The organism is Allobosea sp. Tri-44 (assembly GCF_004123845.1).
Lineage (GTDB): Bacteria > Pseudomonadota > Alphaproteobacteria > Rhizobiales > Beijerinckiaceae > Allobosea.
The window spans coordinates 1-56096 of record NZ_NBDP01000015.1; the positions used below are offsets into that span (position 1 = coordinate 1).

General features: G+C 66.3%; 53 protein-coding genes (1 of these 53 running past the window's edge). 15 read left to right on the plus strand and 38 right to left on the minus strand.

The features are described from left to right. Positions 1–391: 391 nt before the first annotated feature. The 3 genes from B6S44_RS09455 to ligD all read right to left on the minus strand — a co-directional run bounded on the left by B6S44_RS09455 (position 392) and on the right by ligD (position 3908). Entirely contained in the window at positions 392–973 is a 582-nt protein-coding gene (locus B6S44_RS09455) for a hypothetical protein (protein ID WP_129156657.1), read from the minus strand. A gap of 104 nt (positions 974–1077) precedes the next feature. Continuing rightward, a complete protein-coding gene (locus B6S44_RS09460) occupies positions 1078–1470 on the minus strand; it encodes a hypothetical protein (RefSeq protein WP_129156658.1) in 393 nt (130 codons plus the stop codon). A 1397-nt stretch (positions 1471–2867) separates the two neighbouring features. Then, positions 2868–3908 (minus strand): non-homologous end-joining DNA ligase, encoded by a 1041-nt coding sequence (gene ligD, locus B6S44_RS09470; RefSeq protein ID WP_129156660.1) that lies wholly within the window; start codon positions 3906–3908, stop codon positions 2868–2870. 145 nt (positions 3909–4053) lie between these two features. Here ligD and B6S44_RS09475 point away from each other — a divergent pair, with 145 nt between their 5' ends. Next, positions 4054–4305, plus strand: a complete 252-nt coding sequence (locus B6S44_RS09475; RefSeq protein WP_129156661.1) for a hypothetical protein — start codon at positions 4054–4056, stop codon at positions 4303–4305. Between the two features lie 115 nt (positions 4306–4420). Further along, positions 4421–4654, plus strand: a complete 234-nt coding sequence (locus B6S44_RS09480) for a hypothetical protein (protein ID WP_129156662.1) — start codon at positions 4421–4423, stop codon at positions 4652–4654. Here the strand turns inward: B6S44_RS09480 and B6S44_RS09485 are convergent. Next, positions 4651–4893, minus strand: a complete 243-nt coding sequence (locus B6S44_RS09485) for a DUF6894 family protein (RefSeq protein WP_129156663.1) — start codon at positions 4891–4893, stop codon at positions 4651–4653. The two genes, B6S44_RS09480 and B6S44_RS09485, sit on opposite strands and share 4 nt — an antisense overlap. Positions 4894–5030: 137 nt before the next feature. Between B6S44_RS09485 and B6S44_RS09490 the strand changes: the two genes are divergently transcribed. Continuing rightward, positions 5031–8813: a DUF2339 domain-containing protein gene (locus tag B6S44_RS09490; RefSeq protein WP_164985772.1), complete on the plus strand. Its 3783-nt coding sequence runs from the start codon at positions 5031–5033 to the stop codon at positions 8811–8813. 103 nt (positions 8814–8916) lie between these two features. Here the strand turns inward: B6S44_RS09490 and B6S44_RS09495 are convergent, their stop codons facing one another. After that, a complete protein-coding gene (locus tag B6S44_RS09495; protein WP_129156665.1) occupies positions 8917–9372 on the minus strand; it encodes a hypothetical protein in 456 nt (151 codons plus the stop codon). A 249-nt stretch (positions 9373–9621) separates the two neighbouring features. On the opposite strand from B6S44_RS09495, the gene B6S44_RS09500 reads away from it, so the two are divergent. Together B6S44_RS09500 and B6S44_RS09505 are read left to right on the plus strand one after the other, a co-directional pair. Further along, complete coding sequence (locus B6S44_RS09500) at positions 9622–9828, plus strand: hypothetical protein (RefSeq protein WP_129156666.1); 207 nt, start codon at positions 9622–9624, stop codon at positions 9826–9828. A 107-nt stretch (positions 9829–9935) separates the two neighbouring features. Further along, complete coding sequence (locus B6S44_RS09505; RefSeq protein WP_129156667.1) at positions 9936–10577, plus strand: hypothetical protein; 642 nt, start codon at positions 9936–9938, stop codon at positions 10575–10577. A 15-nt stretch (positions 10578–10592) separates the two neighbouring features. On the opposite strand, the gene B6S44_RS09510 is transcribed toward B6S44_RS09505, so the two are convergent. The 7 genes from B6S44_RS09510 to B6S44_RS09540 form a co-directional block, all read right to left on the minus strand. Continuing rightward, positions 10593–10871, minus strand: coding sequence for a hypothetical protein (locus B6S44_RS09510; RefSeq protein WP_129156668.1), 279 nt, complete (start codon positions 10869–10871; stop codon positions 10593–10595). 158 nt (positions 10872–11029) lie between these two features. Beyond that, positions 11030–11785, minus strand: a complete 756-nt coding sequence (locus tag B6S44_RS09515) for a hypothetical protein (protein WP_248309525.1) — start codon at positions 11783–11785, stop codon at positions 11030–11032. Beyond that, a complete protein-coding gene (iolB, locus tag B6S44_RS09520) occupies positions 11773–12585 on the minus strand; it encodes a 5-deoxy-glucuronate isomerase (protein ID WP_129156670.1) in 813 nt (270 codons plus the stop codon). Before iolB ends, B6S44_RS09515 begins: the two co-directional genes overlap by 13 nt. Before the next feature lie 14 nt (positions 12586–12599). Beyond that, positions 12600–13499 (minus strand): myo-inosose-2 dehydratase, encoded by a 900-nt coding sequence (iolE, locus tag B6S44_RS09525; protein WP_129156671.1) that lies wholly within the window; start codon positions 13497–13499, stop codon positions 12600–12602. Between the two features lie 15 nt (positions 13500–13514). Beyond that, entirely contained in the window at positions 13515–15356 is a 1842-nt protein-coding gene (iolD, locus tag B6S44_RS09530; RefSeq protein WP_129156672.1) for a 3D-(3,5/4)-trihydroxycyclohexane-1,2-dione acylhydrolase (decyclizing), read from the minus strand. An 11-nt stretch (positions 15357–15367) separates the two neighbouring features. Then, complete coding sequence (locus tag B6S44_RS09535; protein ID WP_129156673.1) at positions 15368–17269, minus strand: bifunctional 5-dehydro-2-deoxygluconokinase/5-dehydro-2-deoxyphosphogluconate aldolase; 1902 nt, start codon at positions 17267–17269, stop codon at positions 15368–15370. Next, a complete protein-coding gene (locus B6S44_RS09540) occupies positions 17262–18110 on the minus strand; it encodes a MurR/RpiR family transcriptional regulator (RefSeq protein WP_129156674.1) in 849 nt (282 codons plus the stop codon). Before B6S44_RS09540 ends, B6S44_RS09535 begins: the two co-directional genes overlap by 8 nt. Positions 18111–18232: 122 nt before the next feature. Here B6S44_RS09540 and B6S44_RS09545 point away from each other — a divergent pair, with 122 nt between their 5' ends. The 6 genes from B6S44_RS09545 to B6S44_RS09570 all read left to right on the plus strand — a co-directional run bounded on the left by B6S44_RS09545 (position 18233) and on the right by B6S44_RS09570 (position 25296). After that, positions 18233–19033: an SDR family oxidoreductase gene (locus B6S44_RS09545; protein ID WP_129156675.1), complete on the plus strand. Its 801-nt coding sequence runs from the start codon at positions 18233–18235 to the stop codon at positions 19031–19033. Positions 19034–19069: 36 nt separating this feature from the next. Continuing rightward, positions 19070–20071 (plus strand): inositol 2-dehydrogenase, encoded by a 1002-nt coding sequence (gene iolG / locus B6S44_RS09550; RefSeq protein ID WP_129156676.1) that lies wholly within the window; start codon positions 19070–19072, stop codon positions 20069–20071. Next, positions 20071–20871 (plus strand): inositol monophosphatase family protein, encoded by an 801-nt coding sequence (locus B6S44_RS09555; protein ID WP_129156677.1) that lies wholly within the window; start codon positions 20071–20073, stop codon positions 20869–20871. The genes iolG and B6S44_RS09555 overlap by 1 nt, the downstream gene beginning before the upstream one ends. A 68-nt stretch (positions 20872–20939) precedes the next feature. Further along, positions 20940–21980, plus strand: a complete 1041-nt coding sequence (locus B6S44_RS09560; protein ID WP_129156678.1) for an ABC transporter substrate-binding protein — start codon at positions 20940–20942, stop codon at positions 21978–21980. A 55-nt stretch (positions 21981–22035) separates the two neighbouring features. Further along, positions 22036–24225: an ABC transporter permease gene (locus B6S44_RS09565; RefSeq protein WP_129156679.1), complete on the plus strand. Its 2190-nt coding sequence runs from the start codon at positions 22036–22038 to the stop codon at positions 24223–24225. Between the two features lie 9 nt (positions 24226–24234). Continuing rightward, positions 24235–25296: an ABC transporter ATP-binding protein gene (locus B6S44_RS09570; RefSeq protein ID WP_129156680.1), complete on the plus strand. Its 1062-nt coding sequence runs from the start codon at positions 24235–24237 to the stop codon at positions 25294–25296. Positions 25297–25305: 9 nt separating this feature from the next. Here B6S44_RS09570 and B6S44_RS09575 read toward each other — a convergent pair whose 3' ends face one another. Genes B6S44_RS09575 through B6S44_RS09620 form a run of 11 tightly spaced genes read right to left on the minus strand, consistent with a single transcriptional unit; the run spans position 25306 to position 35606 of the window. Next, the gene (locus tag B6S44_RS09575) at positions 25306–26178 is read right to left on the minus strand and encodes a MipA/OmpV family protein (RefSeq protein ID WP_129156681.1); all 873 of its coding nucleotides are present in this window, start codon (positions 26176–26178) and stop codon (positions 25306–25308) included. Positions 26179–26197: 19 nt separating this feature from the next. Continuing rightward, positions 26198–27574, minus strand: coding sequence for a sigma-54-dependent transcriptional regulator (locus B6S44_RS09580; protein WP_129156682.1), 1377 nt, complete (start codon positions 27572–27574; stop codon positions 26198–26200). After that, complete coding sequence (locus tag B6S44_RS09585) at positions 27571–29298, minus strand: sensor histidine kinase (protein ID WP_129156683.1); 1728 nt, start codon at positions 29296–29298, stop codon at positions 27571–27573. Before B6S44_RS09585 ends, B6S44_RS09580 begins: the two co-directional genes overlap by 4 nt. A gap of 58 nt (positions 29299–29356) precedes the next feature. Next, positions 29357–29776: a DUF2147 domain-containing protein gene (locus B6S44_RS09590; protein ID WP_129156684.1), complete on the minus strand. Its 420-nt coding sequence runs from the start codon at positions 29774–29776 to the stop codon at positions 29357–29359. Further along, positions 29773–30165, minus strand: a complete 393-nt coding sequence (locus B6S44_RS09595; RefSeq protein WP_164985773.1) for an EamA family transporter — start codon at positions 30163–30165, stop codon at positions 29773–29775. Before B6S44_RS09595 ends, B6S44_RS09590 begins: the two co-directional genes overlap by 4 nt. Further along, on the minus strand, positions 30162–31322 hold the full coding sequence (locus B6S44_RS09600; protein WP_129156686.1) for a GNAT family N-acetyltransferase: 1161 nt from the start codon (positions 31320–31322) through the stop codon (positions 30162–30164). Before B6S44_RS09600 ends, B6S44_RS09595 begins: the two co-directional genes overlap by 4 nt. Further along, entirely contained in the window at positions 31319–32164 is an 846-nt protein-coding gene (locus tag B6S44_RS09605) for an alpha/beta hydrolase (RefSeq protein ID WP_206735121.1), read from the minus strand. Before B6S44_RS09605 ends, B6S44_RS09600 begins: the two co-directional genes overlap by 4 nt. Positions 32165–32176: 12 nt before the next feature. After that, positions 32177–32539 carry an EamA family transporter gene (locus B6S44_RS29305; RefSeq protein ID WP_164985774.1) on the minus strand — a complete coding sequence of 121 codons (363 nt, stop codon included), beginning with the start codon at positions 32537–32539 and terminating at the stop codon, positions 32177–32179. Further along, positions 32536–33459 (minus strand): arginase family protein, encoded by a 924-nt coding sequence (locus B6S44_RS29310; RefSeq protein ID WP_164985775.1) that lies wholly within the window; start codon positions 33457–33459, stop codon positions 32536–32538. The genes B6S44_RS29305 and B6S44_RS29310 overlap by 4 nt, the downstream gene beginning before the upstream one ends. 13 nt (positions 33460–33472) lie before the next feature. After that, complete coding sequence (locus tag B6S44_RS09615; protein WP_129156687.1) at positions 33473–34921, minus strand: aspartate aminotransferase family protein; 1449 nt, start codon at positions 34919–34921, stop codon at positions 33473–33475. Further along, entirely contained in the window at positions 34914–35606 is a 693-nt protein-coding gene (locus B6S44_RS09620; RefSeq protein WP_129156688.1) for an MtnX-like HAD-IB family phosphatase, read from the minus strand. The genes B6S44_RS09615 and B6S44_RS09620 overlap by 8 nt, the downstream gene beginning before the upstream one ends. Before the next feature lie 443 nt (positions 35607–36049). Between B6S44_RS09620 and B6S44_RS09625 the strand changes: the two genes are divergently transcribed. The 3 genes from B6S44_RS09625 to B6S44_RS09635 are packed head-to-tail and all read left to right on the plus strand — an operon-like array spanning position 36050 to position 42402. Further along, positions 36050–36835 carry an IclR family transcriptional regulator gene (locus tag B6S44_RS09625; RefSeq protein ID WP_129156689.1) on the plus strand — a complete coding sequence of 262 codons (786 nt, stop codon included), beginning with the start codon at positions 36050–36052 and terminating at the stop codon, positions 36833–36835. After that, on the plus strand, positions 36832–40680 hold the full coding sequence (locus tag B6S44_RS09630; protein ID WP_129156690.1) for a hydantoinase B/oxoprolinase family protein: 3849 nt from the start codon (positions 36832–36834) through the stop codon (positions 40678–40680). Before B6S44_RS09625 ends, B6S44_RS09630 begins: the two co-directional genes overlap by 4 nt. Positions 40681–40728: 48 nt before the next feature. Beyond that, on the plus strand, positions 40729–42402 hold the full coding sequence (locus tag B6S44_RS09635; RefSeq protein WP_129156691.1) for an OPT/YSL family transporter: 1674 nt from the start codon (positions 40729–40731) through the stop codon (positions 42400–42402). Here the strand turns inward: B6S44_RS09635 and B6S44_RS09640 are convergent. Next, the gene (locus tag B6S44_RS09640; protein ID WP_129156692.1) at positions 42389–42589 is read right to left on the minus strand and encodes a hypothetical protein; all 201 of its coding nucleotides are present in this window, start codon (positions 42587–42589) and stop codon (positions 42389–42391) included. The genes B6S44_RS09635 and B6S44_RS09640 overlap by 14 nt on opposite strands. Positions 42590–42637: 48 nt before the next feature. Between B6S44_RS09640 and B6S44_RS09645 the strand changes: the two genes are divergently transcribed. After that, on the plus strand, positions 42638–43324 hold the full coding sequence (locus tag B6S44_RS09645) for an AroM family protein (RefSeq protein WP_206735122.1): 687 nt from the start codon (positions 42638–42640) through the stop codon (positions 43322–43324). Positions 43325–43476: 152 nt separating this feature from the next. On the opposite strand, the gene B6S44_RS09650 is transcribed toward B6S44_RS09645, so the two are convergent. The 14 genes from B6S44_RS09650 to B6S44_RS09715 form a co-directional block, all read right to left on the minus strand. Continuing rightward, positions 43477–44436: a catechol 2,3-dioxygenase gene (locus B6S44_RS09650; RefSeq protein WP_129156693.1), complete on the minus strand. Its 960-nt coding sequence runs from the start codon at positions 44434–44436 to the stop codon at positions 43477–43479. Beyond that, complete coding sequence (locus B6S44_RS09655) at positions 44433–45542, minus strand: 5-methyltetrahydropteroyltriglutamate--homocysteine S-methyltransferase (RefSeq protein WP_129156694.1); 1110 nt, start codon at positions 45540–45542, stop codon at positions 44433–44435. Before B6S44_RS09655 ends, B6S44_RS09650 begins: the two co-directional genes overlap by 4 nt. A gap of 32 nt (positions 45543–45574) precedes the next feature. Continuing rightward, positions 45575–46282, minus strand: coding sequence for an ABC transporter ATP-binding protein (locus B6S44_RS09660; protein ID WP_129156695.1), 708 nt, complete (start codon positions 46280–46282; stop codon positions 45575–45577). After that, on the minus strand, positions 46275–47027 hold the full coding sequence (locus B6S44_RS09665; RefSeq protein ID WP_129156696.1) for an ABC transporter ATP-binding protein: 753 nt from the start codon (positions 47025–47027) through the stop codon (positions 46275–46277). Before B6S44_RS09665 ends, B6S44_RS09660 begins: the two co-directional genes overlap by 8 nt. Next, on the minus strand, positions 47024–48031 hold the full coding sequence (locus B6S44_RS09670; protein ID WP_129156697.1) for a branched-chain amino acid ABC transporter permease: 1008 nt from the start codon (positions 48029–48031) through the stop codon (positions 47024–47026). The genes B6S44_RS09665 and B6S44_RS09670 overlap by 4 nt, the downstream gene beginning before the upstream one ends. Continuing rightward, a complete protein-coding gene (locus B6S44_RS09675; RefSeq protein ID WP_129156698.1) occupies positions 48028–48885 on the minus strand; it encodes a branched-chain amino acid ABC transporter permease in 858 nt (285 codons plus the stop codon). The genes B6S44_RS09670 and B6S44_RS09675 overlap by 4 nt, the downstream gene beginning before the upstream one ends. Positions 48886–48906: 21 nt before the next feature. Then, positions 48907–50079, minus strand: coding sequence for an ABC transporter substrate-binding protein (locus B6S44_RS09680; RefSeq protein ID WP_129156699.1), 1173 nt, complete (start codon positions 50077–50079; stop codon positions 48907–48909). 51 nt (positions 50080–50130) lie between these two features. Next, on the minus strand, positions 50131–50820 hold the full coding sequence (locus B6S44_RS09685) for a 4-carboxy-4-hydroxy-2-oxoadipate aldolase/oxaloacetate decarboxylase (RefSeq protein WP_129156700.1): 690 nt from the start codon (positions 50818–50820) through the stop codon (positions 50131–50133). After that, complete coding sequence (locus B6S44_RS09690) at positions 50817–51539, minus strand: PIG-L deacetylase family protein (protein ID WP_129156701.1); 723 nt, start codon at positions 51537–51539, stop codon at positions 50817–50819. The genes B6S44_RS09685 and B6S44_RS09690 overlap by 4 nt, the downstream gene beginning before the upstream one ends. Positions 51540–51555: 16 nt before the next feature. Continuing rightward, positions 51556–52638 carry a 4-oxalomesaconate tautomerase gene (locus tag B6S44_RS09695; protein WP_129156702.1) on the minus strand — a complete coding sequence of 361 codons (1083 nt, stop codon included), beginning with the start codon at positions 52636–52638 and terminating at the stop codon, positions 51556–51558. Between the two features lie 3 nt (positions 52639–52641). Then, complete coding sequence (locus tag B6S44_RS09700; RefSeq protein WP_129156703.1) at positions 52642–53625, minus strand: Bug family tripartite tricarboxylate transporter substrate binding protein; 984 nt, start codon at positions 53623–53625, stop codon at positions 52642–52644. Further along, the gene (locus B6S44_RS09705; protein ID WP_129156704.1) at positions 53625–54458 is read right to left on the minus strand and encodes an NAD(P)-dependent oxidoreductase; all 834 of its coding nucleotides are present in this window, start codon (positions 54456–54458) and stop codon (positions 53625–53627) included. The genes B6S44_RS09700 and B6S44_RS09705 overlap by 1 nt, the downstream gene beginning before the upstream one ends. An 86-nt stretch (positions 54459–54544) precedes the next feature. Then, on the minus strand, positions 54545–55465 hold the full coding sequence (locus B6S44_RS09710; RefSeq protein ID WP_129156705.1) for a LysR family transcriptional regulator: 921 nt from the start codon (positions 55463–55465) through the stop codon (positions 54545–54547). A gap of 75 nt (positions 55466–55540) precedes the next feature. Further along, on the minus strand, positions 55541–56096 hold the 3' portion of the coding sequence (locus tag B6S44_RS09715; RefSeq protein WP_129156706.1) for an ABC transporter ATP-binding protein. 146 nt of this gene lie beyond the right edge of the window; only the last 556 of its 702 coding nucleotides appear in the window; its start codon lies off the right edge, out of view; its stop codon occupies positions 55541–55543.

The following is a 56096-nucleotide window of genomic DNA, read 5'->3' on the forward strand; positions in this document are numbered from 1 at the left end:
GGCGGCTAGTGGAACGAGCAGCCAAAGCGCGAAGGCAAAGATGAAGATGAAAATGCCGAGCTTGAATCGCCATCCGGCGGCGGCCGACACTTCGGTATCGAGTTGTGGCGTCGTCATGTTTGTCCCCCTTTTGAATCAGTAGATGCCCAATCGACGAGGACGCGAGGAACATCTCAAATCGTCCGTGCTCAAGTAGCCGCCGCCGAAATTGGACGGGCCATATGCTTTCCGCGCGCTGTATTCTGCCGGCGATTGAGACAAAATGGGGCGCGCCGTACTGGCGCCGAGGAGCCATCCCGACGCCAGAATCTGAGGCCTACCAGCATCCTGTTACCGTGGTTATCGGCGGCGCCTGCGTCGCAGCAGCTGACGGCTGCGCATAGAGCGAAGATCAGTACTTTTGGAAGTAGAAAGCTTCGGCGAAGGTAAGTTCAACCATGTCACCACGCTTGAGCCGCCTCAAATCGTTCTGGATGGCGGGATCGGACACCGTATGGGTCCTAGGGCCCGCGGGCCCGACATAATTCACAACACGGGTGGCCGCATCGAAGTTTTCGAAGCGCGCCGTCAGCGTAAGCGATCGGACAACGTACTTGTCAGGTAGATTCTGGAATGAAGGGTCGCTGACCGTCTCTGCATAGACGATGCTCGGCTGGGTGCCTTTGCGCGCACGTCGGGCTCCAAGAACGGCCCCTTCTACGCGTCGGATCTCTACTCGGTCACCGGAGTTGATATTTTGCAAATTGCCGAACACCTCTGGTACCGCGACCCTCCAGGTGTTGCGACCCTGGCGTACGCGGACCATGCGCTCAGCAGGTTCCACGTCCACGATCTCGACATTCAATTGTTCGACCTCGACGGGCCCGACCCCAGCGACAATGACGGTCTGGCTGGTCACCGTCGGTGAGGTCGCACAACCAGCCACACCCGCTGCCAGGGAAAGTGCCAGAAACACGCTCAAATGCTTAAGCATCAGGAAGTCTCCATGAACGGGGGGCACCTGCGTCCGCAGTGGCGCGGACGGCTGCTATTACTGTGATCGATCACCAAGCTTATCGGTCACGATTTTTTGCAGAATTATTGTTTGAAACCTATTAGAACACCATCGGCGCCCAAGGAAAGCTGCAAGCCCCTGCGCTGAGTATTCAGCCGCATCGTCACACCCTTGGCATTCCGGAGCCAAAGCCGGCCTCTTCCCTCGTCGCCAATCGCCCAACCTTCCCGCAGCTGGACATAGGCACCGGCGAAGTCTGCGACATCACGCAGACCATAAACGGTTCCCGTTGCCCGCAGGGTCGACGCGCCGACGCCGCCGATGCCGAGCCCCCCTACCGTGATGGCATATGTCTTACGGCCGAATTTAAGCTCGCCGCCGCCGACTGCGCCGGACCCTATGAACGCGACCTGCAACTGCCGAATGCTGACGGAACCCGTCGCCGGACCCAAGTTCCCTGACTGTGCCGTCGCCACGCCACTCCAAAGGAGGCAGCTCAAGAAAACTGATAGGACGATCCTAGTCATGAGTGCTCCATTGCCGATGGCACGGAAAATAAGGATTGGCTCGCTGGCAATCTTTAATAGCGAACCGGCCGCCGAACGACAGCGCGCCTAGGGGTAACGACTACCGCTCGCGGGGCGACAACAACTGCCCTCGGCGCAACCGCGACAGGCCGCCGAACAACAACAGCACCCCCTGTAGAAACACAGCCGGCGCGAACGACGCCGCGGGCGCAAACGACAGCACTGGCTTCCGATGGGATGACAGCGACACAGCCGCCTATCAGGCAGATTGCGAGCATCAATCGTTTCATGACTGCCTCCCCTTCGGCCATTCTGATCCTGGCCGCTAAGAGGACGCTACACCCAATCGGGGGACCTGTCCTTAGGGTAGGCGAATTAATTGGCCCGGGAGCAAAAAGGCCCCGCCAACTGAACCGGAAGCCGGCGGGGCCCTTCGTGGACACATCTTTGATAAGCGTCGAATGCCGCTAAGCACCGCCGGCTCGGTTCCACGATGGGAATGGCCGGCGCGACTAATTATGCATTGGGGGGCTGTTCAACGGAGGTGATGGCAGACGGGTGAGCAGCAGATGCCGCTCGCGCCTCCTCCGAGGAAACATCAACCTTGGTGAATGCCAAATAGTCAACACCAGGATCATTTGGCGTCACGGACCAATATATCCATTGACTCCCGCTTTGGCAAAGACGTTTGTTTTGATCATCCCTTTGACAAATTTGACCATCAGTCAAGTATGCTATTGGTATTCCACCCGATGACCAAGAGTTATTGTCAAGAAAATAGGCGGCAGTATCCCAAACACCAAGCACTGAGTTATTAATCAGGTTACCGAATTGCCATCCCGGCGCTCCCAATCGAGAATCTGAATGGTTAGAATCTGAGTCCCACATCTGAAGGCGATTGTTAATGTCGCTTGTCAACAGACAGTATCTATTTGATGTAGTTAACCATTGTGAATTGCTCGCTCGAAGGTAAAACATTTCACTCTCCTCAAATTGAAATGTGAGAATCTTTTGACAAAAAGCTGAAAATCTTTTGTAAACCTAACGTCACCCTATCTGGCATCATTTCGATGCGCAAGCTGCTGGCCCTTGATTTTCGATATGTTTCGACAAAAACTTGAAATAGATAGCATCATCGTGTGATTTGCGGGCTTGATTGTTGGATTTTATAGCAACACGCAGTAGACAATTTACATTCACCACAACGCGAACATGAGTACGCACCCGATCCCAAACGAGTACTCGTGGGCTATAGTGGCGGTGACATGGCACCTCAAATAGGCCAGGCTTCGCCGTAGACTAGTAAGCTCGCAACCACAGCCGCATTGAAGCGAGCTGGACGGACATCATCCGAGGCGATAAACAATCGCCTCGTCAGCATTCTCGCGCAGGCCCTTGAACGAGGCGTGGCGCAGCTTCTCGTCATGCGTCCAGCCGCGGTACGCGATTTCGGCCGTGAGCTTCGGCTTGACCCAGACCACGCCCTTGCTGCTAAAGCCGCGCGCCGGCGGCGACGTGGCCGTGATCCGGTCGAGCTGCTTGCGCAGCGCCGTCGCGCTGGCGTTGGTGAAACCGGTGCCGACGCTGCCGACATAGGTCAGGCCGTAATTGCCGTGCCCGGCCAGCAGCAGCCGGCCGATGCCGCCGAGCGCCGCGCCGGAGGGCTCATAGCCGATGATCAGGAAGCTCTCGGACTGGACGCATTTGATCTTGAGCCAGTCGCCGCCGCGGCCGGGGCGATAGGGCGCGTCGCGGCGCTTGGCGATGATGCCTTCGAGCCCGAACCTGCAGGCGCTCGCCAGGAATTCGGCGCCGTCCGCCTCGACCTCCTCGCTCAGCCGGACCGTTCCGCTTTCACCGTCGATCAAATCCTCGAGCATGTGCCGGCGTTCGCTGAGCGTCATGCGCGTCAGGTCGTGACCGTTGAGATAGAGCAGATCGAAGGCGAAGAGCATGGCGCTCTCTGCTTTGGCCTTGCCCCCTCTGCCTCCCAGCGCCTGCTGCAGTAAGCCGAAATCGGCCCGGCCAGCGCCGTCGAGCACGACCGCCTCGCCGTCGAGGATGAAGCTGCCGGCGTCGAGCTCCGCCGCCCCGGCTGCGATCGAGGGAAAGCGATGCGTCCAGTCATGGCCACCGCGGGTGATGACCCGAACCCCCTTGGCGTCGCGATGCACCGCCAGGCGGTAGCCGTCCCACTTCACCTCGAAGAGCCAGCCGGGTCCCGCCGGCGGCTTCGGCATCAGCGAAGCGAGGCAGGGTTCGATCCGCGCCGGCATTGGATCGAGGAGATCCGGCTCGACAGCGCTGCGCCGCGCCCTCACTGGCGCGCTGCGCAGCACTTCGCCGGCAGGGGTAGCCCTCAAAGCTCGGCGCAACCGCTCAGCCATGACTGAACACCATGAACGCAACTTACTAACGGCGACTCAACGTCAGCCGGTCGACGGCGTTCCGGAGCCAGCGAAAGAATCTGACGCCTTGCCGGAACGGGAGCGTTGCCCGCCCGTTTCGTCAGACGTTGCGTAGGAGGTTGCGATGCGTACCCAGCCGAAACGATCCGGGCTAAGCGACAAGATCGCGGCCCACCTCAATCCAGGCAATCTGGAGCTCTATCGCGAGCTCTGCCAGGACGAGGACGGCAACCGCTACACCGTCATCGTCTATCGGCCGTTCCCCGATTTGAACGTCACCCGATATGAGCTTGAAGATGGCTCGCCGGTGCGCTTCATCGACGATTGCCTGTTCGAGATTGAGTCGACCGGGCGAACGCTGGCGAGGTGCACCTGATGCAAGCGCTCGTGATGTGGGGGTTGCTCATCGCAGCGATCCTTGCCGCGATCGGGTGCGCCTCTTTTCGATAAGCCGCTCGTACTTCATCAGCGACGACATGAGGCTTAGGGCAATGGTGGATGGCGGACGCAATTTCGTTGCGACAGTGAAGGAGCTTCCTGACGGTCGCCTGACGGTCCTGGTCGAGTCGTACGAAGACGTGGGCTTTGACGGGAAGCAATTGACGCTGACCCTTCCTGCAGGAAGCAGCTATGGGGAAGCTGAGGCTCTGGCGCTGCGGCTCAACAGCACGAAAGTGCAGGTACGCTTGGAACACTGGAAATCAGGCTCCGGCGGTTCAGTCTAAGAGTCGAGACGTAGCCACTGTTCGCTGAGCGTCATGGTGGCGCTGTAAATCGGCACTGGCCCGCGACGGACTAAAATGCAGATCGAGCTATCCCCACCTTGTGGGATATCTTGCCGAGCGAGATCCGCGAGGCTCTGCAAGGCTACGACGCGCGCAGCATCGTCGTCAGGCAGCTCGACGCCTTCCACGTCGACATTATGCTTCTCGCCGCTGATTAGATCGAACAGGTAATGCGCCATTGGTCACCGCGGCTTGACGTCTCGTATTCGACGCTTTGGTGTCAATGAAGGTTCCGTGTTCGTTGGACATCTCGGCGCGCGGCGCGCTATCTGCGCAACCGCTATTTGATCATCGAGCGAGGGGCGGAACTTCACGCATGGAAGGCTTCGCGCTTCTCGGCCTCGGCCTCTTCGGCTTCCTCTTCATCGCGGTCCCCTGGGCCGCGTTCAGTGCGTTAGGGCGCGGCAACAGAGCGCTTGAGCTCGCCGCCCATCAGCGCGCCGAGATCGATGCCTTGCGTGCCGACCTAAGCGTCTTGCGAGCACAACTCGCTGCTGGAGCAACGGCCGGCAGGGCGCCTCCCGATCAAACGGATGAGCAGGCCGAAACTGTCCTCGTCGAAGATGCACCAACCCCTGTTGTCACAGCCGATCTCGATGCACCGACGCCCGCGCCTGTCGCGGCGGAAGAGCCAACATCATCGCCTGGACCAGCCATCGACCTTGTCGCGGCTCGCACGATCGAGGACCCCGCCGGCAAAGTCTCGGGTGAGGAGCCTCGCACTCCGATCGAGACGCTCGCCGCGAGTGTCACAGCACCCGAACCGGACCTGGACGTCCAGCGGAGCGAGCTTTCGCCGGAAGCGGAACCCGCCGCCGCGCCTGCGCCACGGCGCGATTTCGAGGAGGCGATCGGCTCGCGCTGGGCGGTCTGGATCGGCGGCGTCGCGCTCGCACTCGGCGGTCTCTTCCTGGTTCGCTACTCGATCGAGGCCGGCCTGTTCGGTCCGGGCGTCCGGCTGCTGCTCGGCGCCGCCTTCGCCCTTATCGCGGCCGGCGCGAGCGAATATCTGCGCCGGCGCGAACTGCCGCTCGCGATCACCTCCGGCTCCGGTCCGCTCGCCGGCCTCGGCCATGCCAGCATTCCCGGCGTGTTGGCGGGCGTCGCCGTGCTCAGCGGCTTCGGCGTTATCTTCGCCGCCCACGCCGTCTACGGCTTCATCGGGCCGGGCACGGCTTTCGGATTGATGGGCCTGCTTGGCCTTGCGGCCCTCTCGGCTTCGCTCCTGCACGGCCCGGCGCTCGGCCTCTTCGGCCTGCTTGGTTCCTATGCGACGCCCTTCCTGGTCGCCAGCACCGCGCCCAACTTCGTCGCGCTCGCGCTCTTCATCACCTTCGTCACCGCGGTCGCCTTCCTGCTGCACCGGCGCCGACCCAGCCGCATCGTCACGCTCGGCGCGGTCGCCGGGCATGGCGCCTGGACGCTGCTGATCGCCTTCGCCGGCGGCAATGTGAGCTGGGCCGCCTGGCTCGCCGCCTCCGGCTCGGTTCTCGCGCTCGGCCTGATCAGGGAATGGCCGGCCTGGCGCGGGCGGGCCGGGCCCGATAGCGGCTGGCGGATCGCTGGCTTCGAACTGACCAGCCTCATCGCCATCGGCGTGCCGCTCATCCTCTCCGGCATCCTCTGGACCAGCCATGGCGGGCCCGCGCCGCTGCATGCCGCCATCATCGTCACTGTGGCGGTCGCCGTCGCCGGCGCGGTCCGGCACCGCGATCTGGCGCCGCTGGCGCTGCTCGCCGGCGCGGCAGCCGCCGGCATGGCGCTGCTCTGGCCGACCCATGATGGCCCCTTTGGCCTGTCGCCGACGCTGCCGCTCGATCTGATGCGCCTCAGCTTCGCCCCCGACGCCGGCCCGGGCCTGCGCTGGACCGCCGGCCTCTTTGCGCTGCTCCTCGGCATTCCGCCATTCTTCGCCTTGCTGATGCGGCGCGGGTCAGGTGCCGGCGGCTTTCTCGTGCGCGGCTGCCTCGCCTTCGCTTCGGCGCTCGCCCCCGTTTGCCTGCTGCTGGCGACGGCATTGCGCAGCAATGGCTTCGAGCGCTCGACCGGCTTTGCCGCACTGGCCCTGCTCCTGACGATCGCGCTCTTTGCGGCTTCAGAATTCCTCCTCCCGGTCGAGCGCCGCAGCACCAAGACGCGCGCCAATCCGCTCGCCTTTATCGGCTCGGCCGCCTATGCCGCCGCCGGCGCGATCGCACTCGGCCTCGCCATTGCCTTCGCCTTGCGCGAGACCTGGCTGGTGGTCGGCTTCGCCGTTTCGGCCGCGGGCGTCGCGCTCCTCTCCGCCTTGCGCCCGATACCGCTGCTGCGCAGCATGTCGGCGGCACTCGCCACCGCGGCACTGGCGCGACTCGTTTGGAACCCGATCGTCAGCGATGTCGGCTCCTGGCCCATCTTCAACTGGCTGATCCCGGCCTATGCCCTGCCGGCGCTCTGCTTCGCCATCGGCGCGCTGGCCCTGCGCGAAAGGCAGGATCGCCCGCGGCTGATCCATGAGACGCTCGCCGCCTTCTTCTTCGCCGCCTTCGTATTGCTGGAGGTGCGCCAAGCCTTCGCCGGCGCGGATCTCGTGCCGACCGCGGACCTCGTCCGCCTGCATTATCTCGGCCCGCGCAACCGGCTGTTCGAGGAAGTCTTCTGCCATGTCCTGGCGCTCGGGCTGCTAGGAGCAGGCTTCGTCCTGCTCGCCCGCCGGCTCGGCGGACGGGTCTTCGGCGTCTGCGCCGATATCGCCGCGATCACGCTGATCCTTGTCGGCATCGGCGGGCCCGGCGCTGTGCTGAACCCGGTCTTCGATGGCACGCCGGTGCTCGGCTGGCCGGTGTTCAACCGGCTGCTCTGGTATGTCGCCGTCGGTGGCCTGCTCGGATTGCTCGGTTACTGGCTCGGACGCGACGGCCGCTCGCGCCTGGGCGACACGCTCAACGCTTGCGCTGCGGTGCTGGTCTCGCTCGGTGCGATATTGATCGTCCGGCATGCCTTCTCCGGCCCGGTCCTGGCGCCGATGGACGGCAAGACCGCCGGCTTTGCCGAGGTGGTGACGATCACGCTGCTGCTGCTGGCGCTGACGGCGGCCGCGCGGATCTGGCGCGAGCTCTCGCCCGGCCGTGTCACCGGCTTTGCCTTGCGCGCGCTCGCCATGATCGCGATCGGCTGGGCGGGGCTTGCGCTCGGCATCGGCCGCAATCCGCTGTTCGATCTCAGCGGCGTCGAGGGACCGGTCATCTTCAACCGCATCCTCTGGGGCTATGGCGCGGTAATCTGTGGCTTTGCTGGAGCAGCCTGGTGGCTGCGCGAGGTCGCGCCCGCGATCAGCGTCGCTTTCCGGCGCACGGCTCTGGCGGGGTCAGTACTTTGCGCCTTCCTCCTGCTGCGCCATGGCTTCCACGGGCCGTTGCTCGCTTCCGACGTCCCGGTCACCCTCGCCGAAGCAGGCTTCTATGCCGCCTTCGGCTTCATCGGCGCCGTCATCGTCATGATCGCCGGCTCGGTCCGCCTGCCCGGGCGCTCGGTGCCGGTTCGCCCCGACTGGGCAGCGATTGGCTCCTGCGGCCTGTTCGCACTCCTGCCCGGCCTCGTCGCCAATCCGTTGGTGACGGAGCAGCCGCTCGCCGGCCCACTCCTGCTCGACAACGCCGCCATCGGCTATCTCCTGCCGGCGCTGCTCGCCTTCGCGGCGGCGCGCTGGGCCAGGGAATTCCTCACCGGCGCCGGGGCGCGGCGCATCTTCGGCGTCAGCGCGATCATCGGCGGGCTGGCCTATCTGCTGATCGAGGTCCGGCGCGGCTTTGTTGGCCGCGATCTCCTGGTCGACGCCAGCAGCGCCAGCGAGCTCTATGCCTATTCGGCAGCGCTCCTGCTCTATGGCGTGGCGCTGCTCGCGCTCGGCTTCAGATTGCAGTCGAAGGATCTGCGCCTCGCCTCGCTCGGCGTCGTGACGATCGCGATCTGCAAGGCCTTCCTGATCGACATGTCCGGGCTGGAAGGCCTGTTGCGGGCCTTGTCCTTCATCGGCCTCGGCGCCAGCCTTGTCGCCATCGGGCTCGCCTATCAGAAGCTGCTGCTGCGGGAAGCGGCACGGCCAGACATGTCGCGTTGAACGACAAGGCGCATTGAAAAAGCCTCCCGCGTCGATCCGCGGGAGGCTCGAATATCCCTGGCGGAAGCGCTCCCGGTGAACCGGGCGCGCTCCGATCGTCAGCTCAGCCCTTGAGCCTGGTATTGCACTGGCTCCAGTAGCCGCCGCCCTTCTCGATCCATTTCAGCTCGCCATTGGCGTTGGCCGTCTTGTTGGCGTTGTATTGGTCGACGCAGGTCTTGAGGCGCGCCTTGCCGGCGGTTTCATTAGAGTACTTCGGCGCCACCGCCCGCGGAAATACCGCGGCTTTGGCCTTGCCGGCGGGCTTGGCCGGCGTGGTCGCGGCCGGGGTTGCCGCCGGAGCATCCGTCACGGCTGCCGCGGCATCATTGTCCGAGGCGTCGTCATCGGCGCAGTTGGCCTTGCGGAAATCGTTCCACTTCTGGCCCTTCAGCGTGTTCGCCTTCTTGGCGTCCTGATACTTAGTGCTGCACTCTTTCATGGTCAGGGCCGAGGCCGGCGCAGCGGCGAAGCTCGCGGCCATGAACGCAAGGGCGGTGGAGAACAGAAGCGTCTTCATGAGCAGTCTCCCTAGATCACGATGATTTTGGATCGTATCGATCCAAAATCATAAGACGTGATCGATTCTAGAACTTAGAGCAGGATTCCTGCGAAAAACCGGTTCCCACTTTTTCGCATCCTGCTCTAGGCGGTGAGTCGAACTCGCCAAGGCGAGCTTAACCAACGACACGAATCTCTGCCATCGCCTTGCGGCAACTTCTGGGCCGCTCAGGCGTTTACAGATCCGGTCAATACAGAGGATCAGATCATGAAGACATTCACCCTCGTCGGGCTCGCCATCATGGCTTCGGCCCTGGCCGCCTGCAACACGGTCGAGCAACGGGTCGGCGGCGCCGCAGTCGGCGCAGGGACGGGGGCGGTCGTTGCCGGGCCGGTCGGAGCCGTGGTCGGCGGGGCCGCCGGCGCGGTCACCGCTCCGACAGTGGTTCGCTCCACGCGCCGCGCGACGCGGTAGTCTTAAAATCCGGCTTTCTTGCGCGGCGGCGGAACTACGCCGCCGCTCCGTCGTTTCGACCATGAAGCTTTCGAGCCCAGAAACTTTCAAGCTCATGGAGTTGACGGATGGACAACGACAAGCGCCTGCCGCCCGACGTGCCCAACACGGATGAGATGCGGGACGAGATCGACCGCGCGACAGGCAGCGTTGCGGCACGTGCGGCCGATCTTGCCAATCGGACGGCAGAAACCGTCAAGGACGGTTATGGCCGGGCCAAGGAAAAGCTCGCCGAGCTCGATCCCGGCGACACGCTGCGCGAAGCAGGCCGATACGCCCAGGAGACCGGCGAGGCCGCAGTCGAGACGGTCGAACGCCATCCGCTAGCAGCCTTCGCCATAGGCGCCCTCAGCGTCGGCCTGATCGCCTGGGCGGTGACGCCCCGCCGTTCGAGCTGGCAGCCGGATACCAGCGGCTGGAGCACCACGTTGCGCGACTATGGCGATCAAGCGTTGCGCGCTGGACGTGATCTGATCGGCAGCGGCCGCGAGCAGGTCGATCGGAGTCGCGACTACGTCGCCCGCGGGCAGGATTATCTCGATGTCGGCCGCGACTATGCCCGTGAAGGCGGCCGCGCGCTGATGCGCCGCGGCGAGCGCGAACCGCTGGCGGCCGTGGTCGGTATAGGCTTGGCGCTCTACGTGGTCAGCGCGCTTTTGAGCAGCGGCAGCAGTCAGGCACAGCCTGTCCGCCGCCGGGCCAAACGATAAAGTCGCCTATCGAATTCAGCCCGACCGGCGCGAGGCTTTCTCCGCCTGGCGGGCTGCCTGCTTTTCGGACTCGCCCGCGCGCACGAGGCTGGTGATCGCGAGCGGGCGCCTTCCCGATTTCTCGGCGATGATGCGGTCCTGCTCCTGGATCGCTTCCAGCGCGGGATCGTCGCCATCGATCCCGCCGAGCAAATCGGTGGGAACACGGCGGTTGGAGCTGCGCGAGCCATCTTCATAGAACACGTCGAACAGGACGTAGGCGGCGTCGAGCGGTTTCGATTTCTTGCGGGCCATGGTCGATCCTGTCGGTTGGGCGCCCCCTCCGGCAGCAGCGCGCAGGGCGGGCCGAGGGATCGCGGAGCCGCCCAGAGGCGGCAGAATGCTGTGAGCGCGAGGTAACTCCCTCGCGCCGACAAGGCAAGCCGCAACGGCGCCCGTCGCTGTCGTAAGGCCTATTTCAGGCTGATCGTTTCGACGATCTTGGAGTCGAGCACAAGGTCGTCGCTGGCACCCATCAGCCAGAGCTGGTCCGCGGTGAAGCGCAGGATCGGCCGATCCCACCAGCGATCGAGCATGGCGGCGAGTGCTACCGCCTCAGCCGCGTCGAGATCCTCGTTCAGGTTCCAGATGCCGACGACATAGAGATCGCTGGTCGACCGCCCGAGCGCCCGTTGGATGAGATGGAAGGCGTTCTGACCGTCGCGGCGCTCCGGATAGAGCCTGAGATAAAGCCGCCCGCGATTGACATTGCCGGAGAACAGGCCGCGCAGTTCCATCTCAACCGGGCCAAGGCGCGACAAGGCGTCCCGCGCAGCTTGGTCGATCGTCGGCGGCGCACCGACCGAGAGCGAGCCACACACTGTCGCATGTAGCTTTGCCTGCCGCTGCGCGACCAGATCCCAGGCGATCTTCGCCGCGAACGGCGCCTGGCGCAGCTCCCGCTCGAGTTCCCTGTAAGCCGACGCCTCCGGCAGGTCGAGCGTCGGCACCACCAACGAGTAGATCGGCGGGTGCCGGCCATTCTCGTAATGCGTGCCGTCCTTCCGCGCGATCGCCTTGGGATGGTGCGGATCGATCAGCGGCAGATGCGCCAGCCGGTAGCCGTCGTCCAGCGCCATGCCGGCGCCGGCAACGAAAGCCGTCCGGCTCCGGAGATAGCCGAGCTCATCGTCGCCGATCAGCTCGGCCTGCGTCGTCACGGTCGCCACGCCTTCAGCATCCACTCATGCACGGGGTCGTTATGGAATTTCCAGACCCGCTTCGGCCCGGCCATGACGTTGAGGTAATAGAGTTCGTAGCCGTGCGGGGCGCCGACGGGATGGTAGCCCTTCGGCACCAGCACCACGTCGCCGTCCTCGAAAGCCATGGTCTCGTCGAGCGAACGATCGTCGGTATAGACACGCTGGAAGCCGAAGCCCTGGGGCGGATTGAGCCGGTGATAATAGGTCTCCTCCAGCAGGGATTCTGCCGGCAGCCGGTCCTGGTCGTGCTTGTGCGGCGGGTAGCTCGACCAGCAGCCCGACGGCGTGATCACCTCGACGACGAGGAGGCCATCGGCGGCCTCCGTCTCCGGCAGGATGTTGCGGACATGGCGGGTGTTGCTGCCCTCGCCGCGCGTCAGGGCGCCGACATCGGCCGGGCCGATGACGCGGGCCGGCCTTGCGCCAGCCTTGCCCGGAGCCGAGCAGATCGCGAATTCGCACGGCCCCTGCGCCGTGACGGTCCAGTTCGAGCCCGCCGGGACATAGAGCGACCAGGGATCGGGCTCGAAGGGCGAGGAACGCCCGCCGATCACGCCGAAATCCTCGGCCCCGGCGCTGGCCGAGACCTTGCCCGAAAGCAGGACGAGGCAATGTTCCCTGTTGCCGGTTTCGCGCGACAGTATCTGCCCGTCGGCAAGGCGATGCACGGCGAAGCCGACATGCTCCCAACCGGCCGATTGCGGGGTGACCTCGTGGATGCGCCCCTCGGCGTCAGGCGCCTGCGGCTTGACCAGCAGCTTCGACATGATCGTTCCCGGGCTCAGACGAGCCCGGCCTCCTTCAGGCTCTGCTTGAGATGGGCGACTCCCTTCCTGGCATAGGTAAGCGGGTGCGCCTTCTCGGGATCCTGCTCCGCTTCGACCACGACCCAGCCGGAATAGCCCGGCAGCGCCTTGAACACCGCGGGGTAGTCGACCATGCCGTCACCCGGCACGGTGTAGACGCCAAGCTCCTTGCCCTTGCCGAGGATGGCGTCGAGGAAGCTCCAATCCTCGCGGCGCGCCTGCTCCATCACCGCCTTGCGCACATCCTTGGCATGGAAGTGACTGATCCGGGTGCGGTAGCGCTCAGCAAGCTTGACCGGATCGGCCCCGCCCCAGGTCGCATGGCCGGTGTCGAGCAGGAGATGCACCGCCTCGCCCGTCGCTGCCATGAAGGCATCGATATCGGCCTCGCTCTCGACGATCGTGCCCATATGGTGGTGGTAGACCAGCCGGACACCCTCGGCGAGCGTGCGTTCGGCGACCTCGGTGATCCTCCGGCCGAACTGCGCCCACTCACCAGCGGCCAGCACCGGACGCTGCGACAGCGGCTTGTTGCGATCACCATGGATCGCATTCGAGGTCTCGGCGAAGACCAGCACGGTCGAGCCCATCGCCTTGAGCAGGTCGAGATGATCACGCAGATGCTTCATCTCCTCATCGGCATCGCGCTTCAGCAGCTCAGCCGAATACCAGCCGGAGATGCAGGCCATGCCGAACGGGTCGAGCGCCGCCTTCAACGCTCCGGGCTCGCGCGGGAACTTGTGGCCGAGCTCCATGCCGACGAAGCCGGCTTCGCGGGCTTCGGCCAGGCAGGTTTCAAGCGGCGTCGCGCCGCCGATATCCTGCAGGTCGTCATTCGACCAGCCTATGGGGTTGGCGCCGATACGGATAGGCATCTCGTCCTCTTTGGCTCAGTTGTCGCGCGCCGCGAGCGCATCGTCATAGCGCTTGCGCGCCGCCTCGACCTCGTCACGCACCGAAACCTCCGGCACCGCGACCTCCCACCAATGCCCGCCGGCATCGGTCGAGATCAGCGGATCGGTGTCGATGACGATGACGCTGGTGCGATCATGGCCGCGGGCTTCCGCGAGCGCGGTTTCCAGCTCGGCCAGGCTCGCAACCTTGCGCGAAATCGCGCCCATCGAGCCGGCATGTGCGGCAAAATCGATCTCCGGCAGCGTCTCGTGCCGGGTATCGCGTAGCAGGTTGTTGAAGGAGGCGCCGCCAGTCGCGTTCTGCAGCCGGTTGATGCAGCCGAAACCGCGATTGTCGAGCAGGACGATGGTGAGCTTGACCCCAAGCATCACCGAGGTCGCGATCTCGGAGTTCATCATCAGATAGGAGCCGTCGCCGACCATGACGAAGACCTCGCGCGCGGGATCGGCGAGCTTCGCACCGAGGCCGCCGGCGATCTCGTAGCCCATGCAGGAATAGCCGTATTCCATATGGTAGCCGCCGGGCGCGCCGGACTGCCAGAGCTTGTGCAACTCGCCCGGCAGGCCGCCGGCGGCGCAAAGCACGACGTCGCTCGCCCGGCTCTGGCGCTGCACAGCGCCGACAACCTGCGCATCGCTGGGCAGGGCCTGATTGCTCGCCGCGGTATAGCGCGCGGCGGTGGCGAGCCAGGCATCCCGTGACGCCTGCACCTGTGCCGTCCAGCCGGCCGGAGCCTTCCAGCCCGAAAGCGCCGCCTCCAGCTCGGCGAGCCCTGCCTTCGCATCCGCGACAAGCGGCTGGCCGCCATGCTTGCCGGCATCGAAGGCTTGCGTGTTCAGCCCGACGATCCGGCACTCCGGATCGGCGAAGAGGGCGCGCGAGCCGGTGGTGAAATCCTGCAGGCGCGTGCCGACCGCCAGCACGACATCGGCTGTCTTCGCCGCGTCATTGGCGGCGCCGGTGCCGGTGACGCCAATCGCGCCGAGATTGAGCGGATGATCGTACGGCAGGGCGCTCTTGCCGGCCTGCGTCTCGGCGCTCGGGATGCCGTGCGCCAGGCAGAAGCGGGCGAGCTCGCCCTCAGCCTCGCTGTAGAGGGCGCCGCCACCAGTGACGACGAGCGGCCGCTTCGCACCCTTCAGCAGCGCGACAGCCTGCGCCAGCTCCTGCTCGTCCGGGCGCGTTCGGCGCGGCGTCCAGATCCGCTCGGCGAAGAAGCCCTCCGGATAGTCGAAAGCCTCCGTCTGCACGTCCTGGCACAGCGCCAGCGTCACCGGCCCGCACTCCGACGGATCAGTCAGGACCTGCATCGCCCGTTCGAAGGCGGGGATGATCTGCTCCGGCCGCGTGATCCGGTCGAAATAGCGTGAGACCGGCTTGAAGCAGTCATTGGCCGAGATGGTGCCGTCGCCGAAATCCTCGATCTGCTGCAGCACCGGATCGGGCCGGCGCCCGGCGAAGACATCGCCCGGCAGCAGCAAGAGCGGCAGGCGGTTGACATGGGCGACCGCCGCAGCCGTCACCATATTGGTCGCGCCGGGCCCGATCGAGCTCGTCACCGCCATCATCCGGCGTCGGCGCGAGGCCTTGGCGAAGGCGATCGCCGCATGCGCCATCGCCTGCTCGTTATGGGCGCGCAGCGTCGGCAGGAGATCGCGGGCACCATGCAGCGCCTCGCCGAGGCCCGCGACATTGCCATGGCCGAAGATCGCCCAGACGCCGGCGAAGAGCGGCAGCGTCCGGCCGCCGACGACCGTCTTCTGCGCCGCCATCGCAGCCACCAGCGCCTGCGCCATGGTGAGCCTGATCGTGCTCATGCGGTATCTCCTCAGCGCGCTTGCCAGGCCTCGACCAGCCGGCCGAAGCGCTCGGCCATCATCGCGGTCGCGGCCTCGTCGTCGAGCGCGCCCGCAAGCCAGCCGCGCGCCGCCTCGCCGAAGATGCTGCGCCCGACCGCAAACCCCTTCACCGTCTTCGCCGTCTGCGCCAGCCGGAAAGCCGTCTCCAGCTCCGGCAGCGGCGCATCGAGCCCGAGCAGCACGACGCCGCGGCAATAGGGATCGTTCTCGGCTATCGCGGCATCGATCGCGGCCCAGGCTGCCGCGCTCGGCTGCGCTTCCAGCTTCCACCAATCCGGCTTGATGCCGATCGCGTAGAGCCGGCGCATCACGCTAGCCATCGTGCCGTCGCCGACCGCCCCATTTTTCGAGCAGATGATCTCGACCAGCAGCTCGCGGCCGACCTGCCGGCAGGCGAGCGCGACGCGCTTCAGGGTCGCTTCCTGCTCGGCCTTCAGCGCCGCATCGTCGTCGGGATGGTAGAAGGCCAGCACCTTGGCGACATGATCGACCGGCCATTCATTCAGCGCCGCGCCGAGCGAGCCGTCCGCATCGGTCTCCAGCCTGAGCGGCCGTGAGCCCGGTACTTCCAGGGGCCGCGCCACCCAGAAGCCGTGATCGCCGGCGCGGAACAGCGCCTCGCGGCCATGGCGCCCGTCGAGCAGCATACCGAAGCCCTCGGCACCCTTGGCAATCCGCGCCGCAGCATCGACGGCGAGCCGCTTGAAGAGTTGGATGCGCTCATGCGGCACGCCCGCCTCGTCGGCCATCGCCTCGATCTGGGAGCGGTGATCGATGGCGAGCGCCATCAGCGTCGCGGCCTGCGGCCGGCGCGTCGTCGCCCAGTGGACGTGGTTGATCGCGATGTCATGGCGGAGTGCCCGGTGCGGCGAGCCCTCCTTCAGGAAGAACTGCAATTCGGCGAAGGTCGGGCTCTCAGGCGAGCAGAGCAGGCGCGAGACGGCGAAAGCGCCGCAGGCATTGGCCCAGCTGCAGCAGGTCTCGATCGGCTCGTCGCTGAGATAGCCGCGCAGGAAGCCGGACATGAAGGCGTCGCCGGCGCCGAGCACGTTGTAGACCTCGACCGGGAAACCCGGCCCCTTGATGCCGTCTTCGATCGAGGCCGGAATGGCGCCTGGAAAGACGACGCAACCCATCGGCCCAAGCTTGCAGACGATCGTCGCCTTGCTCAGCGCACGGATATTTCGGATCGCGGCGAGCGTGTCCTCCGAGCCGCCGGCGGCGTGCAGTTCCTCTTCGGTGCCGACGATCAGGTCGCACTCCGGCAGGATCGCCTGGAGGTGCTGGGTCACCGTGTCGGAGCGGATATAGCGCTCCTCGCCGGCGGCATGGCCGGCGAGACCCCAGAGATTGGGGCGGTAATCGACATCGAACACGACCTTGCGGCCATGCTTGCGGGCAATCGCGATCGCATTCCTCTGTGCCTTGGCGGCATTGGGGATCGCGAAATGCGTGCCGGTGACCACGACCGCCCTGGCAGAGGCAATGAAGGCCTCGTCGATCTCGCTCTCGTCGAGCGCGGCGTCAGCGCAGTCGGTGCGGTAGAAGATCAGAGGGAAGGTCTTCTCGTCGCGCACGCCGAGGATGACGAGCGAGGTCAGGCGCTTGGGATCGACGACGACGCCCTTGGTCTCGACGCCCTCGCGCTGCAATTGCTCCAGGATGAAGCGGCCCATCTGCTCATTGCCGACACGAGTGATCACCGCGGATTTGAGGCCGAGCCGGGCGGTGCCGATCGCGATATTGGTCGGGCAGCCGCCGACCGCCTTGGAGAACGAGGCCATATCCTCCAGCCGACCGCCGATCTGCTGGCCGTAGAGATCAACCGAAGAACGGCCGATCGAGATCAGGTCGAGCACGGGTTCAGGCATCGGGGCGGGCTTTCTCGGCGGTGCCGACGGCGAGCGTCATGGCGAGCACGAAGGTGGCGGACATCGAGCGGAAGGCGCCGTAATCGGCTTCCTCGACCTCGAGGCATAAGGAGCAGTGCTGGGCGAGCGGGCTGAGCGCACTGTCGGTGATCGCGATCACCGGAATGCCCTTCTCGTGGGCAGCGGCTGCGATCGCGACCGTCCCCGGCGTATAGGGCGCGCAGCTGACCGAGACGACGACATCGCCCTTGCGCGCGATCGCCGCCTGCTCGGGCCCGAGGGAGGCGATATTGTCAACGAGTACCGCCCTTATGCCGAGCTTGCCGAAGGCGTAGGCGAGATAGGACACCACGGGAAACATCCGGCGCGCGCCGATCAGGATGATCGTCTCCGCCCCGGCGAGCAGGTCCGTGGCTCTGTCGACGTCGCGGTGCCGGATCGTCGATTGCAGACGCGACAGCGAGCTGCGGCTGGCTTCGGCGAAGCCGTCGAGCAGCACCTGAGCCATGTTCGGCCCGGCCGCGCCCTCTTCGCGCAGCGCCACCAGCCGCTCGCGATAATCAGGGAATTGCTGGCGCAGCCGCGAGCGGAAGAGCTGCTGCAACTCGCTGAAGCCGGAATAGTCGAGCGCCTGGGCGAAGCGCACCAGGGTGGAGGCCTGCACGCCGGCCTGCTGCGCCACCTGCGCCGCGGTGCTGAGCGCCATGTCGTCGGGATTGGCGAGCGCATAATCGGCGACCTGCCGCAACCGCTTCGGCAGGCTCGGCCCGCGCTCACGCAGCAGCGCGACGAAGCCGTCGAAATCGTCCCGTGGTGGGTCCTGCTGCAGTGGCGACGACATGGGAAACAGGGGCTCTCGCGGCCTTGACTTGTGCCGGGAGAGAATGGAATGTTTGTTCCATTAGTCAAGCTCAATAAAAATAATGTGCCATTGTGACAGTGGCGCTGCCAGGGAGATCAGAGGTGCCCCAACCAACCGACTTCCGTCGTGAACTCGACGGCAAGGTCGCCGTCGTCACCGGCGGCAGCCAGGGCCTGGGCGAGGCGATCGCCCGGGAATTCGCCGCGCGCGGCACCGCGGGTCTCGTCCTCACCGGCCGCAACCGCGAGCGCGGTGAAGCCGTCGCCGCCAGCCTGAAGGCGGCCGGCTGCAACGCCCTCTTCCACGCCGCCGACCTCGCCGATCTCGACGCCGTCCGCGGAATCGTCCCTGCCGCCGAGCAAGCTTTCGGCCGGCTCGACATCCTGGTCAACGCCGCCGGCGACACCGACCGCGGCACGATCTTCGACACCAGTCCCGAGCTCTATGCTCGCATCATGGCGGTCAACCTGACCGCCCCGTTCTTCCTGATCCAGGATGCGGCCAACCTGATGCGGCGCGAGAAGATCGCAGGCGCGATCGTCAACATCCAGTCGATGTCGGCCCATGGCGGCCAGCCCTTCCTCGCCGCCTACAGCGTCTCGAAGGGCGCGCTGGCGACGCTGACGAAGAACACCGCCCATGGGCTCCTGTCCGACCGCATCCGCGTCAACGGCCTCAATATCGGCTGGATGGCGACGCCGGGCGAGGACGCGATCATGCGCCTGCGCCATGATGCGCAAGATGGCTGGCTGGATGAGGCGCAGGCCGGCCGCCCCTTCGGCCGCCTGATCGATCCGCGCGAGGTCGCCAAGGCCGTCGCCTATCTCGCGTCATCCGAATCGGGGCTGATGACCGGCGCCAATGTCGACTTCGACCAGACCATTCTCGGCGCGCACGACTGAAGCGCCGGAGCACTCTCGAACTGCAGGACCACGGACGTGATGAGATTTGGATTGCTGGGCGCCGGCCGGATCGGGCGCATTCACGGGCTCAATGTCGCGGCGCGCTCCGATGCGCAGCTGGTCGCGCTTTCCGATGCCTCCGCGGAGGCCGCCGCCTCGCTCGCCCAGGCCAGCGGCGCCAAGGTCGCGACCACCGACGCGATCCTCGCCGACAGCGGTATCGATGCCGTGGTGATCTGCACCCCGACCGACACCCATGCCGACCTGATCGAGGCTGCCGTCTCCGCCGGCAAGGCCGTCTTCTGCGAGAAGCCGGTCGATCTCGATGCTGGCCGCATCCGCCGCTGCCTCGAGGTCGTCGCGAAATCCGGCAAGCCGCTGATGATCGGCTTCAACCGTCGCTTCGACCCGAATTTCGCCGCGCTGGAAGGGCGCCTGCGTTCCGGCGAGGCCGGCGCGATCGAGATCGTCAGCGTGATCTCGCGCGACCCCGGGCCGCCGCCGGTCGAGTACGTCAAGCGCTCGGGCGGACTCTTCCGCGACATGATGATCCATGATTTCGACATGGCCCGCTTCCTCCTCGCCGAGGAGCCGGTCGAGGTCTTCGCGCTCGGCTCGGCGCTGGTCGATCCGGCGATCGGCCAGGCCGGCGATGTCGACACTGCCGCCGTGCTGATGCGCACCGCGAGCGGCCGCATCGCTCAGATCTCCAACTCCCGCCGGGCGACCTATGGCTACGACCAGCGCATCGAGGTGCACGGCTCCAAGGGCATGCTGCGCGCCGGCAATATCCACGAGACCACCGTGGAGATCGCGACCGGCGCCGGCTTCCGGGCCGATCCCGTGCAGAACTTCTTCCTGGAGCGCTATGCCGCCGCCTATCGCGCCGAGCTCGACGCCTTCATCACCGCCTGCCGCGACAAGCGCGCACCCTCGCCTTCGGGCCTTGACGGGCTGAAAGCCCAGATCCTGGCCGACGCCGCGACGGAATCGCGCCGTACCGGCAAGCCGGTCGCCGTTGCGCTCGAGGCGCTGTGATGACCCCCGCCGAACTCGAACTGCGCGAATATGCCGTGCTCGGCCTCGTCGCGGAGGCGAGCCATCTCGCGCTCGATTATTTCGGACGCAGCGACTCCCTGAACATCACGATGAAGGGGGCCCAGGATTGGCTCACCGCGGCCGACGGCGCCGTGGAGAGTTTTCTGCGCGAACGGCTCGGGCGGCTTTTCCCCTCCGATGGGGTGATCGGCGAGGAAGGCGGCGGCGAGGCGGCCGACGCGGTCTGGATCATCGATCCGATCGACGGAACTGCCAATTTCGCCCATGGCGATCGCAACTGGTGCATCTCGATTGGCCTCGTCCTCGCCGGGCGGCCCGAGATCGGCGTCATCGCAGCACCTGCACTCGGCGAGGTCTACCGCGCCCGGCGCGGCAGCGGGGCGAGCTTGAACGGCCGGCCGATCCGGGTTTCGGGCACCAGCGACATCGGCCGCGCCAGCCTCGAATTCGGCTGGTCGAAGCGCAGGTCGCTCGACAGCTATATCGAGATGGTCAAGCGCGGCTTCGAGGCCGGCGCGGCGGTCAAGCGACCAGGCGCCGGCGCGCTCGGCCTCTGCCATGTCGCCTGCGGCCGCACCGATGCCTATGCCGAACTGCACATCAATTCCTGGGATGTCGCCGCCGGCCTGGTGATCGCGGCGGAGGCCGGCGCCGACGTCAACGACTTCTTCGCGGGCGATGCGATCGCGGCCGGCAATCCGGTCCTGTGCTGCACGCCGGAGCTGACGACCGAACTGGAGCGCATCACCGGAATAGTAAGCCGGCACAAGGATCGTTGATCTTTTCGAGCAAACGGTCACTATCGACCCAATAAGAACAAGTCAGAACCAGACATCGGGAGGAAGACATGCTGTCATTGAACCGGCTTCGCGTCGGACTATTCGCGGCCGCGGCCACCGGAGCTGCTTTCGCCACCACTCCGGCCCAGGCCCAGGGCTCGCTCGTCATGTATTGCGGCGTGCAGGAGGAATGGTGCCGCGCCATGAGCGGCGCCTTCGAGAAGGAAACCGGCATCAAGGTCGCGATGACTCGCAAATCGGCCGGCGAGATCTACGCGCAGCTCAAGGCGGAATCGTCGAATCCACGCGGCGACATCTGGTGGGGCGGCACCGGCGACCCGCATCTGCAGGCAGCCGAGGAAGGCCTGACGCAGGACTATGAATCGCCCGCCAACAAGGACATGCACGATTGGGCGCTGGCGCAGTGGAACGCCGCCAAGAAGCGCTCGATGGGCATTTATGCCGGCGCGCTCGGCTTTGGCTACAACACCCAGCAGATCAAGGCCAAGGGCTTGAACGAGCCGAAATGCTGGGCCGACCTGCTCGATCCCAAGCTCAAGGACGACGTCCAGGTCGCTGATCCGAACTCGTCGGGCACCGCCTACAACCTGCTCGCGACCGTCGTCCAGCTCATGGGCGAGGACAAGGGCTTCGACTATCTGCGCGCTCTGCACAAGAACGTCAGCCAGTACACCAAGTCGGGCGCCGCCCCGGCCAAGGCGGCGAGCCTCGGCGAGACCGCCGTCGGCATCGTCTTCATCCACGACGCCGTCGTCTTCGCCGTACAGGGCGACCCCATCAAGGCCGTCGCCCCTTGCGAAGGCACCGGCTACGAGATCGGCTCGATGTCGATCGTCAAGGGCGCCCGCAATCTAGACAACGCCAAGAAGTTCTACGACTGGGCCCTGACCCCGGCGGCGCAGGCGCTGGCGGCCCCAGCCAAGTCCTATCAGGTGCCCTCGAACAAGAATGCGCCGGTGCCGGCGCATGCCCCGAAGATGTCGGAGATGAAGCTGATCAACTACGACTTCGTCAAATACGGTTCCTCGGCCGAGCGCGTTCGCCTGCTGACGAAGTGGGACAAGGAGATCAAGGCGCTCCCCAAGTGAGCACCCGAGTGATCGCAGACTGATCGCGGCCATCTGAGACGAGAGGCGAGAGACGATGCGTCCCGCGACGAGGCTTGCGCTGCTGGCCGGCTGGCTCGGCTATGTGCTCATCCCCTGGTATCTGCCCGAGGGGATGAGCCTCGCGGGGTACCCGTTCGGCAAGAGCGGCACGGCGCTCGCTCTCGCACTCTCGGGAGCGGCGCCCTGGCTGCTGCCGATCGGCATTGCCCTCGTCCTCGCCAGCCTGCTCGCCGCCCGGCAGGAGAATGCCGGGACAGGCAAGCTCCTCGCCTGGATCGGCCTTGCCGGGCTCGTCGTCTTCTTCGCTCAAGGCTTTGCTATCACGCTGAAAGACCAGGGCATGCCGGCGTTGGCAGCCCTGCTCGGTGGAGCCGGCGCGGCCCAGCCCGGCATGGGCTTCGGCGCACTGGTGACGCTAGTCTCCCTCTTGCTGCTGCTCTGCCACGGCCTGGCCTATCGCGGCCTCTGCCGTGGCGACATCTTCACGACGTCCTCGATCGGCATCGTCATCATGCTGATCGCGCTGTTCATCTTCCTGCCGGTCTCGACGATCCTGCGCAGCGCGCTGGTCGATTCCAGCGGCGCGCTCGTGCTCGGCGAATTCGTCACGCGCTTCCTCAGTCCGACGATCTGGGGCCTGGGCTGCCTCACCGCCAACACCAATTGCGGCGTCGCCTGGAACACGCTGATCCTCGCCGTGCTGACCGGCCTCATCACCACCCTGCTCGGCCTCGCCTGCGCCCTGCTGATCCTGCGCACCGGCATGCCGGGCAAGCGGGCGATGCGCCTGCTGACGGTGCTGCCGATCATCACGCCGCCCTTCGTCATCGGCCTGGCGCTGATCCTGCTCTTCGGGCGCTCCGGCCTATTCTCGACATTCCTGTTCGACTGGTTCGGCGTGCCGCGCTCACGCTGGATCTACGGCCTGCCGGGCGTTCTGCTCGCCCAGGTGCTCGCCTTCGCGCCGATCGCCTTCCTCGTGCTGATCGGCGTCGTGCAAGGCATCGCGCCGAGCTTGGAGGAAGCCTCGCAGACACTGGGAGCCAAACGCTGGACGACCTTCCGGACCGTGACCTGGCCGCTGCTGCGGCCCGGTCTCGCCAATGCCTTCCTGCTCGGCTTCGTCGAGAGCATGGCCGATTTCGGCAACCCGCTGGTGCTAGGCGGCAATTTCGAGGTTCTCTCGACCAAGATCTTCTTCGCGGTCGTCGGTGCCGCGCATAATCAGGGCCAGGCGGCGGTCCTCGCCGTCGTCCTGCTCGGCTTCGCGCTCGCCGCCTTCTGGGCCCAGCAATACTGGCTTGGCAGCAAGTCCTATACGACCGTCACCGGCAAAGGCGATTCCGGCCTGCCGACGCCGCTGCCGCGCCGGATCACCTGGATCTCCGCCCTCGTCATCGGCCCCTGGGTCGCGCTGACCGCTGTCATCTACATCGTCATCCTGATGGGCGGCTTCGTCAAGACGATGGGGCGCGACCATACGCCGACGCTGCAGCACTACATCACCGGCTTCTCGATCGATTTCAGCCGCGGCCTCTATTTCGACGGCTCGGCCTGGCCGTCCTTCTTCACCACGCTGAAGCTCGCCGCGATCTCGGCGCCGCTGACCGCGCTGATCGGCCTGCTCACCGCCTATCTGCTGACGCGTCAGCGCTTCGCAGGGCGCGGCGCGCTCGAATTCGCCACCATGCTGAGCTTCGCCATTCCCGGCACGGTGCTCGGCGTCGCCTATATCCTCGCCTTCAACGTGCCGCCGGTCGAGATCACCGGGACCGGGCTGATCCTGATCATCGCCTTCGTCTTCCGCAACATGCCGGTCGGCGTGCGTTCCGGCATCGCCGGCCTGTCGCAGATCGACAAGAGCCTGGACGAGGCCTCGGCGACGCTCTCGGCCCGCAGCTTCACCACGCTCTGGCGGGTGGTGCTGCCGCTGCTCCGCCCGGCTCTCGTCGCGGCGCTGGTCTACAGCTTCGTGCGCAGCATGACGACGGTCAGCGCCGTGATCTTCCTTGTCTCGGCCGAGTACAATCTCGCTACCGCCTATATCGTCGGCCGGGTCGAGGCCGGCGAGTTCGGTCTCGCCATCGCCTATTCCTCGGTGCTGATCGTGGTCATGGCGATCGGCATCAGCTTGATCCAGCTCGGCGTCGGCGAGCGCAAGCTCGGCCGACGCGGCACGCCCGCCCTTGCCTCCTCCGCCGCCGAGCCGATCAAACAAGGATAAGCGCTTCCCATGTCCAAGGCCGGCCCCGCCTCCGTCGAATTCCGCAATGTCAGCATGCGCTATGGCGCGGTAACGGCGGTGGACAATGTCAGCTTCACGGTCGAGGCCGGCAAGCTGGTGACGCTGCTCGGCCCATCCGGCTGCGGCAAGACCACGACGCTGCGGATGATCGCCGGGCTCGAGATCGCCAGCGAGGGCGAGATCCTGATCGGCGGCAAGGACGTCACAAGGCTGTCTGCCGCCGACCGCGACGTCAGCATGGTCTTCCAGTCCTATGCGCTCTTTCCGCATATGAACGTGCTCGACAACGCCGCTTACGGCCCGACCGTGAAGGGCCTGCCCAAGGCCAAGGCGCAGGAGCTGGCGCTGGAGAAGCTGGCGCTGGTCGGCCTCAAGGGCTTCGAGAAGCGCTACCCCTCCGAATTGTCAGGTGGCCAGCAGCAGCGCGTCGCGGTAGCCCGCGCGCTCGTGCTGGAGCCGCAGGTGCTGCTTTTCGACGAGCCGCTCTCCAATCTCGACGCCAAATTGCGCCGGCGCGTGCGCGAGGAAATCCGCGAACTGCAGCAGACGCTCAATCTGACCGTCGCCTATGTCACCCACGATCAGGAGGAGGCGCTCGCCGTCTCCGACCGCATCATCGTGATGTCGAATGCCCGCATCGCCCAGCAGGGCACGCCGCGCCAGCTCTATGAGGAACCCGCCGACGCCTTCGTCGCCGACTTCATCGGCGATGCCAACATGGTCGACGTCGCCGTGAAATCAGTCGCGGACGGGCGGGCAACGGTCGCGATCGGCCCGGCGAGCGTCTCGCTGCTGGCGCGCGGCCTGCAGCCTGGGCCGGCCAAGGCCGCGATCCGGCCGCAGAGCCTCCTGGTCTCGTGCCATGAGAGCCAGGGTGCACTGCCCGGGAACGTCCGCAAATGCGCCTATCTTGGCAACCATCTCGACCTGATGATCGAGACCGCCGTCGGCGAGCTTTTCGTCATCAGCCACGATGTCGACGACATGCTGGCGCCGGGCACGCCGGTCTGGCTCTCCTTCGCCAGCTCGGGCGTGATCCTGGTCCCCTGAACCGCGCCCTCAGCCACCGACGTGGAAGGAATAGCTCGCGCCGATGCCGACCGAGAACTGGTTGCGTTGCCCGATCGTGTCCACCAGCGGGGACTTGGCGGCCTCGCCGACCAAGCGGTCGTAGCGTGCGAACAGGGTCGTGGAGAAGCTCGGCGACCACGCATATTCCAGCGATGAAGCAAGGCCGACCGACTTGGCGCCGCCGCCAGGCTTGTAGGGAGTGACCAAGCCGTTGAGCGTAGCCTCATAGGGCAGGACGCCGAACTGACGGCGCATGAACGGGGCGCTCGCCAGCGACAGGCGCGGGCCGACGGCGAAGGTGAAGCTGCCGAACCGCTCCACCCAATCGGCCGAGAGATCGGCGACGACGCCATGATGACCGTTGAAGCCCTGGCGAACTTCGATGCGGGTGCGCAGCCGGTCGGGGACCACCCAATACTCGGCAAAAGCGCCCGCCTCGATCGTCCAGGGCACATCGCGCAGGCCGAAGAGCCTGGGGTTTGAGCTCGCATAACGGCCGGCGCGATAGCTGCCGACAACGCCGGCGCTGAAACGATCGGTCTCGTAGAGCGCGTAGTCGAGGCCATCATCGGGCGCGCTGAAGCCTGCCTCTTCGCCAGCCCGACGCCAGGAAATCGATGGCATGAAGGACGGGCCGGCCGAGCGTGCCCCGTCATATTTCGGGCCCATCTCGAAGGAGCCCCCCAGCGTGATGATCCAGCCCTTGGCCGGAGCCGGGTCCGTCATGACGCGCTTGTCGTCATCGTCATTCGCCAGCGCAGCTCCGCCGGCAAGAGCAAGCAGAGCAGCGGTCCCGACGAGGGTGACGGGCCGACGACGCAGGCTGCGGCGAGGAGGTTCGGGACGTGTGGAGGCAGGCATGGAAAGCAGTGTCCCGTCGTCAGTCCGCGATTGCGCGGCCCAGCTTGATACCGAGTTTCTTGATCCGGTGCCAAAGGCTTCGCTCGGCTATGCCTAGCAATTTCGCAGCCCTGACCTGCACGCCGTCGCTGCGCCTGAGCGCCTCGATGATGAAGTCGCGTTCGATCCGTTCGAGCTCGACGTCGAGATCGCGCGGCAGCCCGTCACGCTCGGTCCGGCGGTTGCCGCTGAACAGATCCTGCGGCAGATCAGTTGCATCGATCGTTTGCGTTTTCGTGACGATGATCGCCCGCTCGATGCAGTTGTGCAGCTCCCGGATGTTTCCGGGCCAGTCATAGGCGGTCATCGCCACCATCGCCGCCGGCGAGAAGCCTCTCGCACGCTTGCCCATCCCCTCCGCCAGCTCGGCCAGGAAATGCGAGGACAACAGCGGAATATCGTCGGCGCGATCGCGCAAGGGCGGCAGCAGGATCGGGAAGACGTTGAGTCGGTAGAACAGATCCTCGCGAAAGCTGCCTGCGTCGACGGCCTCGCGCATGTCCCGGTGCGTCGCCGCGATCAGGCGGACATCGACCGTCTGCGTGCGGGTCGCCCCAACCGGCTCGAAGCTGCGCTCCTGAATCACGCGCAGGAGCTTGGCCTGGATCGGCAGGGCCATGTCGCCGATCTCGTCCAGGAAGAGTGTACCGCCATCGGCGGCAGCGAAACGGCCGATCCGGTTGGCGAGCGCCCCGGTGAAGGCGCCTTTGACATGGCCGAAGAGTTCGCTCTCCAGCAGGGCCTCGGGGATCGCTGTGCAATTGACGGCGATGAAGGGTTTGTCGCGTCGCGGGCTGTTGAAGTGGATCGCACGGGCGACCAGCTCCTTGCCTGTGCCGCTCTCGCCGTTGAGCAGCACCGTCGCCTTCGTCTCGCAGACCTCCGTGACCTGTTCGATCACACGGCGGAAAGCGGCGCTGTTACCGATCAGCGTATCGAAGCTGTAGCGGCCTTCGAGCTCGCTGCGCAGCCGCTCATTGTCGCGCACGACATCGGCAAGGCGCAGCGCCCGCCTGATCGTGGCCGAGACATCGTCGATCTCGAAGGGCTTGGCGATGTAGTCGAAGGCGCCCTCCTTGACCAGGTCGACCGCATCGCGCACCGCCGCGAAGGCAGTGATGATGATGACCGGGACTTCCGGCCAGCGGCTGCGGACCTCGCGCAGCAGCGCCCGACCATCCATCACCGGCAGCCTCAGATCTGTCAGGACGAGATCGAAGCGAGTTTGTTCGAGCTCGGCGAGCGCAGCACGCGCGCTGTGCACGGCCGTCGCACGGTAGCCGAGGTCCTCCAGAGCCGCCGCCAGCACATCGGCAAGCCGCACCTCATCGTCGACCACCAGGATGGACTGGCTCATGCAGCCACTCTCGGTTTCGCTCGCGGCAGCGTGATGGCGAAGGCAGCTCCCTGCCCCGGCACGCAGACGCAGGAGGTCGTACCACCATGGGCCTCAGCCACCGCCTGAACCTTGGCGAGGCCGAGCCCGGTGCCCTTGGCCTTGGTGGTGAAGAAGGGATTGAATATCTCGTGGTGGATCGCCTCCGGCACGCCTGCCCCCTCATCTCGGATGGTAAGCGAGACGGTCTCGCCAGTGGCGCTCACGGTCGCCTGGATCATGCCTCCGTCCGGCATGGCGTCGATCGCATTGAGGATGAGGTTCAGACAGGCCTGGTACAGCTGGTCGGGGTCGCCGAGGACGGTTGCACCATTGCTGCGGTCCTCGATCGCCAGCCGGATCTTCTGGCGGCCGAACTCCGGGGCTGCGATCGCCGCGACACGATCGATCACCGCACGGAAGGGCAACTCGACCTTCACCGGCGGCTTGGGTTGCGCGAAGTCGAGGAAGTCGCGCACCAAGGTCTCGATGCGACGCACTTCGTCGATAACATAGCCCAGCATCTTCTCTTCCGCGCCGCCGAGCTTGGCGCGGTTGCGGACGACTTCCGTCGAGGTCTTGATGATCCCCAGCGGATTGCGCACCTCATGGGCGATCACCATCGCCGCCTGGCCGAGTGCCGACAGCCGGTCCTTTCGCCTGAGTTCCGTCTCGAGGTCCTGCAGCTTGCCGAGCTGCTCGGCCATGCCGTTGAAACCGGCAGCGAGCTCGACGATCTCGCGCCCACCACCCGCCGAGACGCGCTGGCCGAAATCCCCCGCCGAGATCGCCCGCACGCCCTGTGTCAACGCGCGCAGGGGCCGCACCAGCAGATCCGACGTCAGGATGCCGACGACGATCGAGATCGCGCTGCCAAGCAGGAAGATACCGAGGAACAGGCTTTCCCGGCGGAGCTGCTCGAAGAACCCCGCCTCGCTGCGCATGCCGATGAAGCTGATCGCGACGAGCTCGCCGTCGATGCCGCGCAGGCCGGAATAAGCAGCGCGATAGGCGCCCCCGTCGGCCGCCGGCTCGAAGACCCCCTCTTCTCCTGCCTCAAGCCTCGCGCGCACGCTCGCCGGTACCGCGGTCGTACGATCGGGATGGGTCTGCATCACCAGCTCGAGCTGGCCATTGAAGAGCGCGAAGAGCCGGATCTCCAGCGAGGTCACCACCTTGATGCCGCCAAAGGAGCCCTCGTCGAGCCAGGTGCCGACCAGGATGTTGGCGGGCAGACCGCCGATCTGCACGGCCTGGACCGCCCCCGCCATGATCCAGCGTTTGCCGTCAGTCTCGATCCTGAACAGGCCGAGGCTGGTCTCCGCCGGCAGCGGACTGACGCTGTTGAAGTCGCGGGTCTTGAACAGGATGTCGCCACCGGGGCGATAGATCGCGATCAGATCGTAGCCGACCGAACTCAGCACCGCGAATTCGCGCTCGACCGTGCGCTGCATCTTGTGGTCGTCGGTGGTCTGCTCGAGCCGATGTCCGATCACGCCGGCGACACGCTGCGCCTCCTGCGTCGCCTCGGCGATCTCGAGCGCGAAGAAGCGCGAGGTCTCGCCGAGCCACTGCTCGACATTCTCCTCGAAGGCGTCCGAAATCAGCCTGGCCGCGATATAGGCGGACGCCATCATCGCCGGCACGCTGACCAGCATGAAGCCGATCACCAGCCTGAACCTGAGCGAGGTCATCCGTATCGACATGCCGGGACCCGTTCCATTCACCTCCGGCCGCCGATCAGCGACGTCATCCCAACCGACATCATGGCTGCCTCGACCAGGTGTCGTCGTCGCAGATCAGGCCGCCGAGCACGCAGCCGCGCATGACCAGGCTGCGGTGCGAGGTCAATTCGAGCGTGGTCCGATAGGTCTTGCCGTCGGCGGGATTGTAACCCTCGCCCTCAAGCGCCCCCTTCGCAGCCGGCTTGAATCCCGAGAGTACCTGGAGGCCGAGCAGAGAGCGCTGCCGCAACGCCTCATTCGGATTGAAGATGTCGAAGCGCTCCTGCTTCAGCCAGACGATCCTACCGCACAGTGCCGCCCCGCAGCGGCTGATCGTAACCTCCGACTCCCCATCGGAATCGCGCCAACGGCCGATGACGTCGGCCATCGGATCAGCAAGGGCCGGCAGCGTCACGAGCAACGCTGCGAATACCGAGGCCAGGCCAGTTCCACGCTTCATTCATCACTCCCGAGCAGAACCACGCCTGCGATGATCAATGCGATTCCTCCTGCACGTACCAGGTCGATCTGTTCGCCGAAGGTGAGCCAGGCCAGCAGCGGAACTGTGACATAAACCAGCCCCGTCATCGGGAAGGCACGGCTGAGCGGCATGTCGCGCAGGATCGCCATCCAGACGACAAAGGTGCCGATGTAGCCGAGCGTGGCGAGCCAGACTCCCGGCAGCGACACTGCCTTCGCCATCATCGCGAGGCCGAAATCCATGTCTCCGAGCCCGTCCGCACCCCACTTGAAGGCGAGCTGCGTGCCGGTATCGAGCACGACGAAGACGATCCAGATCGCGAGTTGGCGCGCCCATGGAGTCGTGGCCGGTGGCGAGATGCTGCTCATGCGGCCTTCTTTCGGGCGATTGCGGCAAGGTCGGGGTCGAAGCGCTCGAAGCCGAGCCAGGGGCTCAGCGAGCGCAACGCCCATTGCAGCGGCGCGAGCCGGTGCCGGACATGCAGGGTCGAGGGCACGAGCCGGCTGCCGAAGCGAAGCTTCGAGGCATAGGCTGTCTGGCCGCTCTGGAGCTTGTGGATGCCGCGCGCCAGGCAGAAGCGGACATTCGTCATCCAGCTGACGGCATAGAGATTATGGTCGCGCGCCAGCGGGTAGCGCATGCCCAGGAATTTATCGATCACCCGGTCGGGTTCGACCAACAGCAGGTTGAAGGCGGCGAGCTCCTCGCCGATCCAGTAGAGCACGAACACCGCCCGCTCGCCGAGCGCCCGCGAAACCGCGCCGAAATAACCGGGTGGCAGCACTTCGAGCTCGCCATAATCAAGCCCGCTCTGGGCCCGCGTCGCCTCGTAGAGCGCGTCGATCCTCGGCTCCAGCCCGGTGATGTCGGTATGGAAGGCGATGCGCACCTTGCCCGCCTTGGCGAGCTTGCGCCTGATGTCCTTGCGCGTCGCCGTCGAGAGCGCGGCGAGATAGGCGCCCTCGTCGGCGAAGGGCAGTTCGAGCAGCGCGACCGGCAGGCTGCCGAGCCGGGCAAAGCCGGCCTGCTGCAATGCCCCGCCAAAGCCGTCTTCCTCGGCCGGCGCCAGGTCCTTCCAGACCACGAGATGGGCCCTCTCCTCTGCAGCCTGCCGCTCCAGCGCGGCCGCGAGTGCCTGGAAGGCGGCGGCGCGCCCGGCGGCATCGAGCTTCGGCGAGAAGCCGAGATGGCAGCGCTCGGCATAGGGCGAGCCCACGCAGAGCACCTTCAAGGTGACGAGCCCCGGCACATGGCGGAACAGGGCGTCGCCGAAGCTCCTGAGCTTGCCCTGCAGCGGCGTGTCGAGCCGGTAGTTCAGCTGGAAGAACGGCGCCACCGCCACGACCTCCCCTCCCGCTTCGGCGCAGGCCGCCGCCATGCGCAGCCCGACGCCGCTCTCCGCGGCGACTGCGTCGCAGGCACTGTAGTAGGCGTGGCACTCGGCCTCGCCAGGAAGGCAGGCGTCCCAGGCAGCGGGCGCGATATCCGCGATACCAGCCAGGATACGACCCTGGACCATGGTCATTCGGCCGCCATGATATGCAGCGGCACCGCCGGCATGCGCGCCTTGGCGAGCCGGGCCGCCAGCGCCAGCGAGCGCTCGATCACGATCTCATGCTGCTGGTCGATGGTGACCAGGTGATAGCTGTCGTCGAGGATCACCGCATCGACCAGCCCGCCGAGCTTGCGCTGGATCTCGAAGGCGTTCGAGAGATCGGCGATGTCGTCCTCGCGCGGATGGACCAGCAGCGCCGGGCATTTGACCAAGGCCAGTTCCCGGCGCGTGACCGCAATCAAATCCCACATCTCTTTCAGCGAGCCCGACGGTGTGCCGAGCAGGCCGGCCTCCGAACTGTCTCCACTCGCCAGCGACGAGACCACCAGGGCACGGGTGCGGGTATCCTTCAGCCCATAGGGCTCGCGTTCGACGAAGCGGTATTTGCGCCCGAACGGCGTGTGGATGAACCATTTCAGCAGGAAGGCGTAGCGCGGGATCGACCAGCCATCGTACCAGAGGGTCGGGGCATAGAGCGCGAGCCCATCCACCTGGCCCGGACGCTGGGCGGCGACATGCATCGCCAGCACCGCGCCCATGGAAAGCCCGCCGACGATCACCGTGTCGCAGATCGCGCGCATCCGCTCGAGCTCTGCGAATACGCTGTCCGTCCAGTCGCGCCAGCCGGTGGCGAGGATCTCGGCCTCGCCGGCGCAATGCCCGGCGAGCTGCGGGCAATGCACGGTGCGGCCGGCGCGATGCAGCGCGCGGGCGACGAAGCGCAGTTCGGTCGGCGTGCCGCCGAGGCCGTGGATGAGCAGGAAACCGGTTCGGTCACCAGCGAGGCGGACGCTGAAATCGCGCATGGTCATCGAAACTGTCCGTCAGGCGGTTCGGGCGACGATGATGACGCCGCAGGTGATCAGGAAGGAACCGAGCCATTGCCGGCGGCCGACGCGCTCGCCGAGGAAGACGGCGCTGGCCAGGGAAATGGCGAGGAAGTTGGCGCTGGCGATCGGGAAGGCGATCGAGAGCGGCACCTCCGCCAGGATGCGCAGCCAGATGAAGAACTCGGCGACGTAAGTTGCGATGCCGGCGGTGACCCAGCCGCAGCGTGCCATCGCAGCGGCTGTAGCGCGGAAATCAGCACCCTGCGGCAGCCTGTCGGCGCCGATCTTGAAGCAAATCTGGCCGGCAACGTCGCAGACGACCGACAGCACGAACCAGAGGATGATGGTGGTGCTCATGACAGCACTCGCTGGAAGCAGTCGATCAGGCTCGCATTGACACGGGCATTGATCGCGAGCTGCTCGGGTGTCGGCATGAAGCGCGGCGGATGATCGAAATAGGCCAGCGCCGCGCGGAAGGGATCGGAAAAGCGCGGCTCCGACCAGTCGCCGCAGACATCGGCGCCGACGATCTTGCGCTCGCTCGCCAGCCGTTCGATCGCAGCCAGCAGATGAGCGAGAGGCAGTTCGCCCTGGTCCCAATTGGTGCAGGCGTCGGCCGGTGCGAGCACATCCTTGTCGATCGTCAGCCAGACAGATGCGGTCGGGATCGCAGCGATCAACTCGTCGAGGAAGCCGGACCAATCCACTTCCGCAAGGTTGCGCCAGTGCAGATGGCCTCCCTGCTGGCGGAAGCTGTCGGCCTTGCCATAGTGGCCCCAGACCCGGGAGGGCGCATGCCGCCAGGGATAGAGCGCGATCCGCCCCTCGGCCACGGCCCTCAGATTGGCGAACTGCCATTCCGGCCGCACGAGATCGTCACTACAGGGGCCGATCGTCACGACCTTGCGCACATCAGGCAGCTCCAGCGCCCGATTGACCCAGGAGCCGCAATTCACCGTGGCGGGAAAGCTGACCCAGTCGGGATGGTTGTCGAAATGGACGACCGTGACCGGCTCCTCGACCCGGCTCAGCAGGACCGAGGTGACGTGATGGAAATCGCCGGAGCCGTAGAAGAAGACGGGTGCTCCCTCCCCTTCGCCATCCTGGCGGCCAAGGCGCTCAAGCAGTTCGGCCTTCGCCCGGCGACCCGCGACGATGCGCAGGGCGCCAGCGAGATCGGCGGCTTCGATGCGCGCGGCAGCACCGGCGTCGATATGCCGGCGCAGCGGCTCCTGAGCCGCCACGCTGCCGTCGAGATCGATCACGCGCAGGCGCAAGGCCCGTCTCCGCTCAGGCGTTCGCGACGCGGGCGAAGAGCTGGTCGAGCAGCTCGATCGCGAGGTCGATCTCGGCATAGCTCATGGTCAATGCCGGCGCGAGCGTGATGACGTTCTTGTAGTAGCCGCCGATGTCGAGCACGAGGCCATAGCGCTTGCCGCCGACCTCGAGGTCGGCCTTCATGCCCTCGTCGCACATCAAGTCGACCAGCCGCTTCGACGGGGTGAAGCTGTCATGCGGCTCGCAGATCTCGATCCGCAGCGCCATGCCGAGGCCGTCGACCTCGCCAACGATCTTGTGGCGCCGCTCCAGCCCCTTCAGCCCCTCGAGGAAATACGCGCCCTTGGCCATGACCATGGTCTCGTAGTCCTCTTCTTCCATCATCTTCATCGCCTCGAGCGCGACGGCGGTGCCGAGCGGGTTGGCATTGAAGGTCGAATGGGTCGAGCCGGGCGGGAACACGGTCGGGTTGATCAGCTCCTCCTTGGCCCAGATGCCGGAGAGCGGATTCAGCCCGTTGGTCACCGCCTTGCCGAAGACGATCACGTCCGGCTGCACGCCGAAGTGCTCGATCGACCAGAGCTTGCCGGTCCGGAAGAAGCCCATCTGGATCTCGTCGACGACGAGCAGGATGCCGTGCTGGTCGAGCACCTTCTTGAGCTCGATAAAGAAGTTCGGCGGCGGGATGACGTAGCCACCGGTGCCCTGCAGCGGCTCGACATAGAAGGCCGCGTACTCGGCCTCGCGGACCTTCGGATCCCAGACGCCGTTGTACTCGCTCTCGAACAGCCGGGCGAACTGCTGCACGCAGTGATGCCCGTATTCTTCCTTGCTCATCCCCTTGGGGCCGCGGAAATGGTAGGGGAACGGGATGAAATGCGCGCGCTCGCCGAAATGGCCGAAGCGGCGGCGATAGCGATAGGACGAGGTGATCGCCGAGGCGCCGAGCGTGCGGCCGTGATAGCCGCCCTCGAAGGCGAACATCAGGCTCTTGCCGTTCTTGGCGTTGCGCACGAGCTTGAGCGAATCCTCGACCGCCTGGGCGCCGCCGACATTGAAGTGGACGCGGCCCTTGGCGCCGAATTTGCGCTGCGCATCCCTCGCGATCATCGCCGCGAGCTCGATCTTCTCGCGGTGGAGATACTGGCTCGCCACCTGCGGCAGCGTGTCGATCTGGCGCTTCAGCGCATTGTTCAGGCGCGGATTGGCGTAGCCGAAATTGACGGCCGAGTACCACATCTGCAAATCGAGGAAGCGGTTGCCCGCCGCATCGAGCATGAACGAGCCCTCGCATCCCGAGAAGATCTTCGGGAACTGCGTGTAATGGACCGTATCGCCATGCGAGCAGTATTCGGCCTCGAGCGCGAGAAGGCGAGCCTCCTCCTCGGCGAGTGTCGCGGCAGGCGCAGCGGAAAGATCGACCTGCTCGGTGCGGTCGAGCAGGGTGAAGCCGTCATCCATTGATCATGTCCTTGCGGGCAGGGGCCACCGGCTCCGTCGCGGAGTCCGACAGCAGGGTTTCGAGGAGGCCGACGGCCTCGGAGAAGGTGTTGAACGGGCGGTGGCCGATGCCGTTGTCGCGGCAATGCGCGATCAGCCCGTTCTTGGCGAAAACGAGGTCGGCCTGGCCGGCCACGCAGAAATCGGAGCGGCCATCGCCGACCAGCAGGGTCAGCGGCCTACTCAGGCTGCTGGCGACGCGGCATTTGCAGGTGCCGCTCGCACAGCCGCCCGAGGGGTCGGCATGCGGCGAGCTCAGCCGCCAGCGATCGCCGGGCAGCGGCTCGATATGGTTGGCCACGACGGTGAGGCCGCTGAGGCCAGCGCGGCCTAGCAGCGCATGAATGGTGCGATCGAGCCCGTCCGAGACGACGGTGACCGGAATGCCGGCGCGCTGACCCAACCGCACGAAGGCGGCAAAGCCCCAATCGATCGCCAGTGAGGACACGAAGGTGTCGAACACGTCGGGCGAGGCGTGCAGCAGGGCGACCTGGCGTTCCATGCACTCACGCGAGCCGATCTTGCCGGCGACCCAATCCGCCTCGATCTCCTCCCAGCCCGGCCCCGCGAAACGCTGCAGCACTCGGTCGGTCGTATCCTCGCGTGAGATCGTCCCGTCGAAATCGACGATTGCCTGCCAGTTCATGCCTGCTGCGCTCCAGCCAATCCGCGCGCCGCTTCAGCAACCCCTGTGCCACAAGACAAATCATTGAAAACGCTAGCTTAAGAGAAATTCACACCGGTCGATCGACCGCTCTTTTTGGAGATTGCTCCAAATTTTGGAGCACCCGATTCATCCTATGGCCGGAGAGCTTGCGGGAGGATTGCGTGGCGAACGGTTCGTTCGCCGACGACGAGCGAACCGTGCGCTCGCGCCCCTTCTGGCGATCGTCGCGCTCGCGGATCGCGCGTCCGGCTAAGCGCACCCAGCCCGCTCCCGGCGCTTCCCCTCTCTTCAACGCGAACGATTCGGGCAGCCGCGGAGTCGGTCCGCGACACAAACGGTCTTGACTCATAGCCGCCTCAGCGTATTGTTCCTTTAATTGCAACTTAAGTTCCATTTATTAGAACTTCTTTGAAAGCAATCGGATGTCCATCCTGACGGCAGCCGCAGACGTGTTTCGTTGCTTCTCCCGCACGCGTCACGACGTGACCGTGACCGACCTCGTGTCCCTCCTCGGCATGCCCAAGAGCAACGCCTCGCGCCTGCTCAGGGCGATGCGCGACGAGGGGCTTCTGGAGACAGTCGGTGACAGCAAGCGCTACCGCCCGTCATTGCTGCTCGCCCAGGTCGGCCAGCTCTACCGCTTCGCCGCCTCGCTGATCGACCGCGCCGACGCCGTGGTCGGGCGCGTTTCCGACCAGATCGGCCATACCGGCTACATCAGCGTCCGCCGTGGCACCGAGATCATCGGCGTCACCGCCCACCCCGGCAGGCACGCGCTTCGAGTCGTCACCTCGATCGGCGACCGCATCCCGGCCTTCGCCTCCAGCACCGGTCGAGCCCTCCTCGCAAGGCTGTCCGACGCTGAAGTCCGCGCGCTCTACCCGGAAGGGTTCACCGCTCCGTCGCAAACCGCCCCACGCGACATGGACGAATTGCTGGTGCGCTTGGCCGAGACCCGCCGCGCCGGCTTCGCCGAGTCCCATGACGAGGCGGTGCGCGGCGTGCGGGCCATTTCGGTCGGCGTCGGCGACCCCACCACGGGCGACGAGGTCGCGCTCTGCATCTCCTTCCCGGCCGCGACGGTCGAGCCGGGCGAGCGTCTCGCCATCATTCGTTCCCTGGCCGAAGGCGCCGCCGAGATCGCGGCGCTGACGCAGGACAAGCGCTTCTTCCCCTTGAACCTCTCAAACGCGGAGACTGCTCCATGAGCAATCGCTGGCGCATCGGCTTCGACATCGGTGGCACCTTCACCGACTTCATCCTCTATGACGGTGAGGCGCGCTCGGTCCTCCTGCACAAGCGCCTGACCACGCCGCACGACCCGTCCGAAGCCGCACTGATCGGCCTTGGCGAACTCGTCGAGATGGCCGGAATCACGCTCGCCGATGTCGGCGACATCGTTCATGGGACGACCCTCGTCACCAACGCCGTGATCGAGCGCAAGGGCTCCAAGCTCGGCCTGATCACCACCAAAGGCTTCCGCGACATCCTCGAAATGGGGACCGAGCAGCGCTACGACATCTACGATCTCTTCCTGACTTTCCCCGACCCGCTGGTCTCGCGCGAGCATCGCCTCGAAGTGCCCGAGCGCATCGACCGCGACGGCAAGGTCGTGACCGCGCTCGATGCCGAGGCCGTCCGCAAGGCCGCCCGCGAGCTCGCCGCCGCCGGTTGCGAGGCGATCGCGATCTGCTTCCTCAACAGCTACCGCAATCCCGCGCATGAGCAGGAGGCCGGCCGCATCGTCCGCGAGGTCTGCCCGGAGCTGACCGTCTCCCTGTCGAGCGAAGTCGTCGCCGAGATCTGGGAATACCAGCGCTTCGTCACCACCGCCGCCAACGCTTATGTCCAGCCACTGATGCGGCGCTATCTGGAACGACTGGAGCGCGAGCTCTCCGCCCGCTCCTTCCGTGGCGCGCTGCGCTTGATGCATTCGGCCGGCGGCCTGGTCTCGCCCGAGACGGCGCGCACCTTCCCGATCCGCCTGCTAGAGAGCGGTCCGGCCGGCGGTGGTCTGGCCACCGCTCTGTTCGGCGAGCTCGCCGGCCACAAGGACGTGATCTCCTTCGACATGGGCGGCACCACCGCCAAGGCCTGCATGATCGAGGACGGCCGCGCCGAGATCGCGCCGATGCTCGAAGCCGGCCGCGTCAACCGCTTCGCCAAAGGCTCCGGCCTGCCAATCAAGGCGCCGGTGATCGACATGATCGAGATCGGCGCCGGCGGCGGCTCGATCGCGGCGATCGACGAGGTCGGCCTGCTCAAGGTCGGCCCGCATTCGGCCGGCTCCGATCCCGGCCCGGCCTGCTACGGCATGGGCGGCGTGAAGCCGACCGTCACCGACGCCAATCTCGTGCTCGGCTATTACGATCCCGGCTTCTTCCTCGGCGGGCGCATGGCGCTCGACCTGGACGCCGCGCGCAAAGCTGTCGCCACAGTCGCCAAGCCGCTCGGCCTCTCCGTCGAGCAAGCGGCCTGGGGCATCCACAAGGTCGTGGTCGAGAGCATGGGCGCGGCTGCCCGCGTCCATCTCGTCGAGAAGGGCAAGGACCCCCGCCACTACGCTATGGTCGGCTTCGGCGGCGCCGGCCCTGCCCACGCCGTCGACGTCGCCCGCGTGCTCGGCGTCAAGCAGGTCATCATTCCGCCAGCCTCGGGCGCGGCCTCGGCGCTCGGTTTCCTCGCCGCACCACTCTCCTTCGACCAGGTACGCTCGTTGCCGGTCGAGTTCTCCGAAGGCTTCGACGCCGCGGCCGTCAATCGCGTGCTGACCGAGCTGGAAGAAGAGGGGCGCAAGCACCTGATCGAAGCCGGGGTGAAGTCCGGCGACGTCACGGTCGAGCGCTCGGCTGATATGCGCCTCGTCGGCCAGATGCACGATATCGCCGTGCCTCTGCCCTCTGGCGCGATCGATGCGTCGAGCCTGGAAGCGATCCGCGCCGCCTTCAGCAAAACCTATTCAGCCCGCTACACCTCGGTCTATGAGGGCGCCCGGCTGGAGGCGATCAACTTCCGCGTCCGCTGCGCCGGCCCAGTACCGACGCTCTCGCTCTCCGGCGCGGCCGGCGGCGGCGATGCTGCGGCAAAGGTCAAGGGTGCCCGCCGCGCCTGGTTCGAGGGCGGCTGGAGCGAGGCCGAGGTCTATGACCGCTACGCCCTGCGCTCGGGCGATACGATCAGCGGCCCGGCGATCATCGAGGAGCGCGAGGCGACCACGATCGTCCCGCCGGGCGACAGCGTCACCATCGACGATGTCCTGAACCTGATCATCCATGTCGGCCAGGCCAATGCCGTCGAAACCACGATCACCGCCGACATGCCGCTGGCCGAGGCGGCACGGCGCATCGAGGCCGATCCGATCTCGCTCGAGATCATGTGGAGCCGGATGATCAACGTCGTCGAGGAGATGTGGCTGACCGTTTGCCGCACCGCCTTCTCGCTGGTGATCTCGGAAGCGCAGGATTTCGCCTGCGAGCTGCTCGACCCCGAAGGCGAGACGCTGGCGCATTCGCCGCGCGCCATGCCGGTCTTCAACTTGACCCTGCCGCGCGCGGTGAAGGCGCTGCTGGAGCGCTATCCGGCCGAGACGCTGAAGCCCGGCGACGTCCTGATCACCAACGATCCCTGGCTCTGCGCCGGCCATCTCTTCGACATCGCCATCGTTACCCCGGTCTTCCTCGGCAACCGCGTCGTCGGCCTGATGGGCACGGTCGGTCATGTCTCGGACATCGGCGGCACCAAGGACTCGCTGCGCGCCCGCGAGATCTACGAGGAGGGCTTCCAGATCCCGCCGATGAAGCTCTACGAGGCCGGCAAGATCAACGAGACGCTGGTCCGCCTGCTCGCCGAGAACGTCCGCAACTCCGAGCAGGTGCTCGGCGACCTGCACTCCTTCGTCGCGGCCAACGCGATCGGCGCCGAGCGGCTGGCGTCCTTCCTGACCGATTACGGCATGCAGGACCTCAGGGCGCTCGCCCATGTCGTGCAGAGCCGCTCGGAAAAGGCGATGCGCGAGGCGATCCGCGCGCTGCCGGACGGCATCTATCACGGCACGGTCTCGAACAACCCGCTCGGCACGCCGATGACCTATCCGCTGGCGCTGACGGTCAAGGAGGACACCATCCATCTCGACTTCGCCGGCGCGCCGCCGCAGCTGCCGCAGGGCGGGCTGAACTGCACCCTCAACTACACGATGGCGCACGCCACCTACCCGCTGAAGTGCATGCTGACCCCGTCGGTGCGCGGCAATGCCGGCTGCTACCGCGCCTTCTCGATCGACGCGCCCAAGGGCTCGATCCTGAACTGCGACAAGCCGCTGGCGGTCAACCTGCGCACCCGCACCGGCTGGTACCTCGCGCCCAACATCTTCCGCGCTCTGTCGCAGGCGGCCCCGAAGCAGGTCCAGGCCTTCACCGGTCTGCCGGTGGCGGCCAGCGTCTATGGCCGCGACCAGGTCGGCGACACCTATTCAGACATGCTCTTCGTCGGCGGTGGCCAGGGCGGCTCGGCCCATGGCGATGGCAAGTCGGGCCTGCTCTACCCGACCTCGGCCGCCAACACCTCGATCGAGACCTTCGAATCGCGCGTGCCGGTGCTGGTGGTCGAAAAGACCTATCTCGCCGACTCCGGTGGCGCCGGCCGCCAGCGCGGCGGCCTCGGCCAGCGCGTGCGCCTGCGCAAGCTCTCCGATGACGGCCTGCCGACGCTGGTCTCGCTCTATCCGGAAGGGGTCAACAACCCGATCCCGGGTCTGTTCGGCGGCAAGGCCGGCGGCGGCGCATCCGGACGCGTCATCGACGAGCAGGGCCATGTGCTGAAGGACGTCGGCACCGGCGACCTCGTCCAGGTCAAGCAGCCGCATGAGATCGTCGAGCTCGTGCTCGCCGGCGGCGCCGGCTACGGCCCGGCCGCGGAGCGTCCGCGCGAGGCGATCGCCCGCGACATCGCCCTCGGCCTCGTCTCGCCGGAAGCGGCCAAGCGCGACTACGGCGTGCATGCCGCCCATGCTTCCCAGGATGTCGGCGAAGCCAAGACCGGCATCCTTGTTGCCTGACTGATCAAGCGAAAGACGCCCGCTGGGGCCAATAAGGGGACGTAGGGCATGACCAACCAAACCGAGGGAGTGCCTCGGCGGCACCCAAGCCTGTTCGAGCCGGCGACGCTGGCGCTGATCGCGATCCTCTGCGTCTTCGGCGCGATCATCGGGATGCAGCTCCTGGTGTCGCTGGGGATCACCGCGAACACCTCGCTGATCGGCGCGCTCGCCGCCATGGCGCTGGCGCGCGTGCCGCTGGCGATGTTCGCGCGCTATCGCTCGATCCACGTCCAGAACCTGGCCCAGAGCGCGATCTCCTCGGCCACCTTCGGCGCGGCGAACAGCCTGCTCCTGCCGGTCGGCATCCCCTGGCTGCTCGGCCGCCCCGACCTCGTCCTGCCGATGCTGGCGGGCGCCTTCGCCGCGATGCTGCTCGACGGCTACCTGCTCTACCGGATGTTCGATTCCCGCGTCTTCCCGGCCACCGGCGCCTGGCCGCCGGGCGTCGCCGCCGCAGAGGCGATCAAGGCCGGCGACGAGGGCGGCCGCAAGGCGGTGCTGATGGGCGTCGGCTTCGTCACCGCCATCCTCGTAGGCTTCGTCAAGGTGCCGCTGGCCTGGATCGGCTTCGCCGGCTCGGCCGCGATGTCGAGTATCCCGATGTCAGCCTTCGGCGTCGCCTTCATCGGCAATATCTGGGCACTGGCCATGTTCGGCATCGGCCTGTTACTGCGCGGCTATTCCAGCCAGATCTTCGGCGGCCCGCTCTTCGAGACCATCATCCCCAAGGGCGATCTGATGGCCGCCTACATCCCGCACGGCTTCATGATCGGCGCCGGCCTCGTCGCGCTGCTGCAAGTCGGCATGCTGCTCTTCCGCCGCGACGAAGCCCAGAAGCAGGCCGAGGCCGCCTCGGGCACCTCGGATGCGCAGGTGAAGCGCGCGCTCGGTCTCGGCACGATCGGCTATCTCGTCATCGCCGTCTTCATCGCGCTGGTCGGCGGGCTGATGACCGACATGTCGATCGGCATGCTGATCCTGTTCGTGCTCTATGCCGCCTTCGCGGCCTATGTGCACGAGCTGATCGTCGGCCTCGCCGCGATGCATTCAGGCTGGTTCCCGGCCTTCGCCGTGGCGCTGATCACCCTGATCATCGGCATGCTCATCGGCTTCCCGATGCCGGCGCTGGCGCTGCTCGTCGGCTTCTCGGCCGCGACCGGGCCTGCCTTCGCCGACATGGGCTACGACCTCAAGGCCGGCTATCTCCTGCGCGGCAACGGCGCCGACCCCGCCTTCGAGCGCGAAGGCCGCCGCCAGCAGCTCTTCGCCGCGATGTTCGCCTTCGTCATCGCCGGCGCGGTCGTGCTGGTCTCCTACCAGTCCTTCTTCGACCGGAACCTCGTCGCCCCCGTCGACAAGGTCTATGCCGCGACGATCAAGGCCGGCGTCGCGCCCGGCGTCGCCTGGCAGCTCTTCCTCTGGGCGATCCCCGGCGCGATCCTGCAATTCGTCGGCGGACCGAAGCGCCAGATCGGCGTGCTCTTCGCCACCGGCCTGTTGATCAACTTCCCTATGGCGGGCTGGGCGGTGCTGGCCGGCATCCTCTGCCGGCTGATATGGGAGAAGCTGCGCGGCTCGTCCGGCGAAGGCGACATGGAGGTCTTCGCAGCAGGCATCATCGCAGGCGACGCGATCTTCTCCTTCTTCGACTCCGTCTCGAAGAACTTCAGGAAGCCTTGAGGATCAACGTCGTCTTTCCGGGGCATCGCGCAGCGATGAGCCCGGAACCCATGAACACCGCCCTTTCCGTCATGGTCGGGCTTGTCCCGACCATCCACGTCTTCGCTTCGCTGATCGAGCAGATGTTCAAGACGTGGATGCTCGCCACAAGGGCGAGCATGACGAACTGGAGCAGCGTCGTGGCCATGGATTCCGGTCTCGTTACTGCGCAACGCCCCGGAAAGAGGCACGCAAAGTGAAGGGCCTCGCCATGGGCAAGCTCGGCACCCTCACCATCGGCCAGGCGCCGCGCGCCGACATCACGCCGATCCTCGATGCGGTGCTCGCTCCCGGGCTGCCACGGCTCCATGCTGGCGTGCTCGACGGACTGTCGCAGGATCAGATCACCAACGATTTCGCGCCCGAACCCGGCGGCGCACTCCTCATCACCAAGCTGCTCGACGGGACTTCGGTCGTCATCGATCGCAGGCGCACCGAGCGGGCCGCGCAAGCCAAGCTCGCCATGCTGGAAGAGGCCGGCTGCACCACGATCCTGATGCTCTGCACCGGGCATTTCGCGAGCCTGGCCACCAAGCGCGCGCGGCTGATCGAGCCCGACCGCATTCTGCCTCCCACCGTCGCGGCGCTGGTTCAGGATGCTCAACTAGGCATCATCGTGCCGCTCGCCGAGCAGATCGCCTCGGAGGCCGGGAAATGGACGCCGCTCGCCTGCTCGCCGATCTATGCCGCCGCCTCGCCTTATGGTGGCGACAGCTTATCCGTTGCAGCTGCGGCGCAAGACCTGGCCGAGCGCGGCGCACAGATCCTGCTGATGGACTGCATGGGCTTCGTCGAGCGCCATCGCCAGGAGGCGGCCACCGCCGGCCTCCCGGTCATCCTGTCGAACGCACTGATCGCCAAGATCGTCTCGGAAGTGGTTTGAGATTTCTCTCTGACCTGACTCCCCAAGCCCTCATCCTGAGGAGGCCGCACAGCGGCCGTCTCGAAGGATGCTACAGGAGGCTCACGAGGTATCTGGAGCATCCTTCGAGACGCAGCCTTCGGCTGCTCCTCAGGATGAGGGCTGTGGGTTCTCTACCCCTTCGCCGACGGCGGCGTGCCGTGGGTGTGAAAGCTCTCGATCGTCTTCAGCCCCCAGGCCTGCCCTTTCTTCCGCTCCTCTTCCGTCCAGGTCACGGTCTGCCAGTCCGGATCGAGGATCAGGCGCGCGCCGGCATTGGCGATCTCGACGCGGTTTCCAGCGGGTTCGTAGACATAGAGGAAGAAGGTCTGCTGCACCGCGTGCTTGTGCGGGCCGGTCTCGATGAAGACGCCGTTCTCGAGGAAGAGATCGGCCGCCTCGAGGATGTGCTCGCGCTGGTCGACGGCATAGGTCACATGGTGGAAGCGCCCGCGTGCCGGCGTGTGGTCGCGGGTATAGGCGATGTCGTAGCTCTTATTGTTGACGGTGAACCAGCAGCCGCCGACCTCGCCGGAATCGAGCACGATCTGCTCGGTGACGCGGCTCCCCAGCGCCTTCGGCATGAACTCGCGGATCGCCGCGACGTCCTGCGCCAGCAGGTTGAGATGGTCGAGCCGGCGCACAGCGCAGCCGCGGCCATGGTTGCGCTGTGCCTGGTTCTTCAGGGCCGGCCGCTCCGTCTCAGGAGCGGCATACTTGTTGGTCTCGAAATAGATCTCGAAGACGTGCTCGTCCGGATCGCGGAAGCGATAGGCCCGGCCATGACCGAGATCGCCCTCGGTCCAGCCGATGCCGCAGCCCATCGCCTCGATCGCCGCGACACGTCGCAGCAACCCCGCCTCGCTGCTGGCGCGGTAGCCGATATGGCCGACGCCGGTCGTCTTCGCCGCAGTGAGCTTCAGCGTGTGGAACTCGTAGTCGTCCCAGGCGCGCAAGTAGACGCTGTCACCCTCGCGCCCGCTCTCCGTCAGCCCGAAAATGTCGACGAAGAAGTCGAGGCTTTCTTGCGGCTTGTCGGTGAAGAGCTCGACATGGCCGAGATGGGCGATGTCGAAGCACGGCTCCCCGCTCATCCCCAGACTTCCTTCGCCACCTCGAGGATACGCGAGAGCTTGGCCCACTGCTCCTCCTCCGCCAAGACATTGCCTTCCTCGGTCGAGGCGAAGCCGCATTGCGGCGACAGGCAGAGCTGCTCCAGCGGCGCGAACTTGGATGCCTCCTCGATCCGGCGCTTGAGATTGTCCTTGCTCTCGATTTCCCCGAACTTCGAGGTCACCAGCCCGAGCACGACCTGCTTGTCGCCCTTGGGCAGGAAACGCAGCGGCTCGAAACCACCCGAGCGGTCGTCGTCCCACTCCATGAAATAGCCGTCGACATTGATCTCGTTGAAGACCATCTCGGCGACCGGCTCGTAGCCGCCCGAGGCGATGAAGGTCGACTTGAAATTGCCGCGGCAGGTATGGGTGGTGATCTGCATGTCGGCGGGCTTGGCCTTGAGCGCCGCATTGAGCACGTCGCGATAGATGAAGATCAGTTGCTCAGGATCGTCGCCGCGCTCGGCCAGCATCTTGCGCTGCTCGGGATCGCAGAAATAGGACAGGCTGGTGTCGTCGAGCTGGAGATAGCGGCAGCCGGCATCGTAGAAAGCCCTGATCGCCTTGGCGTAGGCCTTGCCGAGATCGTCGTAGTAGTCCTCGACCCTGAGATAGGCGCTGGGATCGATCGCCTTCCGTCCACCGCGATAGTGCAGCATGGACGGGCTCGGGATCGTCATCTTCGGCACGCGATTGGTGACCGAAGCCAGGAACTTGAAATGGGCGAGATGCGGGTGATCGTCCGGGAAGTCGAGCTTGCCGGTGACGCGGACTGCATGCCCCTTGGTGCTGACGCCCTTGAACTGGATGCCTGAATCGGTCTCGAAGCTGGTGACGCCGGAGAAGCCGTCCAGGAAGTCGAAATGCCAGAAGGCGCGGCGGAACTCGCCGTCGGTGACCGCCTGCAGGCCGAGCTCCTCCTGCTTGCGGACGAGCTTTTTGATCTCCTCGTCCTCGATCGCGGTCAGCTCGGCCTGCCCGATCTCACCGGCCGCGAGCTTGGCGCGGGCCTCCTTGACCGGCGCACTGCGCAGCAGGCTGCCGACCATGTCGCCCCGGAACGGCGGCTTCTGTCTCTGGCTCATGACGTTTCCTTTCCCTGTTTTCAGTCGATGGATCAGGCGGCGGCGAGGCCGAGATGGCGCTCCAGCCGTGACGGGTCGGCGAGGAGCTCGGCACTCCCGGCGGCGAGGACGACACGGCCGCGCTCGAGCACGATCGCCTCGTCGGTGAGTTCGAGAATCTTGCGGGCATGCTGCTCGATCACGATCGCCGAGAGCCCCTCCTCGCGGACGAGGCGCTTCAGGGCGCGCAGCAATTCCTCGACGATGATCGGCGCAAGGCCCTCGGTCGGCTCATCGAGCAGCAGGAGCTTGGGGTTGAGCATCAGCGCCCGGCCGATCGCCAGCATCTGCTGCTCGCCCCCGGAGAGCTGGTTGCCGAGATTGCCCTTGCGCTCGGCGAGCCGCGGGAACATCGCAAAGACGCGCTCTGTCGTCCACGGGCCGGGTGTCGCGACGGCGGTCAGGTTCTCCAGCACGGTCAGCGACTTGAAGATGTTGCGCTCCTGCGGCACCCAGCCGATGCCGGCATGCGCGCGCTGCTCCGGCGAGGCCGCGGTGATGTCGCGCCCGCCGAACGCGATCCTGCCGCCGCGCCGGCGGGTGACGCCGATGATGCTGTTGACCAAAGTCGTTTTGCCGACGCCGTTGCGGCCGAGCAGCGCGAGCGAGCGGCCCTCGGCGAGCACCAGATCGATGTCGAACAGCACCATGGCCTCGCCATAGCCGGCGCTTAGGCGCTCGACGCTGAGGAGTTCAGCCATGGGCGTGCTCCCCGAGATAGGCGGCACGGACGGCCGGATCGCGTGCGACCTCATCCGGATCGCCTTCCGCCAGCACATGGCCATTGACCAGCACCGTGATCCGCGTCGCGAAGCGGAAGACGAGGTCCATGTCGTGCTCGATCAGCAGCACCGAGACGTCTTCGGGCAGGCTCGCGACCATCGCCATCAATTCGCGCCGCTCGGCCTCGGGCACACCCGCCGCCGGCTCGTCGAGCAGCAGCACGCTGGGCTTCGCCGCAAAGGCGGCGGCGATCTCGATCTGGCGCTGCTTGCCATAGGGCAAGGTCGCGATGTGCTCGTCCATGATGTCGTCGAGCTTGAAGCGGGCAAGGATCTCGGCCGTCTGGGCGACGAGTTCAGCGTCACGGTCGAGCGCGCGCAGTGGCTGCCGGCCGCGCCCAAGCCGCTCGGAGGTCACCAGCGCGATCATCTCGACCGGCGTCATCGTCGCAAAGAGCTGATTGATCTGGAATGTGCGCGCCAGCCCGCGCCCGACCCGGGCTTCGCGCGAGACCGCGGTGATGTCCTCACCCTTCAATTCGATGCGGCCGGAGCTCGGGCGCAGCACCCCGGTCAGGAGATTGACGAAAGTGGTCTTGCCGGCGCCGTTCGGGCCGATCAGCGCGTGACGCGCGCCCTTCGCCAGCGTGAAGTCGACATGGTCGGTGGCGGTGATGCCGCCGAAGCTCTTGCAGAGGTCGAAGGTCTGGAGCGCCACGCTCATGTCGGCGACCTCCGGCCGAGACGCGCGATCCGGTCCACCACCGCCTTGATGCCACCATGGATCAATTCGCGCCCACCAAGGACGAACAGGACGAGGAACAGCCCGATCCAGAACATCCAGTATTGCGGCGTGAAGCTCGCGATCACGTCCTGCAGCAGCTTGAAGGCGATCGCGCCGATCAGCCCGCCATAGAGATAGCCGGCGCCGCCGATGATCAGGACGAGCATCAGGTCGGCGGAGCGGTGGAAGGCGAGCACGTCGAGCGAGACGAACTGCGTGGTCTGGGCGAGCAGCGCCCCGGCCGCCCCGGCATAGGCGGCCGCCAGCGTGTAGACCGCAACCAGCCGCCAATGCAGCGGCACGCCGGATGCCGAGGCGCGCAGGGGATTGTCGCGGATCGCCCGCAGCGACAGGCCGAAGGGCGAGCCGGTGATGCGGCGCGCCAGCACGAACAGCACGAACAGCACGGCGAGCGAATAGAGATAGGCGACCTTGCCGAAGATATCGAACTCGAACAGGCCGAGCACCGGCCCCATCATGATGCCCTGCAAACCGTCGGCGCCGCCGGTGAGCCAGCCGAGCGAGTTCGCCAATTCCCTCAGGATCAGCGCGACGCCGAGCGTCACCATCAGGCGCGTCAGGTCGCTGCCGCGCAGGATCAGCGGGCTGGTGATGAGGCCAAGCAGGCCAGCCGCCCCCATCCCGACAGCCAACCCGGCCAGCGGATCGGCACTGGCATGCTTGGCGAAGAGCCCGGCCGCATAGGCGCCGAAGCCGAAGAAGGCGGCGTGCCCGAGCGAGACGATGCCGGCATAGCCGAGGATCAGGTCGAGCGAGACGGCAAAGAGCCCGAGGATCGCGATCTCGTTCAGGATCAGGAGCTGGCGCGGCAGCAGGAAGAATGCCGCTACCGCCAGGACCCAGAACACGATCTCGGCCGGATGCCAGCGGCGCGCGCCATAGAGCGAGCGCCGGATGCGCGCCTCGATGCCGTCGGCGCTCATGCCCGGCCTCGTGCGAACAGGCCATGCGGCCGGGTGATCAACAGGACCACCATCAGCGCGTAGATGATGAAGGCGCCGAGCTGCGGCACGAGGTACTTGCCGGCGACATCGGCAACGCCCAGCAGCATCGCGGCGAAGAACGGGCCGGAGATGGTCGAGGTACCGCCGACGGTCACGACGATCAGGAAGTAGATCATGAACTTCAGCGGGAAGGTCGGATCGAGCCCCATCAACTCGATGCCGAGCGCCCCGCCGAGGCCGGCAAGACCCGAACCGAAGGCGAAGGTCAGCGCGAACAGCCGGCTCACGGGGATGCCGAGGCCGCGCGCCACCCTGGCATCGTCGACCGCGGCGCGCAGCCGGCTGCCGAAGCGGGTGCGGGTGAAGCCCCATTGCATCGCGAAGGCGAGCGCGCCGCAGAGCACGATGATGAAGAGCCGGTAGCGACCGACGCCGATGCCGGCGAGGTCGAAGCGCCCGCTCAGCCAGGCCGGCAGATGCACGAATTGCTGGCTCGACCCCATCAGATAGTCGGCGCCGGCGACAGCCATGAACACCAGCCCGATCGAGAACATCACCTGGTCGAGATGGCTCTTGGCGTACATCGGCCGGTAGACCAACCGCTCCAGCACCAGCCCTGCGGCCGCAGCCGCGAGGAAGGCCGCCGGCAGCGCCCACAGGAACGGCAGGCCGAGCCGCTGCATCGCCAGCACGGTGACATAGCCGCCGAACATGGCGAAGGCGCCGTGGGCGAGGTTGATGAAGTTCATCAACCCCATGGTCACGGACAGCCCGCAGGCCAGCACGAACAGGATCATGCCGTAGGCGACGCCGTCGAAGAGGATGGTGAGCACGCCGCGTCCGCCCTGGCCGGCTTACTTCTTGGCCTTGGTCGGGTCCTTGACGTTGGGGATCGTCTCGAATTCCTGATTCCAGAGCTCGCCGTTCACGCGCTCGACCTTGCGGATATAAACGTTCTGGATGATGTCGCGCGTCTCGGGGTCGATCGAGATCGGTCCGCGCGGGCTCACCCAGCTCATGCCCTTCATCGCCGTGACCAGCGCCTCGCCGCCCTCGCCCTTGGTCTTCTTCAGGCCCTCATAGAGCGCGTGCATGCCGTCATAGCCGCCGACCGCCATGAAGTTTGGGCGCATGCCGGGATTGGCCTTCTTGAAGCCCTCGACGAAGGCCTTGTTCTCCGGACTGTCATGCGAGGCCGAATAATGCTGGGCGGTGATGACGCCGAGCGCGACGTCGCCCATGCCGTTGAGGATGTCGTCATCGGTCAGGTCGCCGGTGCCGATCAGCTTGATGCCGCTCTTGTCGAGGCCGCGCTCGACGAACTGCTTCATGAACTGGGCGCCGACGCCGGACGGCACGAAGACCAAGAGCGCTTCGGGCTTGGCGTCGGCGACGCGCTGCAGGAAAGGCGAGAAATCGGGGTTCTGCAGGGGCACGCGGATGTTCTCGACCTGACCGCCGCCGGCCTTGAACGCCTCCGAGAACGAATTCTCGACGTCATGGCCCGGGCCGAAGTCGGAAACGATGGTGATGACGCGCTTCGTCCCCTGCTTGGCGATCCAGGTCCCGAACGGCGCGCCGATCTGCGGCACGACCTGGCTGGTGCGCACGACGAAAGGCGAACGCTCGGTGATGATCGCGGTCGCCGCCGCCATCACCACCATCGGCGTCTTCGCCTGCGTCGCCAGCGGGGCGGTCGCGAGCGCGAGCGGCGTCAGGCCGAAGCCGGCGATCGCCGTGACCTTGTCGTTGACGATCAATTCCTGCGCGATGCGGCGGGTGACGTCGGCGGTGCCGGTGTCGTCCTTGACGATCAGCTCGATCTTCTTGCCGGCGACGGTCGCGCCCTTCTCCTGGATGTAGAGATTGGCGGCCGCGGCGATCTGCCGGCCGGTCGAGGCGAAGGGGCCGGTCATCGGCAGGATCAGGCCGATCTTGACCGCATCCTGCGCCAAAGCCGCGCCGCTGACCGAAGCGGCCAGAGCGAGGCCGAGCATTCCACTGAGAACAGTCCTGCGATTGGTCATGTCGTTCCTCCCAAGAGTTCTACCAATCCCCTTTCCGGGGCTTTCGTTGGATTATTCGTCTTCGTCGTCGCGATAGGTAAGGCCCGCCTTCGCGAGGCCGTCGCGCATAGCGTACATGTCCAGCCCGAGTTCGCCAGCAGCCAGGCGTCTACGCTTTTCGTCTTCATTGGCCTCGCGCTTGCGGCCGGCGGCGGCGACCGCCTCGGCATCGCCTCGCGGCACCACGACGACGCCGTCATCGTCGGCGACGATCACGTCGCCGGGATGGATGAGCGCCCCGGCGCAGACCACCGGTACATTGACCGAGCCGAGCGTCGCCTTGACCGTGCCCTTGGCGCAGATCGCCCGCGACCAGACCGGGAAGCCCATCTCGGTCAGCGTGCGCACATCGCGCACCCCGGCGTCGATGACGAGGCCGACACCGCCGCGCGCCTTGAGCGAGGTCGCGAGCAGGTCGCCGAACATGCCGTCGGTATTATCGGCAGTGCAGGCGACGACGAGCACGTCGCCGGGCTGCACCTGCTCGATCGCGACATGGATCATCCAGTTGTCGCCGGGCTGGGCCAGCACGGTCACCGCGCCGCCGGCGATCTGCGCGCCGGCATAGATCGGCCGCATATAGGGCTTCAGCAGCCCGCTCCGGCCCATCGCCTCATGCGTAGTCGAGACGCCGAGCGCCGCGAGATCGGCCATCGCGGCGGCGGAAGCGCGCTTCCTGGTGCGGATGACGACGGGGTTCATGCCAGCGCCTCCAGGGCTTCCGGGAAGAGGCGCTGATAGGCCTCGCCATAGGTCATCGCCTTACCGGAGTTGCGGCCGCCCTGCATGCCGCGATTGAGCGCGACACGGGTGTAGTATTCCCAGAGATGCTTCTGCGCCGCGAGGATTTCGAACGCCTTGCGCTTCTGCTCCCAGACCTCGTCGATGTTGAGGATGACGTTCGGCTTGAAGTTGCACTGCTCCGGCTGGTGCGGCTCAAACAGGAAGACCGGCGGGGCGGCATAGGCACGGTTGGGATCGGGCTTGTGGCCGGCCGCCTGCGCGATGATGCGCGCCTCCTGGGCGAAGCGCGTCGCCTCGGGATGGTCGACATTGTAGGGGTCTTCGAGCGCATGCGTCAGCACGAAGCTCGGACCGAGTTCGTGAAAGATGTCGATGGCGCGCTCCAGCATCGGCTCGGTGGTGCGCAGCGGATAATCGCCGGCATCCATGAACTCGATCTCGGCGCCGAGCAGCGCGGCGGCGGCTTCAGCCTCCTCGCGACGCTGCGCCTTGACCTCCGCCATCTGCACGCTGGCCTTCTTCCAGGCGAACTGGCTCTCGCCGCGCTCGCCATAGGACAGGCAGAGGATCTTGACGCGCATGCCGCGCCTGGCATGCAGTGCGATGGCCCCGCCGGCTCGCCAGACGAAGTCGCCGGGATGGGCTGATATCACCAGGCCTGTCTTCTGGGCGCTCATCGCATGCGCTCCTCTCTCACAATCTACCAGCCGGCACGAAGGCCTCGCCGGCCATGAGGATGCGCGCGGTGCGCAGCAGCCCGGCCCGCTCGATCACCGGCCGCTCAGTGGTTCCGCCAACCGTCAGCGTCACCGTGAACTCGCCGGTCGGGTGCTCGACCGAAAGCGAACGCTCCCGCCCTTGTGGCATCACAACGACGGAGGCGGCAGGCGAGCCCGGCAATACTGCAGCGGTCGCGACCGTCACCGCCGCAAACACCCCGATCGAGGCGTGGCATTCATGCGGGATGAAGCTGCGCGTGCAGATCGCTCCGCCGGCCTGCGGCGGCGCGACCAGCGCGATCTTCGGCACGACTTTCTTCGCGACGTCGCCGAGATTCATCAGCGGCCCTGCCGCAAGGCGGATGGCCTCGATCCGGGCCTTGAGCTCGGCATCCTCGTTGAGCTCGTCGCGCGGCTCGTAGCCGGTGCGCCCGACATCGGCGGCACGCAGCACGATCACCGGCATGCCGTTGTCGATCAGCGTGCAGGGCACGCCCTCGATAACATCGACGACATTGCCGGTCGGCAGCAGCTCCCCGCAGACCGAGCCTTCGGCATCGAGGAAACCGATATCGATCGGCGCCGAGGTCCCCGGCACGCCGTCGATGCGCGCGGAACCCTCAGCGCTCGCCTCGCCGTCCGGCGTGTCCATGGTCAGGTCGGCGATCGTGCCGGTGTTGATCGTCCGAACCCGCACCGTCGTGCGCGCGCCAGTCGCCTTCACCAAGCCACGCGCCAGCGCAAACGGCCCGATCCCGGCAAGGATGTTGCCGCAGTTCGGGGTGGTATCGACCGAGGCCGTCTCGATGCCAACCTGCGCGAACAGGAAGTCGATATCGCAGCCGGGCTCGCTCGAGGGCGAGACGATCGCGACCTTGCTGGTCAGGGGGTTGGCGCCGCCGAGCCCGTCGACCTGGCGCTTGTCGGGCGAGCCCATCACCGCGAGCAGGATCGCATCGCGCGCGGCGATGTCGGCTGGCAGATCGTCGCGCAGGAAGTAGGCGCCCTTCGAGGTGCCGCCGCGGATCAGCATGCAGGGGATGGCGAGCTGACCCATCGCTCACTCCGCCGCCTTGATGCCGGCACGGGTAATGACGTCACGCCAGAGCGCGAGTTCCGAGCCGATCAGCTTGCCGAAGCCCTCGGGCGTTTCAGGCCGGGCAATGGCGCCGTCCTTGGCCAGGGCCGCGGCGAAATCGGATTGGCCGAGCAGCGCATTGATCTCGCGATTGAGCCGCTCGACGATCGGGCGTGGCGTACGCGCCGGCGCCACCATCCCGTACCATTGCACCGCCTCGAAGTCCGGCAAGCCGTTTTCGGACAAGGTCGGCAAATCGGGCGCGAAGCCGACGCGCTCGCGCGCGGCGACACCGAGCACCCGAAGCTGGCCACCTTCCGCGAGCGGCAGCACCGCCGGCCCGCCCGTCAGCGTGAACTGGACATTCCCGGCGACGAGATCGTTTACCGAGGGCGCCGTGCCGCGATAGGGCACATGCGTCGCCTCGATGCCGGCGCGATAGCAGAAATAGGCGGTGGCGATATGAGCGGCGCTGCCCTGCCCGCCGGAGGAATAGTTCAGCTTGCCCGGATTGGCCTTGGCGTAGGCGATGAACTCGCCGAGGGTCTTGGCCGGCAGCTTCGGATTGATCGCCAGGATGTTCGGCAGCATGGCGACGAGCGCGACCGGCTGGAAATCCTTGATCGGGTCATAGGGCACGTTCGGGTAGAGCGAGGGCGCGAAGGCCAGCGTGCCGATATGGCCCATCATCAGCGTATGCCCGTCGGGCTCGGACTTGGCGACCTGCCCCGAAGCGGTCATGCCGCCTGCGCCCGGCCGATTCTCGATCACGAAGCCCTTGCCGGTAATGCTGCGCTCGAGCTTGTTGGCGAGCAGTCGCGCCAGGACGTCGGTGCTGCCGCCGGGCGTAAACGGCACCACGATCCGGATCAGCTGGCTCGGCCACTCCGGCTGAGCGCGCGCCGGCGCCAGTCCGGCGAAGCCAGCGATCCCAAGGCCGGCGAGAACGGAACGACGATCCAGCATCACCGGGCCCCCTCCTTGCGGCGGGCCCCGCGCAGCTGGGCGTCGGCGACTGCCTGGGCGAGGCCGGGGTGGAGGTCGGCGATGCCGAGCATCTCGGCTGCCTCGCGCATCTCCGCCGAGCGGCGCACGCCATGGGTGGCGACGCGCTCGCGCATATCGGCGGCAAGGGCATGGAAATCGATCGACGGGAAGGTCGCGTTGAGGCTGGCGAAGACCGGGTCCTTGACGTCCCAGGCCTCGCAGGCGGCAGCGCAATCGACCATCAGCGCCTCCAGCCCCTTGATGACGATGGAACGGCAGAGCTTCATCGCCGAGGCCCGGCCATAGACCTCCGAGACCGGCGTCAGATTCATGCCGAGCCGGTTGAGCGCCTCGGATGCGGCCTGCGCTTTGGGCCCACCGGAAAGGATCGCGACCTTGAGGCCGGGCTTCAGCACCGGCGCCATCACGGCGGCTTCGATATAGTCGGCGCCGCTCGCAGCAATCGCCTGCGCCGCCCGCTGCTTGGTCGAGGGCGCGGCCGAGTTGACATCGACGAATATCTGTCCCGGCTTCAGCCAGGATGTGGCTTCGGCAGCCACCGCCTCGGCCCGGTCGGCAGTGACAGCCGAGAAGACGAAGGCCGCGCCCGAGCATGCTTCCTGCGCCGAGACTGCACGGACGACGCCGAGTTCCTGCGCCATTGCTTCGAGACGGCCGCCGGCCTCGCTGCCGAAGAGCAGATCATAGGCGCGGATGGCAACGCCTTCATTGGCCAGCAGCCCGCGCGAGAAGGCCTGGCCGACCTCGCCAAAGCCGATGAAGGCGATCGCTGCCGTATTGGCGCCTGCCATCGCTGGCCTCTCCTCACGCGTTTCATCCCGTCGCGAGGTTCGGCCAAAGCCATTCTGCCATCAAATGATAAGAATGCAGCGATTGATTACTTTTCTTCATCTCGCCGCGGCACGACGCTGCGCTTCAGCGCCTGGCTCAATAGCGCGATCAGATCCCGCGTCACCGGGCGCAGTGGCACCGATTTGCGCGTAATGATGCCTAGTGTGCGGGTCACCGCCGGCGAGCGCAGCGGCACCGCTACCAGCTCGCCGGCATCGACAACGTCGAGCGAAAGCTGCGGCACGACAGCATAGCCGATGCGCGAGCGCACCAGGCTGACCGCGGTGACGACGCGCTGGACCTCGTAGCGCCAGGTCAGGCTCTCGCGCCTTGCGCCGAGCGCATCGTCGATCAGGATGCGGTTGCCGGTCTCGGCGCTGATGCGCACCAGCGGCTCGTCCTGCAATTGCGCCCAGGTCAGCGAGCTCGCCTGCGCCAGCGGCATCGAGCGATGGCTGACCAGCACAAAGGGCTCCTTGACGACCGGCTTCAGCTCGAGGTCCCAGCGATTGGCGGCGACGATGGTGACACCGAACTCCGCCTCGCCGGACTGGACCTTGTCGGCGATCTCGGAAGCCGAGTTATCGTGGATCCTGACGCCGACGCCGGGATGGCGCACGGCGAAAGCGGCGATCACCGCCGGCATGCAATGCGCCGCCACCGTCGGCAGGCAGCCGAGCGAGACCTGCTCGTCGCCCTCGCGCAGATCGACGCGGACTTCGTTGATGGCGAAGCCGAGATCTTCGAAGATGCGCCGCGCCCGCGGCAGCAACGTCGTGCCGGCGGCGGTCAGCGAGACCTGGCGCGTGGTCCGCAGGAACAGCGGCGTTCCGAGCGATTCCTCCAGCTTGCGGATGCGGTGGCTGAGCGCCGTCTGCGACAGGTTGAGATGCGAAGCGGCAGCGCGGAAGCTGCCGCGCTCAGCGATGCTGACGAAGGCCTGAAGTCCGAGCACATCCACGCGCATCGGATCACATAGCCTTCAGAGCGTGATAAGGCCAACGCCCGCAACAGAGCGTTGTCGATCGTGACGAACGACAACTCAGATTCCCAGATAGGCTGCGCGGATACGCGGATCGGCGATCAGCTCATCCGCGGCACCGCTGAAGACGATGCGCCCGGTTTCCATGACATAGCCGCGATCGGCGATCTGCAGGGCGGCATAGGCGTTTTGCTCGACCAAGAGGACGGTGACGCCGAGCGATTTCAGGGTCTTCACGACGTCGAGGATCTGCGCCACGAGGATCGGCGCCAGTCCCATGCTCGGCTCGTCGAGCAAGAGGCAGGCGGGCCGTGCCATCAGGGCGCGGCCGATCGCCAGCATCTGCTGCTGGCCGCCGGAGAGCCCCCCGGCCGGCAGGTTGCGCTTCTCCCTCAGGATCGGGAACATGGCGAAGGCGTCGGCCATGTCGCGCTCGACGCGCTCGTCGGCGAAGAGATAGGCGCCGAGCCGCAGATTCTCCTCGACAGTCAGGTTGGTGAAGATCAGCCGGCCCTCCGGCGATTGCGACAGGCCCAGGCCCACTCGGCGATGGGCCGGAATAGCCTTCAGCGCCTCGCCCCGGAAGACGATCACGCCGCCGCTCGCCGGCTGCACG

Excerpts from the sequence above, each read along its gene's own strand:
- B6S44_RS09690 (WP_129156701.1), bottom strand. The coding sequence starts at position 51,539 with ATGAGCGCCCAGAAGACAGGCCTGGTGATATCAGCCCATCCCGGCGAC.
- B6S44_RS09500 (WP_129156666.1), top strand. The coding sequence starts at position 9,622 with ATGAAGACATTCACCCTCGTCGGGCTCGCCATCATGGCTTCGGCCCTG.
- B6S44_RS09510 (WP_129156668.1), bottom strand. The coding sequence starts at position 10,871 with ATGGCCCGCAAGAAATCGAAACCGCTCGACGCCGCCTACGTCCTGTTC.
- B6S44_RS09685 (WP_129156700.1), bottom strand. The coding sequence starts at position 50,820 with ATGAACCCCGTCGTCATCCGCACCAGGAAGCGCGCTTCCGCCGCCGCG.
- B6S44_RS09695 (WP_129156702.1), bottom strand. The coding sequence starts at position 52,638 with ATGGGTCAGCTCGCCATCCCCTGCATGCTGATCCGCGGCGGCACCTCG.
- B6S44_RS09605 (WP_206735121.1), bottom strand. The coding sequence starts at position 32,164 with ATGACCATGCGCGATTTCAGCGTCCGCCTCGCTGGTGACCGAACCGGT.
- B6S44_RS09660 (WP_129156695.1), bottom strand. The coding sequence starts at position 46,282 with ATGGCTGAACTCCTCAGCGTCGAGCGCCTAAGCGCCGGCTATGGCGAG.
- B6S44_RS09590 (WP_129156684.1), bottom strand. The coding sequence starts at position 29,776 with ATGAAGCGTGGAACTGGCCTGGCCTCGGTATTCGCAGCGTTGCTCGTG.
- B6S44_RS09490 (WP_164985772.1), top strand. The coding sequence starts at position 5,031 with ATGGAAGGCTTCGCGCTTCTCGGCCTCGGCCTCTTCGGCTTCCTCTTC.
- B6S44_RS09555 (WP_129156677.1), top strand. The coding sequence starts at position 20,071 with ATGACCCCCGCCGAACTCGAACTGCGCGAATATGCCGTGCTCGGCCTC.
- B6S44_RS09635 (WP_129156691.1), top strand. The coding sequence starts at position 40,729 with ATGACCAACCAAACCGAGGGAGTGCCTCGGCGGCACCCAAGCCTGTTC.
- B6S44_RS09680 (WP_129156699.1), bottom strand. The coding sequence starts at position 50,079 with ATGACCAATCGCAGGACTGTTCTCAGTGGAATGCTCGGCCTCGCTCTG.
- B6S44_RS09575 (WP_129156681.1), bottom strand. The coding sequence starts at position 26,178 with ATGCCTGCCTCCACACGTCCCGAACCTCCTCGCCGCAGCCTGCGTCGT.
- B6S44_RS09595 (WP_164985773.1), bottom strand. The coding sequence starts at position 30,165 with ATGAGCAGCATCTCGCCACCGGCCACGACTCCATGGGCGCGCCAACTC.
- ligD (WP_129156660.1), bottom strand. The coding sequence starts at position 3,908 with ATGGCTGAGCGGTTGCGCCGAGCTTTGAGGGCTACCCCTGCCGGCGAA.
- B6S44_RS09505 (WP_129156667.1), top strand. The coding sequence starts at position 9,936 with ATGGACAACGACAAGCGCCTGCCGCCCGACGTGCCCAACACGGATGAG.
- B6S44_RS09700 (WP_129156703.1), bottom strand. The coding sequence starts at position 53,625 with ATGCTGGATCGTCGTTCCGTTCTCGCCGGCCTTGGGATCGCTGGCTTC.
- B6S44_RS09710 (WP_129156705.1), bottom strand. The coding sequence starts at position 55,465 with ATGCGCGTGGATGTGCTCGGACTTCAGGCCTTCGTCAGCATCGCTGAG.
- B6S44_RS09540 (WP_129156674.1), bottom strand. The coding sequence starts at position 18,110 with ATGTCGTCGCCACTGCAGCAGGACCCACCACGGGACGATTTCGACGGC.
- B6S44_RS09650 (WP_129156693.1), bottom strand. The coding sequence starts at position 44,436 with ATGAGCGGGGAGCCGTGCTTCGACATCGCCCATCTCGGCCATGTCGAG.
- B6S44_RS09600 (WP_129156686.1), bottom strand. The coding sequence starts at position 31,322 with ATGACCATGGTCCAGGGTCGTATCCTGGCTGGTATCGCGGATATCGCG.
- iolB (WP_129156670.1), bottom strand. The coding sequence starts at position 12,585 with ATGTCGAAGCTGCTGGTCAAGCCGCAGGCGCCTGACGCCGAGGGGCGC.
- B6S44_RS09670 (WP_129156697.1), bottom strand. The coding sequence starts at position 48,031 with ATGAGCGCCGACGGCATCGAGGCGCGCATCCGGCGCTCGCTCTATGGC.
- B6S44_RS09485 (WP_129156663.1), bottom strand. The coding sequence starts at position 4,893 with ATGGCGCATTACCTGTTCGATCTAATCAGCGGCGAGAAGCATAATGTC.
- B6S44_RS09565 (WP_129156679.1), top strand. The coding sequence starts at position 22,036 with ATGCGTCCCGCGACGAGGCTTGCGCTGCTGGCCGGCTGGCTCGGCTAT.
- B6S44_RS09560 (WP_129156678.1), top strand. The coding sequence starts at position 20,940 with ATGCTGTCATTGAACCGGCTTCGCGTCGGACTATTCGCGGCCGCGGCC.
- iolE (WP_129156671.1), bottom strand. The coding sequence starts at position 13,499 with ATGCCTATCCGTATCGGCGCCAACCCCATAGGCTGGTCGAATGACGAC.
- B6S44_RS09475 (WP_129156661.1), top strand. The coding sequence starts at position 4,054 with ATGCGTACCCAGCCGAAACGATCCGGGCTAAGCGACAAGATCGCGGCC.
- B6S44_RS09640 (WP_129156692.1), bottom strand. The coding sequence starts at position 42,589 with ATGGCCACGACGCTGCTCCAGTTCGTCATGCTCGCCCTTGTGGCGAGC.
- B6S44_RS09665 (WP_129156696.1), bottom strand. The coding sequence starts at position 47,027 with ATGAGCGTGGCGCTCCAGACCTTCGACCTCTGCAAGAGCTTCGGCGGC.
- B6S44_RS09655 (WP_129156694.1), bottom strand. The coding sequence starts at position 45,542 with ATGAGCCAGAGACAGAAGCCGCCGTTCCGGGGCGACATGGTCGGCAGC.
- B6S44_RS09615 (WP_129156687.1), bottom strand. The coding sequence starts at position 34,921 with ATGGATGACGGCTTCACCCTGCTCGACCGCACCGAGCAGGTCGATCTT.
- B6S44_RS09585 (WP_129156683.1), bottom strand. The coding sequence starts at position 29,298 with ATGTCGATACGGATGACCTCGCTCAGGTTCAGGCTGGTGATCGGCTTC.
- B6S44_RS09480 (WP_129156662.1), top strand. The coding sequence starts at position 4,421 with ATGGTGGATGGCGGACGCAATTTCGTTGCGACAGTGAAGGAGCTTCCT.
- B6S44_RS29305 (WP_164985774.1), bottom strand. The coding sequence starts at position 32,539 with ATGAGCACCACCATCATCCTCTGGTTCGTGCTGTCGGTCGTCTGCGAC.
- B6S44_RS09625 (WP_129156689.1), top strand. The coding sequence starts at position 36,050 with ATGTCCATCCTGACGGCAGCCGCAGACGTGTTTCGTTGCTTCTCCCGC.
- B6S44_RS09580 (WP_129156682.1), bottom strand. The coding sequence starts at position 27,574 with ATGAGCCAGTCCATCCTGGTGGTCGACGATGAGGTGCGGCTTGCCGAT.
- B6S44_RS09455 (WP_129156657.1), bottom strand. The coding sequence starts at position 973 with ATGCTTAAGCATTTGAGCGTGTTTCTGGCACTTTCCCTGGCAGCGGGT.
- iolD (WP_129156672.1), bottom strand. The coding sequence starts at position 15,356 with ATGAGCACGATCAGGCTCACCATGGCGCAGGCGCTGGTGGCTGCGATG.
- B6S44_RS09630 (WP_129156690.1), top strand. The coding sequence starts at position 36,832 with ATGAGCAATCGCTGGCGCATCGGCTTCGACATCGGTGGCACCTTCACC.
- B6S44_RS09535 (WP_129156673.1), bottom strand. The coding sequence starts at position 17,269 with ATGCCTGAACCCGTGCTCGACCTGATCTCGATCGGCCGTTCTTCGGTT.
- B6S44_RS09570 (WP_129156680.1), top strand. The coding sequence starts at position 24,235 with ATGTCCAAGGCCGGCCCCGCCTCCGTCGAATTCCGCAATGTCAGCATG.
- B6S44_RS09620 (WP_129156688.1), bottom strand. The coding sequence starts at position 35,606 with ATGAACTGGCAGGCAATCGTCGATTTCGACGGGACGATCTCACGCGAG.
- B6S44_RS09705 (WP_129156704.1), bottom strand. The coding sequence starts at position 54,458 with ATGGCAGGCGCCAATACGGCAGCGATCGCCTTCATCGGCTTTGGCGAG.
- B6S44_RS09495 (WP_129156665.1), bottom strand. The coding sequence starts at position 9,372 with ATGAAGACGCTTCTGTTCTCCACCGCCCTTGCGTTCATGGCCGCGAGC.